Source organism: Paenibacillus sp. ACRRX, assembly GCF_022346885.1.
GTDB lineage: Bacteria > Bacillota > Bacilli > Paenibacillales > Paenibacillaceae > Paenibacillus_B.
Genome location: NZ_JAKRNK010000001.1, coordinates 1,153,429 through 1,211,099 on the forward strand (window position 1 = coordinate 1,153,429; position 57,671 = coordinate 1,211,099).

Genomic DNA, 57,671 nt, shown 5'->3' on the forward strand with positions numbered 1-57,671 from the left:
ATAGCACTTGCAATGTAGAAAGAAAAAATAATCCAAGAAACACTTGTAAAATCAAGCTGGAACACATTTTGCAGACTTGGAATAGCAACGGCAACCATCGATGAATTTAATGGATTTAATAGTATTCCTAGACCAACTGAAATCATTAACCACCTGCTGCGAACACTCATTTTTGGTCCCTCCAAAGCGTAATAATCTCATCCTACTTGATATCTTTTATTCATTCCAACGCATTTGATGTTATAATTTCATTGACTAGAGGGAATGAATTGGAGGTGTGAAATGGAGCTTCTTCAACTGCAATATTTTCTGGCAGTAGCTCGTTTGGAACATGTGACTGAAGCTGCACGAAATCTGCATGTAACTCAATCGTCACTAAGTAAAACGATTCAACGCCTGGAGGAGGATTTAGGCGTCCCTTTATTTGATCGAAGCGGGAGAAAGCTACGCTTGAATGAGTTCGGAAGCAGCTTCCTTCGGCGTGCAGAAAGGGCTTTGTTTGAATTGGAACAGGGGAAACAGGAGCTTCATGATTTATCCAAGCGGGAACATAGTACACTTGAGCTAGCGGTGACGACCGCAAGCACCTTACCCGGCATTCTTCGTGAGTTTCGGAACAAGCGTCCCGATATTCAATTTCATGTGCAAATGCTTACCACGCAGGAAATGATTACGCTCCTTCAAAGAGGAGAGGTTGATTATTGCTTGTCCTCACCACCTATTGAAGGGGATGAGATCGAATGTCAAATCGTATTTATCGACCCTATCCTTGTAGCCGTGCCAAAAGGGCATTGGCTGTCAGATCGAAGCAGCGTAACCTTGACAGAATTAAGGGATGAATGGTTTGTTGGTGTAAAGAGAGGCTACGGTACTCGCGATTTAATAGACTCTGTATGCAAATCGGTTGGATTTGTACCTAAATATGTGTATGAGGGGGATGAACCTGCAAGGCTTAGCAGTATTGTGGAAGCCGGAGTTGGCATAGCTTTCATACCCAGCACGGCAAGAAATGCTCGTGAACAGATCAAATATCTTCAAGTAGAAAATCACGAATTGGTGCGGGAGATAGCTTTGTTGTGGCACAGGGATTGTTACATTTCGCGGGCTGCTCTGGAATTCCGCGAGGTCGTTGTAGAATATTTTGAAGTGATATCTAAACAGACAATGTAATCTGCACAACTAGTACTGCTACTATTGACGGACCCAAACAGGCGTAACCAGTATTAGATCGGTATAAGAACAAATCCTTCAGCAATACTGAAGGATTTTTCGGCGTTTTGTGCGTAAAGAGTATACCTAACACAATTAATAAATAATATTAATTGTGCCATCAGTTCAAAATTTGATTAATGAAGAAATCGATAAGGCGTAGTCGCTTATACCGTTTTATCTTCTACTTGCGCGGGTTGATAAATATCCTCTGCAATAGCTAGAAATGCCCGTACAGCTGGAGACGCACTCTGCAGCGAGGGACACGCCAATTCGATGCTGCGCCATTTTAATTGAGTCAGATGACGCGTTGTAATCCCGGATTGGCTTGTCAGAAACAGCTCAGGCCCGATCGTAATACCGAGTCCTTCTTGCACCATATTGGCTATTGTATTACAGTCCATTACCTCAAAACGAATACAAGGCTTATAACCAGCCTCTAGAAATATGTCATTAACATGTGTACGGTAGACACCCTTTGGCATAATCATCGGTTCACTTTCCAACTGTTGAACATCAACCACGGATACCTGATGGAATCTATGATCAGCCCCGAAAGCAACAACCATCCGATCTCTTACTAAAGGAATTGTATGGAATTTTGTATTTTCATTCGGTTGGAGGACAAAGCCTATATCCACAACACCCGTATCCAACCATTCCTCGATCTCTTCATACGTTCCTTCATAAAATACAAATTCAATATTGGGATATTTACGATGGAAAGCAGAAATGAGCCTTGGCAGCAAAGAAGAGGAAGCACTAGTAAAGCTGCCGACTCGAATTGAGCCTGCTTCAAGATTAGAGACGAGTGCAAGTTCCTGCTTCATCTTATAGACACTGTTAACGATATCCTGCATATGGACAAGTGTCTTCTGTCCAACCTCTGTAAGCAGCAATCCTCGCCTGCGATCACGAAGCAGCAAAGTTACACCCCATTCTGCTTCCAATCCAGCTACCGCATGGCTAACTGCGGATTGTGTCAGGTTTAACGTTTCTGCTGCCTTGGTAAAGCTTCCTAGCTCCACTACTTTAGTAAATATTTCAAATCTGGCAAGTGTCATGAGCAATACCTCATCATTATTATGAAATACATTAATTTGATTCATGCTAACACGCGGCATATACTTATGCAAGTCAGTAAGTAAGTTGCTTGTAAGGAACATGAGGCGCAGGAGGAGATCTAATGAAAGCAATCGTTCATTTTGGCAGCACGGAACTGGAGGGACTTAGCTACAAGGATATAGATATGGTACAACCTGGATCTGGGGACGTGTTAGTAAAGTTGAAGGCATCAGGATTAAATCATCGAGATTTATTCCTGATGAAAGCACGGACGGAGCAGGACGCGCCACTTATTCTTGGGTCGGACGGGGCAGGTACAATCGTCGAAGTAGGAGAAGGGGGAGATAAAGACAGCATTGGCAAAGACGTGATTCTAAATCCAACACTGAACTGGCCTATTACAGATGAAGTTCCAGAACTTCCTGTCATATTGGGAAGCCCTTCGGAAGGAACTTTTGCCGAGTATGTGGTTGTTGCCGCACAACAAGCAGTGGAGAAGCCTGCTTATCTTACTTGGGATGAAGCGGGTGTGCTTCCATTAGCGGCCTTGACAGCGTATCGTGCTTTATTTACACGCGGTGAGCTCAAGGCAGGGCAGCATGTACTTATTCCAGGCATCGGCAGTGGCGTTGCTACATATGCTCTGTTGATGGCTAAAGCAGCAGGCGCACATGTAACGGTAACGTCACGCAGTGAATATAAGCGTGAGATGGCGCTAAAACATGGAGCTGATCTGGCATTGGACAGTCAAGAGGATTGGAGCAAAGCACTCCGCGGGGAAAAAGTAGACTTGGTCATTGATAGTATAGGTCCAGCTACATTTTCGAAATACTTTGACGTTGTGAAGTCGAATGGGCGCATTGTAACGTTCGGGGCAAGCTCAGGGGATGTTATCCAATTCCCGATACGCGCGCTGTTTTTTCCACAAATAAGTATAATCGGAACATCAATGGGAAGTAGTGAGGAATTTGCAGCTATGCTCCGTTATATGAAAGAGCATGCGATTAGACCTGTGATTGATCGGATGTATCCATTAGAAGAGACGGTTCTAGCGTTTCAGCGAATGAAAAACGGAGAACAGTTTGGTAACATTGGCTTAATAATGGGTCAGAACTAGTGGATAACAGGATACGGATGTTGGTTGGGTTTCAAAAAAATAATGCTCTTGTTCGTTCATTCTCCTATAATGTTGGTTATACACATCTGCGATAATCGATGAAGGGAGCGCCAACACTATAATGAAGATCATGATCGTAGACGATGAGAAGTTGGCTTTGCGAAGCATGAGTCACCATTTAAAGGAATTCACCGATGTTGAAATTGTTGGCATGTTCAACGACCCAAGGGAAGCACTTAAGCTGGCGGGCAACGAGCATATAGATTTGGTATTTCTAGATATTGAAATGCCTGAAATAAATGGGATGGTACTTGCAGAAAGGCTAATGGAACAGCAGTCGCACATCCGTATCGTATTTGTAACCGCTTATAGCGAATATGCCATTCAGGCATTTGAGCTAAACGCGATGGACTATTTGCTGAAACCCGTGCAGCGCAGCCGAATAGCGGTAACGCTGCAGCGGTCCAACGACCAGCTGGCGAAGGCTGCTGCTAACAAGCCTGGCTCTAATTTCCAGCTTTGCTGCATGCACAGCCTTTATTTACGTGATGATGAAGGGCAGAGCCATTCTTTTCAGTGGCGGACACTAAAGGCACAAGAGTTGTTTGCTTATTTGCTTCATAATCGCGGCCAGACGGTTCGAAAAGAGTCAATACTGGAATGGATGTGGTCGGATTGTGAACCTGATAAAGCATCCAACTTGTTACATACGACGATCTACCAGATCCGTAGAGTGTTAAAGCTCAAAGGGGTGGACGTGCATATCAAATATGCAGACAGCGGATATCGATTAGAGACAAATGCAGTTTTGTTTGATGTAGAGACGTGGGAGCAGGAACTGAACGCGACATTGCCCGTCTCACCTCATAACTTGGACCACCAGCATCAACTTTTAGCCCAGTATCGCGGCGATTATTTGGGGGAGTACGATTATATATGGGCGGAAAGCGAACGTGAACGGCTGAGGACGTTATGGCTTATCCGCGCGCAACAGGTTGCTTTATGTCACAGAGAGCAACTACAGCATGTCGAGGCTTTGCAAGTGTATTTGCTGATGTTGGAGAAATATCCGTACAATGAAGAAATTTGGTTTGAAGCGATGAAGCTGCAAGCTGAACTAGGCAATACGTATGAAGTCAAAAAAATATTTGATAAACTGACTTCCAATTTGATGCATGAACTAGGCTTGAAACCAAGCCCGAATATTCAGGACTGGTATGGATCGTTTGTAACTAGGATGTAATATGGAGTCGACAAGCTGGCTGCTCTAGTATAGAGCAGTCTTTTTGCAATGCTCACAAGTGGGTGCCAGCAACGATGAAAAAGAGGTTTCAGAAAATGTTCAGTCTCTTTCCATATAATGATAGATATATAGAGTGGCAGGAGTGAGCAACAAATGAAACTTACAGGACGAATCCTCGTTAGTTTGTTATCCATAGGTATGTCAGCCGTGTTACATATGTATTTATTTAGTTTTGGACAGACATCGATATGGATGTTGATGGTTACGGGAGTATGGATCACAAGCTCATGGTATCTAGGGAAATATATTGACAAATTACGTTTTGAAATACAAATTGACTCGTTAACTAACGTTTTTAATCGAAAAGCAGCGATCGGTCTGTATCGAAGTCTTACAAAGCGGAAACCAGCAGGCACTCATATGGTTGCAATATATTTTATTGACGTTGATCGTTTTAAGTTAATCAACGATAACTATGGACACAGCGTCGGCGATGCTGTGCTTCGTTTTGTTGCAGCATGTTTGCAGCGGATCGACCGTCCAGGAAAAGCAGTTGTACGTTGGGGCGGCGATGAATTTGTTGTGATGGTTCCATGTAAGCAATCGCAGGAGATTGCTATTATTTATGAGGAGATTCAATCAAGCATTAAGTCGGTAACACGAGGCCTTCAGGCACCGATTCCGCTAACGATAACCGTAGGGATGTCTGTTTATCCCTGCCAAGGAAAGAAGCTCGAAGATTTGGTGCAGATTTCAGATAAACAGTTGATATGGAATAAACGGCAGAAGCAGGGTGATTTGAAGGATGTCTCTACTACCTACAAAAGCACTGCCAAGATGAGAAGAGCTTGATGTTAGCCCTGGCAGCTGATACGCCAGAGAATACGTTATTTTAAAAGGAGTGTACTTGCAGGTGAAGCAGCTATCTATCGTTATACCGGCTTATTTTGAGGAAGAGGTTATCGAGCAATGTTATGTTCAACTGAAAGCGGTAGCGGAACAAACGAGCTATGGTTATGAACTTATTTTTATTAATGATGGCAGTAAGGATCGTACGATGGAAATATTATTGCAGATCGCGAAGCAGGATAATACCGTTAAAATCATTGACTTTGCGAGGAACTTTGGCCATCAGGCGGCAGTAAGCGCTGGGATAAACAGAGCCTGTGGCGACGCTATCGTGATTATTGATGCCGATCTGCAAGACCCACCTGAAGTTATCCATCAGATGTTGTCCAAATGGGAAGAAGGGTATGACATTGTTTACGGAAAGAGGAAAAGACGGGAAGGTGAAACATGGTTTAAGCTGCTCACGGCCAAGTACTTCTATAAATTCCTCCATTACATGTCTGATGTGGATATTCCAAGGGATACTGGTGACTTCCGATTGATTGATCGTAAAGTAGCTTATGTGTTTAATCGTATGTCTGAGAAAAATAGATTTATTCGCGGTATGATCAGTTGGGTCGGGTTCAAGCAATCCTATGTGGAGTATGATCGTCATGAAAGATTTGCGGGTGTAACCAAATATCCGTTCAAGAAGATGATTAAATTTGCTTCCGATGGAATCGTATCATTCTCTTCCAAGCCGTTAAGATACATTATGAAAATGGGTTTTTTTGCTGTTTTGCTAGCTTTTGTAGTGTTGGTGTACTCTGTATGCGCCAAGATTCTTGGTTTTCCTACAGAAGCAGGCTGGACTTCCATTATGGTTGCCATTACGTTATTTAGCGGCGTTCAACTGCTCTCGCTTGGTATTATTGGAGAGTATATCGCACGGATATACGATGAGAGTAAAGACAGGCCGTTGTACATTGTACAGGAAGAAGTTAACTTTGTCTCTGGTCAACCACATTACGAAGAGGAATATCCTCTGCCTACCGCCCCTGCTCCGATTAAAGTGGCAAACAGATAGCGGCTTAGGCATATAGCATTATCCGATTACAGGAAAAGGCCTGTCCTGCTTATAGGAGGATAGGCTTTGCTGTATTCAAGTGGTCAAGGTGGTAGAGAGGTTTATAGATTTACATTCAATAGTGCCATGAAGCACAAGATTCTTATAGCAGTTGATTCATATTTGCAGTAATTTTATTTTCCATGTGAGAAGTTAAAAAAGAAAAGTTTACCAATGGTTAGATCGCCCTTATAATAGAAGTGAAAGCGTATGTCTTTTAATTCTCTTCGAATCAGCCTTCAGTTGTCTCTCGTGTCTACCTTTCCCGTCATAATGTCCGTGTGCCTCTTCTTCTAGATATTCTATCAGTTGTGTAATTTATCAAATGATCAATGCCAAGTTCAGCTAAAAGGTGGTGCTTTATGGCAAGAGTGGTTTACTTCAGTGTAGATTTACATGGTCATGTTAATGTTTCGCTTGGACTGATTCATAAACTGATTCAGAGAGGGGAGGAAGTCATTTATTATTCAAGTGACTTGTTCCGCCCACGCATTGAAGCGGTAGGAGCAGAGTTTCGCAGTTATGAGCAATTAATAAGCTTTGGCTTACACGGCGGGGACCGCTTGGATACCTTCTTTATTTTTGCAAATTACATCTTGGAACGGAGTCAGGCAATCATTGATAAGCTAGGGGATGATATTAGACGCCTTAATCCGGACTATATTATTCATGATGTATTCTGCTATTGGGGCAAGGAACTTGGCAGACAGCTTGGTGTTCCGTGCTGCTCAATTACCGCCCCATTTCCTTATATCGATGAAATGTCAGAAGTAGACCCCTATCTCTTTATGAAGTCGATCTTGCGGTCAGAGGAAGATTCCTTCTTGTTAAAATCTAAAGATCCGGTTGGCGCGTTCCGCAATTATTTACATAAAAGCGCCAAGTTGTTAGCTCATAAATATGATTTGCCACAACCGCTAAATCTAATCAACGATGTGTTTTGCAGCCGTGAGGACCTAAACATTTTGTTTACCTCTCGTGATTTTCAGCTGTATTCAGAAGCGTTTGATCATCGCTATTTTTTTGCAGGATATAGTATCTATCCACGCCAAGAAGAAGTTGAATTCGAATTGGACTGGCTGGATGGTAGACCGCTCATCTATGTTGCATTCGGTACAATGCTAGAACGTCTTCAGGTATTGTATCGGAACTGTATGGAAGCTTTTGCCGATATGAAATGTCAGGTCGTCATGGCTGTGGGCAAGGGTGTTCGAATCGAGGAGCTGGGGGTCATTCCCGATCATTTCAGGGTAATGAGCTATGTGCCTCAATTAGCTATACTTGAGCAAGCGGATATTTTTGTGAACCACGCGGGCACCAACAGTGTATATGAAAGTATCTGTTATCATGTGCCACAAGTTGTCATCCCACAAGCCTTCGATGAATTTATGGGCGGAATGATGGTGGAGAGTGCGGAAGTGGGATTATATCTGAAGACACAAGAGCCAAGTGCGGCTGAAATACGCACAGCTGTGCAGACAGTACTCGCTAACTCGTCCTACAAGGAGAACTGCATACGGGTGCAGCATTCATTTGAATCGACGGGCGGCTTGGAACGTGCAGTGGATCACATCCTTCAATATGTGGACAACAAAAGGTCGCCAGTCAACTACTATTGAAGTCCTTAATAGGGTAAACGCCAAAAACAACTGGATTGATAAATCCAGTTGTTTTTTATGCTTATTCCCCGTAAATGGCTTTGCGAATCGTTTCATCTTCATTTATATTGCCATTAGGGTTGTTCTTAATCGCTTGCAACAAAGTGCTGCCAACTGCTTCCCATTTCTTCAGCATGTCGGCTGTGCTCAGTTTGCCGTCCTTCGCTTTTTCATACAAGCTACTACCTGCATCATTAATTACCCACAGATTTCTTTTCTGACGAGTGATCTTCGGTTCCTTGCTATTGTCAGGCTTCATCGCGTAGAAAGCTTGGATGTTATAATTCATGCCATCTTGTGGTTTAATGTAAGTCTGACGGGTGACTAGCTGTCGGCTGGAGCGAGACTTCAACTTGGCCCAATCCTCACTATGAATGAATCGAATAAAATTCCATGCGTCATCTGGATTTTGTGCTTGATTGTTAATGCCTAAGATTGTATTTACCTCCATCCAGCTGTTTACCTCGGGGGCTTCAACATGATGAGGTATCGTCACGACATCCCAGTCAGGCATTTTAAAGTTCTTAAGATTGCCCGCGTATTTGCTAACCTCAAGCAGCTCAGCAGTGTAATCATAGTAATTCACAATCATTGCCACTTTGCCGGACAGAAATGGATCACGATCAATAGGGTTATAAGGTCGATCAGCTTCACCGCGATCTGTTTGTACAGGAAATATATGTTCTTTCTCTAGTTTTAAGAAAGAATCAAATACTTTTTCCCATTGAGGGGAGTTCACCATCATTTTCTCAGCTTTGTCGTCATACAATCGCAATTGCAATGGCTTTGCATAATTAAATATGTGGTAATAGTTGTCGGACCAGTAATTGCTAAAGTTAAACCCAAATTTCCGGTCCGCTCCTTCTCCTTTTGTAACACGACGGGCCAAATCAAACGCTTCATCCCAAGTCATGTTGTCTTTTGGCAATTCAACGCCTGCTTCTTTAAAGAGAGTTTTATTATAAAATATCGCACTTGTATAAAAAGTGGGGGCCAATCCGTATAGATTGCCGTTCCCCATAGCTTTGAGATGTTCCATAATGGAAGGTACAAAGTCGCTAGTATCCAAACTATCCTTCTTCATAAAGGAATCCAACAGCTTTAATTGACCTTCTTCTGTGTAGACTTGGAAGGCATCCTTGTCCATCAAAACAATATCAACCGGATTACTGCCTGTCATCAGTTTTTTCATTTCTTCTACGGCATCAGGTCTTTCTTTCTCATCTTCCTCAATCATATAATTGTATTTACTATAGTCAACTGCCGGTATGATCTCAATGGTCATATTGGGATTCATGTACTCGTATATATCAGTGTATTGCTGACGTATGTTTTGTTCGTTTCCCCCGCCTGACATCACACCAATTCGCAACACACGTTTACTCTCTTGATTGGGAGTCCCTCCTCCACAAGCGGACAACATGGGAATAACCAGCAAAAAGGCGAGGGTTGATAAGAACAGCTTTTTTGTCTCCATAATGATTAAAACGCTCCATTCTGCATTTTTTACCTTGAATATGGTTCATATGTAATACGCATCCAAGAGAGTAAATCTTACACCTGAGAAAATGTAAAACAAGTAGGCTGATGGTAAGTAGTAAAAAAGGCGTACCCAAATCACCCCACAACTTATTCCAAGATATACCCAGTAAGGGTTGAAATAATCTTTCAATAATGAAATGTTCCAGTACTTATATGTCATTCAAATCAATGGCTCTCCTCTAACTGGAAAGATATGATATGCGTATAAAAGCAGCGTCAGGCTGTGCTGCGTACAAAGGAGAAAAATTGATGAGGCTATTTGAAATTTTGTTAGTGTTGTCCAGCTTGTCCTTATTGTTATGCGTATGCCTACCGAGACTGATACCGCAGCGATTCGTTGTTATGATTAGTGGTGCTAGCACTGTGGTGCTGGCAATGCATTTATTTATGGAGGGGTACAGATGGCAGCTTTATGCTGTGTACGTCATTGTTGTTCTGCTGCTCCTGCTTCAGCTAGCGAAGTATGTATTTAAAATAAAAAGGATTAATATTTGGAGTCCTGTGAAGTGGGTTGTATGTGGGCTGCTAATAATCTTGATTGGTTTAAGTACTGTAGTATCTGCATATTTGCCTGTCTTCCAACTCCCGCGTCCCGATGGTCCATATGCAGTAGGTACGCAAACGTTTCATTTTACAGATTCGAATCGGGAGGAAATATTTACTGAAAGGAAAGATGACAAACGAGAACTTATCGTTCAATTTTGGTATCCAGCGGCAGAGGTTGAACAGCAGAAGACGGAGTATTTGCTGGCGTCTTCCAAAAATATGTCTAAACAGGTGGCAAGAGCATATGCCGAGCAGATGGGACTGCCGGGGTTTGTATTGGAGTACTGGAAGTATGTACGCACCAACTCATATGAAAATGCAAAGGTGCAGCCAACCAACACCCCGTATCCCGTCATTCTCATTAGTCATGGTATGGGGACGGGGCGGATGCTGCACACTTCGCAAGCGGAACACCTTGCCAGCCAGGGATATATTGTCGTTGCTGCAAATCATACGTACAGCTCGACAGCAACTGAGTTAAAGGACGGGACGATTGCCGGATCCAAAACGAATTTTACAGTAGACCAATTCTATGCGCCTAACAATCTTGTAGGGCAAGTGTGGACAAAGGATGTTGAATTTATTATCCGCCAACTCGGACAGCTGAACGGAGGTCAAATTAAAAGTACCTTGAATGGGAAATTAGATTTAAACAAAATTGGGGTAATGGGTCATTCCTTTGGAGGTGCGACTGCATTTAACGCCTTCTATAACAATCCGAATATCAAGGCCGGAATTAATATGGATGGCTCACTTTATAACGTAGACAACAAAACCAAATTTACGAAGCCGTTTATGTTTATGGAATCCGGAGAGTATTTAACGAAAAAACATGAAATGGAGACGAAAAAATTGACGGATGCTGAGTTGGCGGACATACAGCTGACAAGACCGCAATACGAAAATATGGTTCGAAGTGTAAAAAAAGAATACGGTATTGTCGACAAAGTTGCGCAGCATGGGGGGACCATGGTTGTAGTGGATGGCGCAGGACATTATAATTTCACAGACCTCCAATTGTATTCATCGTTTACTACGTTTATGGGAATGACTGGAGATATTAAAGGTGAACGAGGGGCAGACATCGTTAACAAATATGTGCTGGATTTCTTTAATAAACAACTAAAAGGAGTCGGAGGCGAGTTGATCAAGGGGCCCAACCCCCAATTTCCTGAAGTGGAGTTTCCATTAGACTAAGGTTCTTTGCTTGACTTGATGGCAAGAGTCAGATAGCCCTCTCTCGCTCATTAATAACACAGCAGCACAAGTTTCTATTAAACAGCTAACTGGCGTCGAACGTCTGACGTCAGTTTTGCTGCGTGTAGGCGATAATCCTATTGCTCGTTAGACTGATTAACATCGATCCTAAATGTAATACTTTATAGTAGCCGTTCAGTCGTGCAGCACGGCTGTTGATAAGGATTGAGGCGAGAAAGGATGTCTAGCGTATGGATTACGAATGTATTATTATTGGTGGCGGTATTGCTGGGATGCAGGCGGCAATACAACTAGGCAGGTATGAGCATAAAGTGCTGGTCATCGATGCTGGCGTGGGCAGATCAACGATTTGTGGCTCCTATCGCAATGTATTAGGATGGCCTGACGGCATATCGGGAACCAAGCTGCGTCAAATAGGGCGAGAGCAGGCACAGTCACTAGGTGTGTCGTGGGTGACGGATGAAGCCATAGACGTTTGCAGTGAGGACGGGCACTTTGTTGTCCATACGAAGGAGCAGGGAACATATAAAACCGTTACACTTCTACTTGCAACTGGGGTAATGGATCGTTTTCCTGAACTGCCGAATTTAAGATCTTGTCTGGGCTCCACCGTGTATGTATGTCCCGATTGTGACGGTTATGAGGTTAAAGATAAACGCACAATTGTTCTAGGTTCTGGTGATACGGGGGCAAATATGGCGGTGACATTATCGTGTTGGACTGATAAGATGGTATACGTCAATCATGAAAAATTGCCAATATGTTCAGAATTGCATACAAAACTATCCGAGCTACAAATCGAGGTTATCGCAGCGCCGGTTGAGCAGGTATTATGTACGGCGGAAGGCATACTTAGCGGCATTCGTCTTGCAAATGGGTGTGTTATTGCGGGAGAGCGCGGATTTATAGCTTTTGGAGGCAACGAGGTACGATCTACGTTAGCCTCGCGGCTTCGTATAGAACGGCTGGAAAACAAGCATATCGTGGTTGATCCCCGTACCAAAATGACGAATGTCCCACACGTATGGGCAGCGGGGGATGTTTGCGCTCACGCTGAACAGTTAACGATAGCAATGGGAGAAGGAGCACAGGCTGCGATTTGGATTCATAAAACCATTGTGAATGTAAGAAGCGCTAATGAAGATACGAGGCATCATCATTAAGCTGCATCGTATGAGGAGGTAACTTTTATTTTGGAGCGACAATTTTCAAATAAAACGAGTGTCATTCCGTTCACGGCTATCATTCTTTTGTACTTTATTTGGATTACCGCATTTGAACGTGGGGGTCAAGGGTATATGATCTGGAATGTGATCTTGGCCGCCATCCCGTTTTACGCTTCTATATTGCTATATCGCAGTCAAGGCTGGGTGAAGAGAAGTAAGTTTTCTCTATTAGGTAAGGTGTACACCGGTGGATTGGCTGTTATTTGGTTTTTGTTTTATCCTAATGCACCTTATGTTGTGACGGATATGATCCATATTCAAAGTGAGAAATTTATCATAAAGAATCCGGATTACGTTCCTTACATGGGCCAACCACGAATCCTGTTTAATTCAGATATGGCACTTTGGAGCAACTTTTATACCATCGCTATCGGTGTGTTTATAGCGGTAATATTAAGTTTTGTCTCCATGTATGTTCTGCAGCAGTTAATTGCTAAGAGATGGAATCGGCAGCTTAGCTGGCTGTTGGTGGCATTGATGCAGCTGTTAAGTGGATTCGCCATTTATCTTGGAAGATTCATTCGCTGGAATAGCTGGGATCTGATCACAGAACCTAGTAACTTGTGGACTATTCTGACAAGAGACCTGCATATGGAGTCGATCCAGTTTGCTATTCTATCTGGAACCACGCATATGATTATTTATTTGATGCTGTACTTATTAGTTAATAGGTTATCTGTTGGTAGATAGGCAGCAGGAGTATGAATCTATGATCTCCATGATCGTCGAAAGGTACAGCAATAGTACCTCCCTGATCATGGAGATTTTTGTCATGAAGCTGGAGTCTATATAATTAATTATGTGTGTAAGTTGTCAATTGGATCAGATCTGAAATATGTTGTATGACCAGTTGAGGATTTTGCGTATGAAGGTAGTGACCATGATCGGGATCAATATGATGTGTTGTAAAGTTCGAAAGAGATGCCAGATTCAGCTGCAGGTTAGCCCAGCGTTGTTCCATATTACCAAAATTAGGTGGGTAACCGTGGTTGCCTCCCGTGAGCACAGAAATGGGGACATTCCGTAAGGAATCCTGCGCACGTGCAGCCTCCACTTGTTGGTACGAAGTTAACAGGTCATGATAACTCCCTTCGATCGGCACGCCTGTGCCATTAGACAAGTCAGCCTCCATGATGTTGCGACGATCTGTATCCGTAAAGTCGGGAGCTGGGAACAGGGAGGCTTCCATGTTTTCGTAGCTTGAATCTACAAAAACGATACCTGCCACTTCATCAGGATACAAGGCTTGGAATTCTCTAGCATACAACCCAGCTATGGAATGGGAGACTAGCAGATAAGGGCCTTTCACTTGTGCTTTATGTAATAAGGAGTGAAGGCGTTCTGCCGAACCTTTGGCACTGCGATCAAGGCCAGCAGCTTGATCTGACTGCCCAAGGCCGACACGATCGTAAGTAAACGTCTGCGTGAAGGTGGAAATCTGCGGCGCTACTTGACTCCAAATGGTAGAATCATCCCCATTACCACTGTCAAAGACGACAGAAGGCACATCCTCGTGTGTTTCACCCATCAGGTTAACATAAAGACTGTAAGCTCCTAGATTTATTTTCCCATGAAATTCACTGCTAGTAGCTTTGCTGCTCGCTAGAGACGTGTTATACGGGGCTGCCTGCGCAATTGTACCAAGCGCAAGAAATGACCACATCATCGCGAGCGCTGCCAACGATTTTACTGCTTTAATCATGAATGTCATAACCTCCTACATGAATTAGAATGAATGGCTTAGATAATTGTCCATTTCTTTCTGTAAAATAGGACGTTTTAGGAGCTATCTGCCCTTCAAAAGATAACCATTCACTATTTTACTATCTTGCTTTTACATTCCAAAATGCAGTCAAGAAGTCTTATTTGGGGGTATACTGTGTTTGGAGGTGATGAGATGAAAAATACAAAAGAGCATTCACATATAAATAATCGCTCTACACATAAACAAACTCTGGGCCCAAGCTTGTCGAAGCTGGCTGAAGAGCAGTGGCAAGCGATCATTACAAACGATGGAACGTATGACGGGCAGTTTATTTATGCGGTTACGACAACGGGCATTTTTTGCAGACCCGCTTGTAAATCACGGCCTCCTAAAAAAGAAAATGTCTGTATTTTTCAAAATGCAGCACAAGCTGCAGCTTCCGGTTTCCGGCCATGCAAACGATGTAAGCCAACAGGGCAGCGGCTGCCTGACGAGGAGTGGGTGGAACAGATTGCACATTACATTGAGGCCCACTTCAGCGATACATTAACGCTTGCCGTACTGGCAGATATGTGTCATGGCAGCCCTTATCATTTGCAGAGAACATTCAAACGGATAACGGGACTGACCCCGATCGAATATGCACAGCGCACGAGAATAACAACAGCGATCGAATATCTGATTCATACGGACAAATCCATATCGGATATTGCGAGGTTGGTGGGTATTCCGAATATCCCTTATTTTATAACCCTTTTCAAAAAGAGAATAGGACATACACCTGCCGAGTATCGTAAATTGTATGAAATATAACAAATCAAGAAAGTAAGATTTGATCGTGATGCAAGATACGACAATATAAGAGCTATTACAAAGGAGACGTGTGTTTTGCGGAGCAGGAACACGTCTCCTTGCATGTGGACTTGTTTAGAGACTTGGACATGCAAGTCGTATGAATGGGCTTACGGCAATAGTCTACGTTATTCTGAATATGAGTGTGAGAGACACTCAAGAGTCGATTGAATTCATTAATTCAAATTAATCATGTGGTGGGCGTTATTGAGCGCAACATTGTAACTAAAGATTTTCGATGTGGGAATCTGACGTTTCGAGTATGTGATACGAAAATGTGAAAATTCGACAAGTGTATATTTTTAATTAAATGGCTCTGTTTACGTTTATTGTTGATTTTTAATTAAAAAGAAGACCACCCACTGAAAGGCGGTTAATTTAACTATTGTTACCGAGGGAGCTTGTTATAATTGCCTGTGAAGGGCAATGACTGGAGCATCACGCTACGGAACTACAATGACCTGAGACAATTTTCCATTTCCCGATACGACACTGCCAAACACGAGTGTAACAGAACTCACCTTCAAATGGAGTTCCGAATATACCAGTTAAAGTCACTCGTGTAACGGTTACGGCTAACATATCAAAGAGTCTAATTCTTTGGTCCAAAATATCAATTTCAGTAATTTTCAAGTTTCCTGAACGGTGGGCTTCAAGATCAATTTCTTTTGATAAAATTTGTCCGAAATGATTAACGAAGATAAGGTCGTCAGCAATCAGTTCATCTAACACTTCTACATTGCTGGATAGCATTGCTGTCCGAAGACGGTCTTCACAAGCAATGATTATGGTTTCATCCACAAAAACCCCCCATTTGTTTAGAAAGAAAAAGATGTTTGGCGAAGACTGGTGTTTGTCTCATTTACAGTAAAGAGACAAGAGGCGACCAGCATATTTTTCTTATTCGACGTTGTATTCTCGTATTCCTTGCTGTTGATTTATTAGATAAATAATTAAAGTTTTAATAACTGAATGTCAGCCGTTACCTCCTGCATGGTCAAGGATTGTACATGGATGTATCCGTACAAAAGTCAAGTAATGCTGAATATCCATCGTTTTCATAAGCGGCCTTGCCCGGAAGGACTTTGCGACTTCCGGGCTATTCGAAGTGGGACGTTATGCTCAACGCATCAACATCAAATACCCCTTACACTTCAGAGCGTTTCGACCTGCCAGGCATTAGCTGGATAGCTTTTATGTACAGCATTAATATGATAGGGAGTAGATAAGCTACTATCAGGCCAGAGTACTTGCACCAATTCATCCATTGAGTGGACTGCTGCCATGAGGGCTCTATCCATGCAGACAACAAAATAATAAGGACGCCAAAAGTGAGAACAAAAGGCGAATGGTTGTTGCTTTTTACAAGCTGCGCAGCGCATATGCCTGTCGAGTGGACATAAGGTACCCAGGAAGTGGATACAACAAACAAATACAGGGCCAGGAATATGACATCAATTCTTTCTAGAAACCGAAACTCGACGACTTTTAATAAGTTAAGGACAGGCTGGCTATATTGGGTGACTTCATCAGGGCTAAAATAAGCAAAACTGATAAGGGTGACAAACAAATACAATAACATCGTTAATGTATTTCCAATCATAACACCGTACACGGCAGTCTCTTTTTTTTTCAGAAACGGATAAACCAAAAAAATAATTTCATTACCGATGAATGATACGGTTGTGTTGTCAACACCTTTCAGAACTGGAACCCATCCTTCTTTTAGTACTGGGAGCAGATGAATATGCTGCGCTTCTACAAGCGGAAAAAGCATGATTAGTGGCATCCACAACGTAAAGAAAAACACAAATTCATTGTACTGTGCGACGACTAGCATACTCTTTTTAGCGGTTAGGAGTGCAGGAACAATAAAAAGGCACATTATGATCGGGGTTTGTGTCATTGGAAGAAACCATGCTTTTATGTACAACATGGCATCAGCAAAGATACTCCAGGAAGATAGGGCAAAATTACACAGCAGTGCAATGATGACTAGAGCGGCGATGAACTTACCGAATAAACGTGTCAATAATTGTGGAAATGTAACATGTGGATACTGCGCCATTACCCACACGATCACAATTCCCAACACCAAATTGATGATCCATCCGAAAATAATGGAAATCCATCCATCCGTCCCAGCAGTCTCTGCAAGCATTCTAGGGAGTGACAGCACACCTGTTCCAACCTGTGTTCCGTGTATGAGCAAGATGAATTGCCTAAGTGTAATCTCGGATTTTTTCATGAATCGTCACCTTTTGGTCTTGATCGTATGCGGATATTTTTTCTGAACAGACATAATGATGTAGAGTCAGACCATTTTATGGATTAGTTAGATTTAACATTGTATATCAGTGTGTGTAGGTTGGCCGATTAATATGCGAGTCAAGTCATATGCGTGTGTGGAGCTATAGATTCAGCCAAATAAAAAAGGTGGCAGGAGTAACCCTGAACCACCTTACTTCAATTTGTACCTTGATGTTAGTTTCACAGTAGCTTGTGATGACACAGAAAAGGCCGATTTGTTTAGGTAAATAGAATATGAAGCATGGACTGAACTTGAACTTAATCGATTAGATCGACTAGTACTTAAATCGCTGGATTAATTTCTGCAATTCTGCTGACATTGAAGATAAATTCGTAGCTAACCCTGACACTTCTTCCATAGAAGCAAGCTGTTCCTCGGCTGAGGAGGCAATGTCTTGTGTGTTGCTGGCTGCGAGCTTAGCCAGATGGGTCACGTTCTCGCCACTTGCCGATATTTCCTCTACGCTAGCCGATATTTGTTCTGTTATGCTTGCTAATTCTTCAATTTGCTCCGATATACGAATAGTGGACACGGATATATCTTGGAATCTGCGATCTGTCTCATTTGTGATCTCTATGCCTGATACCACTTCTTGCTTCACTTTGTTCATTGTATGAACGGATAGTTTCATATCTGCTTGCATTTCTTCAATAAGCTTGGAAATCTCATCCGTCGAACGGTTGGATTGATCTGCTAGCTTGCGGACCTCCCCAGCAACTACGGCGAATCCTCGACCATGTTCACCTGCGCGTGCGGCTTCAATCCCGGCATTTAACGCGAGCAGGTTTGTTTGGCTGGAAATATTCCGAATCAGCGCAAGCACCTGATCAATTTGAGCAGCACGCTGTTCGAGACGATGAATGACTTCATTTGAATCGTTAACGGATGTACTGATCGATTTCATCTGTCTAATGCTGTCCTGGATCGCGACGCCGCCAAGACTTGCAATATCCCGAGTATCCACAGATGATTCCGCGATAGTCGAGGAGCTTTCCGCTATTCGTTGGATACCGATCGCAATTTCATCAAGTGCTGTTGTTGTTTGCTCCAAGGCCTGTTGTTGTTCTTCCGCACCATCAGCAGATTCTTGAATAGACATTGTAATTTGCTCGGTGGCCTTAGAAGTTTGTTCCGCACTTAAAGTCAAATCATTAGAGTATGAAGCAACCTGCTGTGTAGACGAATCGACTTCGCCAATAAAGAACCGCATTTGCTTCACCATATTATTAAAGTCGCGTGATAGACTGCCTACCTCATCAACAGACTTGTTTTGGATTTCTTTAACTGTAAAATCACCAGTCGCCACTACATTTAATTGACTCGCGACTAACTGAATCGGTTTGGCAATGCGGGATGAGAAATATGCTACGACCAGAACGCCTACAATAACAGCAATAGATCCAATCCACATCACTAGTTCTAATACAACTTGAGCACCGCTGTTAAATTCTGATACGTAAGCGCCAGAGCCAATAATCCAACCCCAGTTAGGTTCTAGCTGCACAAATGAGATTTTCGTTTCAATTTTATCGGTATCACCCGGAAGTTTATATTGATAAGAAAGGAATCCTCCTTCTTCTGTACCTGTTTTAAGGATCGCTTGTCCTAATAATATGCCGTCTTGAGACTTGAATTGCTTTAGGTCCTGCCCTTCGTTGCTTGGATTTAATACGGAGATCGCATTTTTATCTACAGCCCAGGGGTATCCAGTTTTTCCAACCGTGTACTCCAGCTTGATCGGACGTTTATTGTTGGCGTTTTTAGAACCTAATAACTCTCTGCGAACCTTCTCTTGTGCTTGCTCCAAAGTCAGTTTTCCATCGACCACTTCGGCATTCATCAAGTTGATCATACCAATGATAGATTTGACGCTGTGTTGAAGCTGATTTTTTCCTGCTTCATCGAGCTTATTTTTGGATGTCTGATAGGTTGTTATCCCAATTAAAACCGTTGGTACAATTAACAGGAATAAGCATAGTACAATCAATTTGGATCTTATTGTCTTGAATTGCAGTTTCATGGAAAATCCACCCCTCGTATCGACAAAAGTTGTTTATTTCTCATATATCGGCAGGATAAAACCTATAAATGAATAGTTGAGAGCAGAAATAAAAAAATATCATATATGAAAGAGGGGAAACATCAATTTTAATAAGACTCATACATGATTTGGTATCGCTTTCCTTGTCTTAAAAGCAATCTTCGTTAAACCTCTGTTTTGATTTTTCTGCGACTATGCTATTATGGGCTTAATTTTGGTAGAAATGATAACTTGACAAATACCGCTTATCGAAGCTGCAAATGCAAACTTATATTTATTCGCGGGGAAAGTGAATCTGATACTGATGAGACAAAATCATAAGCTGCTAATTTGGGCAGGATTATTTCTGCTTGTACTTACTGGATTTCGCTTAGTATGGTTAAGTTCTCAATCTAATCCAGAACAACCACATGCTGTTCAAGGTGTGCTTGATTTGAGAAACTGGGACATTGAACATAACAAAGCCATCTCATTGGAAGGAGAATGGGAGTTCTACCCGGAACAATTGTTACAGCACGCTCCAGCAGGCAAGCTAGCTGATCATAAGCCACTTCAGTATCTCCATGTGCCAGGGAAATGGAATGATGCTATGCCGACAAGCCCTAATACAGCAATGGGCTTTGGCACCTATCGGCTTCGGATATTGACGGGAGCTTCGTTGAATCAGCCTTACGGTCTGTGGGTGCACAACATTCAAAGCGCTTCTGACATCGAATTAAACGGGCATAAGGTGGGGGCATTTGGAGTCGTATCCGATAAAAAGGAACTTTACAAGCCCGCGGCAAAATCATACACTTCCTCTTATATAGCAGAGGATGAACGTGAGATTGTATTGATTGTGCGTGTTGCGAATTTTGATAATCCAGTTAATGGAGGGATTGTCCAGTCTATTAGATTTGGCTCACAGGCAGCCATCGACAATGAGCGATTATATGCTGTCGGCTTTCAGTTGATTATTTTTGTTGTGCTGTTGTTGCATGGATTATATGCAGGTATTATGTATTATTTTAATCGTCAACAAAAGTCGCTGATTCCATTTTTCTTGCTGCTTGCTTGCGCGGCAATCGCGATTGCCGCAGATGATGATAAACTATTGCTTATATGGCTGCCCATCAATTATACGTGGGGCATAAAGCTGGCTCTATTATCGTATATTGGCACCTCCTTGTTTATACTGGAATTGACCAAAAACCTCTTATTGGAAGAGCAATTTGGCTTTCCTTTCCGCTGGTTGTATAGGTGCGCTGGTGCATACGCTTGTTATTTGATGTTGGCGGACATCCAAAGTATTATTTATAGCAAGTTCATTTTTACTTTTTTATGCCTTGTTTCCATTACTATGATGCTGGTGCTGTTTGTACGGTCGCTGCTCAAAAATAACAAAGACGCTGTTTATTTGTCATTTGCGGCTGCGAGTATCACGTCGAGTGTAGTATGGGGTCTTGCAAAAGGTCAGGGGTGGGTAGAGATGACATTTTACCCATGGGATATTTTTGCGGCCATTATCGGCTTCTCTGCGTTCTGGTTTAAGCAATTCTATCGTAATGCGGAACAAAACGCGAAAATGACGGAGCAGCTTAAACGTGCAGACAAGTTGAAAGATGAATTTCTAGCCAGCACATCGCATGAGCTAAGAACACCATTGCACGGTATAATGAATATTGCACAAACTGTAGTGGCTAATGAGCGCCATACGATCCAAGAAAAAAGTGTGCATGATCTTGAACTGCTTATTACGATTAGTAGACGCATGTCGTACATGATTAATGATCTTCTGGATTTGACCCAGCTTCAAGAGAAGCGGATTCAATTACAGCCTGTTGATGTACGGATTCAATCTGTTGTGTCAGGCGTCATCGATATGCTTCATTTTATGACGGACGGCAAGCCAATTGAGGTGAAAATGGAGATTTCTCATTATTTTCCTCGTATCTGGGCCGATGAAAAACGATTTGTACAAATTGTGTTTAACTTGCTTCACAACGCGATTAAATTCACGGAAACAGGAACCATCTCCATTTCTGCGTATACGAAACAACGATATGCTTATATCTCTGTAGCGGATACTGGCATTGGAATGGATAAGGAACTGCAAGCACGTGCTTTTAAGCCATACGAGCAAGGTGGAGCAGACATTAACGCAGGTGGTGGAATAGGACTTGGCCTTAATATTTGCAAACAGCTGGTAGAACTGCACGACGGACGGCTTTATTTGCAGTCAGTACCTGGGAAAGGTTCTACATTTACGTTCACGATGCCATTGTCACCCAATGCGGTCGACTTCGAAGATGCTGCATTAGAACTGATAAGCAGCAAACTAGAACCAACATCGTATCTTGAGCTGGCTGCTGATTCGGAGATGAAGCCTTCTGTGCAGACTGTGTTGCCTGATACCACCTGTGGTGTCCTTACAAGCAAAGCGCAAATATTAGTGATTGATGACGATGCTGTCAATCTCAAGGTGCTTTGCAACATATTAGCTTCGGAACCCTACGAGATTACTAAGGCATTGTCAGGTCGAGAGGCGCTAGCACTGCTTCATACGAAGCAATGGGATTTAATTGTTGCAGACGTGATGATGCCGCACATGTCTGGTTATGAATTCACCCGTTGTGTGCGGACTCGGTTCTCAGTAGCGGATCTACCTATCTTATTGTTGACAGCACGTAGTCAGGCGGAAGACGTATACTCGGGATTTATGTCAGGAGCCAACGACTATGTAACGAAGCCTGTGGACGCACTCGAATTGAAGTACCGAGTAAAGGCGTTAATTACGCTAAAGCAGTCGGTTAGTGATCGTCTGCGCATGGAGGCTGCTTATCTTCAAGCACAAATCCAACCTCACTTCTTATTCAACTCGTTAAATTCCATTATGGCGTTAAGCGAGATTGATACGGTTAAGATGCACAAACTGATCGAAGCATTTAGTGCCTACTTGCGGATCAGCTTTAACTTTTGGAACTCTGAGCAGTTAGTGCCGCTTGAACATGAGCTTAATCTAGTCCGATCCTATCTGTATATTGAAAAGGAGCGCTTTGACGAAAGATTGCATATCGTCTGGGAGGTGAACAGCGACATGGCGCTGCAGCTGCCTCCGCTGACGATTCAGCCCTTGGTAGAGAATGCTGTTAAGCACGGCATATTAAGCCGTTTTAAAGGGGGAACCGTGCATATACAAATTACGGATGTCGGTAACCATGTTACATTTACAATCAAAGACGATGGCATTGGCATGGATGAAGCGATTATAACAAATGTGTTAGACAGTGACAGAACGAACAAAAAAGGAATCGGACTTTACAACACGGATCGAAGACTAAAACAACTTTACGGACAAGGTTTATCTATCCAAAGCGAGCCAGACGTAGGAACCACGCTTTCTTTTGTGATCCCGCGGAACACGTAACGGTACTTATGTTAAGGATAAGATAATGTTCAGCGTTTAGTACACTGCATGTGCGGGAGCCTTGCATCTTACTGGCATACATGATGAGAGTCAGACGGCGATGAAGCTAATCTAATAACACATTCCAACTTTATACAGAGGATGAATTGTCATGAAACCTATTACCATACTAATTGCGGACGATGATGTGGAAATTGCTGAGTTGATCGCGCTACACTTGCGTAAGGAAGGGTACCATTGTATTCAAGCGGCTGATGGTCAGGAAGCTATTCAGGCTGTACAGACGCAAGCTATTGATTTAGCTATATTGGATATTATGATGCCAAAGTGGGACGGCTATGAAGTAACTAGACGAATTAGAGAGCGGCATCGAATGCCTATCATTTTTTTGAGCGCCAAGACAAGCGATCTGGACAAGATTGAGGGATTGGTGAAAGGGGCGGATGACTATATGACCAAGCCCTTTAATCCGATGGAATTAGTTGCACGAGTGAATGCTCAATTGCGGCGTTATATGCAGCTCAGCCAGCCGGCAGCGGACGGTCATTCTGTCTTGGAGGTAGGTGGTTTAACCATTTATCCCGATCAAAGGATGGTACATATATATGGAAAGTCAATCGAACTGACGCCAAAAGAGTTTGATATTTTGTATTTACTGGCGAGTTACCCAAAGAAAGTATACAGTGCAGATCATATTTTCCACCAGGTATGGGGCGAGGCCTATTATGAAGGCGGAAATACGGTGATGGTTCATATTCGAACGCTGCGAAAAAAACTTGGGGCAGAAAAAAATAAATTTATTAAAACGATCTGGGGTGTGGGGTATACATTTAATGGTTAAGCTAGGGCGCAGCTTTCGAACTAAAATGATATTGTATTTAAGTCTGAGCATGTTTTTATCCGCTACTATTACTTTCGTGCTTTACAAGCTGCTTCAACTGTATTATACAACGCAAGTGAGATTAGAAAATCCACTCACCCCGATTCGTTATTTTATGAGGGAATTGGGTGATATCTACTTTTTCTTACTTATATTTATCCCACTCTCCATTCTGTTTTTCTTTATGTTTACGCGGCGTTATGTTGCCTACTTCCAAGAAATTTCTAAAGGGATACACTATCTGGCCAACGGGGACTTTAATAGCAGAATTAATCTTGTTTCCCGTGATGAGTTTGGTGATATTGCGAAAGACATGAATCTGGCAAGCGAGAAGCTGCAGCAGGCAGTAGAAAAAGGTGCTTTTGCGGAAAGCAGCAAGGATCAGCTTGTATTGAATCTGGCACACGATTTGCGGACGCCCCTTACATCGGTGTTAGGTTATTTGGATTTTATTTTAAAAGATGATCAACTGACCGCTGTACAAGTTCAGCATTATGCTACGATCGCATATACGAAATCCCAACGGTTGGAAAAGCTGGTTGATGAGCTATTCGAAATTACCAGAATGAGCTATGGGATGTCGGTAGTTGAGCATCATCCGATTGACTTGAGTGAACTGCTGATGCAGTTGCACGAAGAGTTATATCCGATGTTAGAAAAGAGTCAGCTGATCGCCAGATTAGATGTGAGGCCTCATTTGAACATTACAGGTGACGGGGAATTACTGGCTCGAGTATTTGAAAATTTGCTCATGAACGCGATTCGTTATGGCGCGGATGGACAGTTTATCGATATTTGTGCGGATCGGATGGAAGGGGAGGTAGTTGTTCAAGTGATTAATTACGGAAACTTCATTCCCCCAGAGCAATTGCCTCATCTCTTTGACATGTTCTATATTGGCGACAAGGCGCGCAGCCACCAGGGAGAGAGCACAGGTCTCGGGCTGTTTATCGCTAAGAATATAGTTACGCAGCACCAGGGCATAATTACAGCTCAAAGCAGTCTTATTCGTACGGTTTTTGAAGTACGATTGCCGCAGGCAAGCGAAATATTGGAATCACCTTTGAAACAAACACATCCCTAATTTAAGAAATACTTTATTTTTACCCCACTTCTTTTTTAATCAGTGATCTTTATCCTTTGTTTATCAGGATAAGCAGTCGCTGTGAGAAAAGAAGTTTTTTTATGTTCAGGCGACTCCATCTGTTTTCCCTCACCCAGTACGAGGGTCATATGAGAAGCTTGACTGAGCGAATATTAATTGAGTGAGGAAGTAATCAAGCTAATTTTTGAATAGAGCGCGATATAGTAAACAGAACATTCACAGAAAAGACGATGTTACTACCTATGAAAGAATGGCATCTCATGGGATTTTGGTTTGATACTCACAATTAAAAGGAGTGAACAAAAAAATGAAAAATAAATGGATAGAAGTGGCTATATCGTGTGTGTGCTTGATGATGATTACGGCTTGTGGTACTGGTGGGGATAGGGATAATGACAAGAAGGAAAAATCAAGCACGAAAGAGGGAAAGGTAATCGTAACCTTATCAATAAGTGAGCCCGAGCCCTTTTACGAGGCTGCGGAACGTAAATTTGAAGCAAAGTATCCTCATATAGATTTGCAAATTAAATCGTTTAAAAAGCCTGGTGAGAAGTGGGAAGCAGGTGAAATGGATAAATATAAAAAATCTATTGACGTGGCAATGCTAGCCGGAACAAGCGCAGATCTGATCGAATTAAGTGGATTGCCTGCTGCCAAGTATGTGAGCAAAAAGCTGCTCCTAGACTTGAACGAGAAGCTTAAGCAGGATCAGACACTGTCTCAGCAGGATTTACAAATGAACATTGTCGATGCATTAAAAAAAGACGGCGGCTTGTATACACTACCTGCCTCATTTTCTTTAAGAACGTTTGTTGGAGATGAGGCATTTCTATTACAATCAGGTGTAACGATAGATGACGAGAACTGGACATGGCAGCAATTTGAGCAGACCGCAAGAAAGCTGGTAGAGCTATCAGGACAGGATGGAAAGGAACCTCGTTATGCGTTGACCGCACAGCCTGCTGATCTTACACTGGTGGAGCAGTTGTTTGATAGATACTCTCAGTTCGTCAATCGCAAGAACCAGACAGCTTCCTTTGATTCCCCCGTTTTTATAGACATGATGGAGCAGGTTCAGCAAATGTACAAAGATAAAGTAATCACGGATGAGTCAACTACTGAGAGCAGTCAACTATTTTATTCTGACATTCTGGCTTCGGCTGACGATTTCATAAGGATACCGTACATGTATTTCTCACAACCCAAGTTCTTACAAAAACCGCATGCTAAAGGTGAGACAGGCAAAGCACGTATTATTCTCCCACTGGAACTAGGCATACAAGCCAAGTCTGCAGTTAAAGAGGAAGCATGGACATTTATTGCATTCTTGCTGTCAGAAGATGCACAATTATTAAGCGAACGAGACGGCTTCTCGATGCTGCGATCTCTAAATGATAAAAAGCTGGAAGACATGAAGGCACAAGTTAAGAAAGGAGCGTACAAACTAGCAGATGGAAAAGTAGCCCAAGTAGCAGAAAAGCAGTTTGATCAGTTTAAAACAGTTATAAACACGGCAGATAACTTGCAAGAGTTGGATGCTAAAGTACTGTCTATTATATACACGGAAGCCCCATTTTTCTTCAGTGGACATAAGTCAGCTAAGGAAGTCGCACAATTAATACAGAACCGGGTTAACACTTACTTAAAAGAGTAAGGACGATAGAGCTATACATAAATAGTACAATATTATAGATGTTGCCGTATTTGAAGTATTTGAAGTATTGGAAGCATCTAAGCTTTGATCCTATCGAATGATATGAAAGAATGACAGATAAACATTAAAAAATTCATGGAAAATAATTACCCACTGGATAATTCCAATATGGATGTTAGATAACCAAAGGGATGACTGAAGTACATGGGGATTAAAATAAGGTCTATCAATCATATCGTATAGCTTCATCTGATAGAGGAAAATGAGAACTATGGGCATTACTGTTTAAATACTCAAAGATTTGAGTATTTTTTTTTTGTCCAAGGGGCATTAAGTTGGTAGTAGACGATGTTCTCACATTTTGGGCTGAATTCATCAAGAGCCCCCTTTTAACGACATCGTTAATCTTGTTTTCCAGTCATTGTTCAGCGGTATCAGACAGACAGAAATCTATCTATATTTTTAAAGTGAAAGCGCTTTTCAATTTGCCTGCGTTAATGAAGTGATGATGGAATTCGCATCGAAAGGATACTGCCTATGAATGACAACTTACGCCGCTCGGGTGTCCGTAAGGTCATGTCGCTGCTGCTTGCCAGCTTGTTGATGCCTATTCCTATTTCGTATGCCTCAGCTGACTTTTATGAACCTCGGCTGCTGCAAGCGGCATGGCTCGTCAAGACGGTTACCGTAATCATGATGGTTGCGGGGCTGTATATGTTGTTCAGAAATGTTGTAGATTACATCCGCTGGCGACGTAACGAAGTAGACAAAGAGTCAATCAGGGGGCGTTGGTGGTGGATCGTCATCACGGGCTGCATATGGATTGGCGCATCAACAATTCTTATTCCGTATTATGGAAGCGTTACCAACAATAATTGGAGTCAGTTTGTCGTAACCTTGCCTACCCAAGTAGCAGAAGCAGTTGGGTGGTGCGCTGCTGCAATAACGGTGTTTATCGCAAACAGTTTTTTTTCCAGTACACGTCCCACCCCTCACCTCAAGACCTACCTTCCACTCATTTTGTTGAGCATTACAAGTGGGCTGACGAACTCACTTATTATTTTTATCGTTAACCAAGCAGTAGTAGTCGAGGCCTCCGCCAAACAAGCTCTCTTTCTTTGTTTTGGACTGGCGCTTGCGTCTTATTTTTTAGCACAGCGGATCGTGCGAGCCTTAATGATTCGGCTAACAAACCGGATCGTTTACGAGAGACGAACCCGGATGCTGGCTCAGCTGGCACGAACACGTTATCAGCAATTTGAACAGATCAGCCGTGAAAAAATATTAACAAGTCTCAATAACGATGTTGAGGTCGTCAGCAATTTTGCGAATCTGATTGTGACGGTATCAACCAGCATGATGATCATATTGTTTGGCTTCGTATACTTGGGCTGGCTGGATATGTATGGTTTTTTGTTTTCACTTGGTGTTGTCGTGCTCAGCTCCCTATTGTACTTCGCAGTGGGACAAAGAGCTAACCGGTTATGGGAAGAAACAAGGGACCTGCAAAATGTATTTTTTCGTTTTGTGCAGGAACTGGTTTCCGGCTTCCGAGAGCTTTCACTTCACCGAGGCAAAAAACATCAATTTGAACAAGAATTAACGGCTTCATGTCAAGCATACAGTGACAAGCGGACGACTAGCGGTCTTATGTATGCGAAAGTTATTTTGACAGGTGAGCTTATGTTCATGTTGGTAATCGGTTCAGTTGTATTTGTATTTCCATTGTTGTTTCCAGGTGGATCAGATGAAGTGCTGCGGGACTATGTATTTATTTTTCTGTATATGACAGGACATGTTTCATTTGTATTAAATACTATTCCAGAATTTATGCACTTTCGAGTCAGTTGGAGAAGGCTGCGTTTGCTAGAAGCAAGTATTACAGAGCTGGAAGAATCAGATGATGCAGGTGAAGTGGTGCGTGGCAATTACAGGCTTGAACTGGAAGGTGTTCGTTTCAGTTACCCTAGTCAACAGGCCGAACCATTCGCCGTTGGTCCGTTCAACTGTACTTTTAACAGCGGGGAGATCACCTTTATTACGGGAGGAAACGGCAGCGGCAAGTCTACTTTGGCAAAATTGATTTTAGGGCTGTATGCACCTGATGAAGGCAGAGTAGTCATGAATGGACAAGGGATATCACCCGATGAGCTTAGTCAAAGCTTCTCCGCCGTTTTTAGCGATTTCCATTTATTTGATCGTTTATATGGCTTGGATAAAGGGTGGGTTGCCGAACGGCTGCCTGAATATATTCGATTGCTTGGTCTGGAAGGCAAAGTGACGCTGGAAGCGGATCGCTTCAGTACAACCTTATTATCCACGGGGCAGCGGAAGCGTCTTGCCTTGCTAATCTGCTTATTGGAAGATCGCCCATTCTGCTTGTTGGACGAATGGGCTGCTGATCAGGATCCTGAATACCGGCAGTTCTTTTATGAAGTACTACTGCCTGATATGAAGCAGCATGGTACTTGTGTAATCTGTATTACGCATGATGATCGGTACTTTGACCATGCTGACCAATTAATCAAGCTGGAGCATGGCCTGATCACATCTCGTACTGGCAATGTGCGCGACAAGCGAGTGGAGTATTCCTTATAACTAAGTTGTACTGGGGGCGGTTAAGCATGGAACCGATACGTCATTTAGCAGAATTGCTTCTAAAATGTGATACGAATTCAGCCGGAATCACCTTCTTACAGTCAGGTCAAGATCAGAGCTATACATACAGCGAATTGCACAACAGGGCCGCTGCGGTACTTGTCATGCTGCAGGATCGCGGCATTCCTGTTGCTTGTCCGGTCATTATTCAGACGGAGGACAATGAAGCTTTTATCATCCTATTCTGGGCATGCGTGCTTGGGGGTTATGTACCAGTTCCAGTGACGGCTGCTCATAACGATGAGCAGCGCAACAAGCTGCTCCAGATCTATAAGGAGCTCGGACTTGCTTATGTTATCGCTGCTAGTGAAGCCATAAGCAGCCTGGGAACATATAGCAGCCGAATCGGTGCAGAAGAGCTGTATCGGTGCCTCGTAACAAAAACCGTGCTGTTGGAAGAAGTGCTGTCGGCAGATTTAACGTTAGCAGCTTGTGCCAAGCTGCACACCCCCCGGAGTGAGGATACGGCATTCATTCAATTCTCTTCCGGCTCGACAGGCAATCCCAAAGGCGTTGTACTAACACACGACAATTTACTTGCTAACATGTCCGCTATTCTTGCCGGCTCCAGAACAACGGAATCGGACAGCTCGCTAAGCTGGCTGCCGTTAACCCATGATATGGGGTTAATCGGTTTTCATCTGACCCCAATACTTGGACGGATTCATCAGTACCAAATGACAACGTCTGCGTTTGTTCTCCATCCGATGAACTGGCTCCGCACTGCGTCAGAGCGGCGCATTTCGTGCCTGGCATCGCCCAACTTTGGGTACTCTCATTTCTTGCAGCACTTTAAACCAGAGCAAGCAGTGGGGGAGCAATGGGATTTATCCTGTATCCGGTTAATATTTAACGGAGCTGAACCGATCTCTGAAGCCATATGTCGTCAATTTCTGGCGTCTCTTAAGCCATACGGTCTTCCTTCTAACAGTCTTTTTCCGGTCTATGGACTTGCTGAAGCGAGTCTTGCGGTAACCTTTCCCGACCCAGAAGAAGAGCTTCGAGTCTCCTATCTGGATCGTGAACAATTGGGCTTGGGATCTCCTGTATGTCTAGTCGAAGCGGAATCCAAACAAGCAGTCCCGATCTTGGATCTTGGGTATCCTGTGAAGGACTGCGCGGTATCGATTCGAGACGAGGATCAGATTCAGATGGATGAAGGTCGCATTGGACTTATTTACATTCAAGGCCGGAACGTGACAGCTGGTTATTATAACCTTCCTGACACCAACAAGCAGTTGATTACACCGGATGGCTGGCTGAATACGGGAGATCTAGGATACGTGGTGAGTGGACGTTTGTTTGTAACGGGACGGATGAAGGACATTTTGTTTGTAAATGGCCAGAATCTGTATCCACACGATTTGGAGCAGATTGCAAGCGAAGCCCAAAGCCTATCACTCGGTAAAATAGCAGTATGCGGCGTTCAAGATCCAGTTTCGAAGCAGGATGAGATTGTAGTATTCGTTCAGCATCGAGGCAAACTAGAATCTTTTACTGGTATACGGGCGGATGTTAAGAGTTTGCTGAATCGTGCAACTGGACTGGACGTGACGACCGTACTGCCGATACGACAAATTCCAAAGACGACTTCAGGTAAAATACAGCGTTATTTGCTGGCCGAGCGGTTTGCTAGTGGTGAATTTACGGAAGCTGCGACCAAGCTAACCATTTGGGAAATAGAGACATTGCTGCCTGCTGCCGGAGACAATTCAAGCCTTCAAGGGCAGGAGATCGCAATGACGGACACCGAAATTCGCATCGCCGACTTTTGGAGCGAGGTGCTTGGCATCTCTCAGCCAAGTATGAATGCTCACTTTCTTGAGTTGGGCGGCAATTCGCTGAAAGCTGGGATGATAGCAAGCCGCTTGCAGGATACATGGGCAATTGAAGCAAGCCTAGGAGAGGTGCTGCAGCACGAAACAATCCGATCGCTTGCAGCATGGGTGGATTCCTGCAGTGGGAACAAGCAAGCAGAGCAAGCAATCCCAATTATTCCCGTCGGAGCAAGAGCATACTATCCGCTCACCTCGGCGCAGAACAGATTGTACGTACTTCAGCAGATCAATCCGTCGCTGACTCATTACAACTTGCCTTATGAGATCTCGCTAACAGGGGCCTGTGATCAAACCAAGCTTGCTGCGGCATGGCAAGACTTGACGAGAAGGCATGTAATGCTCCGTACCTCCATCAGCATGTTAGACGGAACAGCCGTTCAGTATGTAGCAGAGGAAGTGGAGCTGCCGCTCTTGTGGGTAGATGGGACAGATTGGACGGAGGAGCAGATTCGTCATTATTCAATCTCCTTTGTACGTCCATTTAAAATGGAACAGGCGCCATTATTCCGTGTTGAGATCGTCAAACTGGCTCACGACCGGCATCTCATGCTGTTGGATATGCATCATATCATTACGGATGGCAGCTCTATGGGAATATGGATACGCGAATTTGCTGCGCTATATGATGGGGTTGAATTGCCAGCCCAGCCATTACAATACACCGATATTGCATTGTGGCTGGACATGCAGCGCAATACGTCGGAGTGGGAGCGTTCCCGCCAGTATTGGCAGACGACTTTTGCAGACGGCTGTCCGCGTCTGACACTGCCTTTAGACCAAACGCGTCCGCTTACGCCATCGTATAGTGGACGTGTAGAAAGCGTCCGGGTGGATGCTGCCCTAGTTAACAAGCTTAATAAATTGGCACATACTTCAGGATGCACGTTATATACGGTTTTGGTTTCCCTTTATTATGTTCTTCTTAGTCGTTACAGCGGTCAACAAGATATCGTCATCGGGACCGCTGCAGCAGGGCGTACGCGTACGGAAATGGAACAAGTGGCAGGCTTATTCGTTAATATGATACCGCTGCGTCTTCGCAGAACCGATGTTTCTCCGAAGATACAGGAGACGAATACCAGCCCGACTGCTGTTATCGTGCAGAATGCAGATCATGCCCACATACACGAGTCAAGCTCGACTGTTGTCGATATAACGCTCAACGCATGGTTCCGAGCGGTACAGGAGCAGCTCTCCGAGGCTTTACGTCATCAAACACTGCCATTTGAAGAGATGATGGAGGCTGCCGGCCATATTAGCGAAATGGGGCGTCATCCTTTATTTGATACCGCGTTTACTTTGCAGAACATGGATCTTCCTGAATTGAGGACGAAGCAATTTACGTGCGAGATAGCACCACTTCACACGTCAACTTCAAAGTTTGACATGAGCTGGGAAGGATACGTGACAGCAGAAGGATTGGACCTGCATGTTGAGTTCTCGCTTGAATTATTCCGCTCAGACACCATAAGGCAAATGCTGCGCTGCTACACCTATCTTTTGGAGCAAGCAGCTGATAATTCCGTACAAACTCTGAATAAGTTGGAACTAATGAGTGCGCCGGAGCAAGCACAATTGATTATGGAGTGCAGCGAGATGACGGATTCCCGGCATCGGGATATGGCCCTGCACGAATGGTTTGAATGGCAGGCGGATGAGCAGCCGGAAGCAATTGCATTGGAGATGGGCGAGCACAAATGGCATTATGCCAAGCTCAATTCAGAAGCTAACCGTCTAGCCCGCTGGCTGATGGATAAGAGCACGGCTTCACAAGCAGCTGCAAATGCAAGAAAAGAAGGTGCACGTCCGTGTGTGGCACTAATTATGGATCGTTCTATGGAAATGATCGCTGCTATGTTGGCTGTTTTAAAGGCGGGAATGGCTTACGTGCCGATAGACCCATCATTTCCAACCGAACGGATACGATACATGTTCGAAGACGCACAGATCAGTGCCGTACTGGTCAACGGAGACAGATTACAGCTGCGGCGTGAGCTGGAGGAGTCAGGAGCATTGCCTTCTGTCTGGTTTCATGTTACCGAGCAGCAAATGGAATATATAAATTATGACGAAAGCAATCTGGCGGTTGCAACAAATGTAGACGATGTCGCTTATATGATGTACACCTCGGGAACGACGGGGCGGCCTAAAGGCATTTATACCACCCATGCAAATGTAACCCGGGTTGTCAGGCATACCAACTATTTGGAGCTGACTGCACATGACACATTGCTGCAGCTTTCCAATTATGCTTTTGACGGGTCCACGTTTGATATTTATGGAGCGCTGCTGAATGGCTCTAGATTAATAATGCTGCAAATGGACGAGATAGCAGATCCTTTCCGAATTATGGAGCAGATCGTTAATAAAGGTGTTACTGTCTTTTTTGCCACTACCGCCTTATTTAACATGCTGGTGGATCATGATCTAGCAGGGCTTATGCAAGTAAGGCATGTGCTGTTCGGAGGCGAACGTGCTTCCATGTCTCATGTTCGCAGAGCGTATGATGCTATGGGTCCAGGTAAGCTGCTTCATGTATATGGGCCTACTGAGACCACCGTATTTGCATCCTGCTATCCTATTCTGTCTTGGAATTCAGAGCAGGTGACGATTCCAATTGGACAGCCGATTACACGTACTGAGCTCTATGTACTTGATGCTGAAGGACGCCTGGCAGCAAAAGGGGCCGCAGGAGAGCTTTATATCGGGGGAGATGGACTTGCTCTTGGATATGCAAATTTGCCTGCGATGACGGCAGAGCGCTTCGTGAAGCATTGTACAGATTCTACGCGCCGCATGTACAGAACCGGCGATCTTGTGCGATGGAATGCCGATGGGCAATTGGAATATTTGGACCGATTGGACAAACAGGTTAAGCTGCGGGGATATCGCATCGAACTTGGCGAAATCGAGAGTGCATGGCTCAGGCTGCCTGATGTTAGAGAAGCGTATATTACAACAAGAGAGCTTGGGGGCGACCTGGCACTATGTGCTTATATTGTAGCCGATAAGCCCATAGTGGTTGCCGAATATGTGCAGGAGCTACGTCGCGTGCTGCCTTATTATATGGTGCCTGCCGCAGTTATCCAACTGGATAAGCTCCCCTTGACATCGAATGGAAAAGTAGACATGCGGGCTTTACCTGCTCCTGAGGCAGCGTTTATGGTGTTGCAACCGGAGACAGAAACAGAGCGGGATCTGCAGCTATTGTGGCAAGAAGCGCTTAACGTTGATGAGATTGGGGTAACAGACCATTTCTTTGAACGCGGTGGGCACTCGTTAAAAGCTTCAAAACTGGCATCTTTGATTTATAAGCATTTTCATCTTCAAATGCCTATCCAGCAAATCTTTTCACTTCCAACGATTAGGGAACAGGCAGCGTGGATCGATGGGCATGACAAAGTAGACAGATCCGGTTATCGCTCTATTCCAGCGGCTGTACGTATGCCAGCATATCCAACGTCCCCTGCTCAACAGCGGATGTATCTGCTAGATCAGTTTGAGGGAGTTGGAACAACATATCATATGCCCATCCTTTTCGAAGTGGAGGGTGAGCTGACTCTAGATCTGGCCGAAGCAGCGTGGCAGAAAATGATAACGACACATGAGCCGTTTCGCACTTCATTTCGAATGTATGAAGGGCACATACAGCAGTTGATTCACGAATCTGCTGCATTTCAAATGAATCAGATTGTGCTGCCAGATAAGGTTGAGGGCTGGGACAAGAAAGAACTGACAACCTATTGTCTGCGCTACCTTCGTCCATTCTGTTTATCAGAAGCGCCGTTATTGCATGGGTATTGGATTATCGCGCAGTCCAAACGCTATATGTTAATCGATATCCATCATATAGTGGCTGACGGCATTTCGCTCCAGACGCTGATCTCAGATTGGGCAAGATGCGTGGCTGGATATGTGAGTCAGCCGCCTGAAGTGCAATATAAGGATTATGCGGTCTGGTTAAATGGAGAGCAAGCTGTAACAGATCTTAAGCGCAGTGAAGCCTATTGGCAGCAGCAACTGCCGCAAGAGCTGCCTGTACTAGAGCTTCCGACTGACTTTAGCCGAGGCGATCAACGATCCTTTAGAGGTGGATTGGTGCCATTCGAGCTCTCATCACAGACGGGTAAACGAATGGCTGAACATTGCGAACGCCGCGGACTAACGATGAACAGCTTCTTATTTTCCCTGTATAGCTTGCTATTGCATCAATTTACCGGACAGGATGAATGCATAATTGGCTCACTTGCATCTGGTCGAACACATCCGGATACAGAGCAAATGATTGGGATGTTTAACGCTTTTTTGCCCATCTTTATCGGTATAAATTCCGGGCGTACGGTGGATGAACATACAAAGTATGTGCAAGACCAGTTGTCTGGTGCTTATTCGCATCAGGAGTTCTCTGTTGAAAGTTTAATAAATCTTGACCAACGACCGGTTCCTTATGATCGTTCACGGAATCCTTTATTTGATACAATGCTGATCGTCCACAACCAGATGGATGCAGAAGAGCAGGTATGTGGGCATGGCTTCAAGCTTAAGCCGCTCCCACTCCATACAGCCACTGCCAAGCTGGATGTGAAGCTGGATATTTTCTTGTACGGGGATGGACGCATTAGCGGTGCGATGGAATACAATACAGATCTTTTTAAAGAGGAAACCATCAGCCGATTAGTCGCGCAGTGGCTTCATCTAATGGAGCAGGCCTTGCAGCAACCGGAGCAAGGATGCTGCGAATTACTCCGTGCATCAGAAGCGGACACGGTACTGCTTAGCGGCTTTAATGAGACATCTGCTCCGTTTCCATCCCACATGCTGCTTCACCAGTGGCTGGAAGAACAGGCTCGGACTCATCCGGAGCGTACCGCGGTACGCTGTGCCGAACAGGAGCTTACTTATCGTCAGTTAAATGAAAGAGCGAATCAGTTCGCTCGTGTTTTGCGGGGTTATGGTGTCAAGGCGGACACGGTAGTGCCTGTTGTGGCCGAACGATCATTAGAACTTTTTGTCGGGATATTTGCCATCTTAAAGGCAGGTGGAGCGTATCTGCCGATTAGTCCGGAATATCCAGAAGAACGTATTCGTTACTTCTTGGAAGACAGCCAATCTAAGCTGGTGTGCACACAGCACAAATGGAGGAAATCACTTCCGTTTGATGGGACTGTCATTGAGTTGGATGACGAAACATGCGGCAGAAGCAAAGATCGGCACGACCTTGTACCTGTATCAAACCCTCACCATCTGGCATACGTCATTTATACATCAGGTTCGACAGGCATGCCAAAAGGGGTCATGGTGGAGCATTGTGCCATCGTCAATCGTATCCACTGGATGCAGCAGGCGTACCCCCTCACAGAAGCGGATATTATTTTACACAAGACGCCGATTACGTTTGATGTATCGGTATGGGAACTGTTCTGGTGGAGTGCGGCCGGCGCCACGGTGTATGTGCTGGAGCCTGGTGGAGAAAAAGATCCAGTAAGCCTCATTGAAACGATTGATTTGCAGCGTATTACGATCATGCACTTTGTACCTTCCATGTTGGGACTGTTTTTGCGTAGTGCAGATCAGCGATGTGGTGATGATGAGTATGGCATGCTGTCTAGTCTCCGCTTTGTATTTACAAGCGGGGAGGCACTTATGCCGCAGCATGTGGAGACGTTTCGCAAAATATTTAAGGATAAACGTACAGCAGGCTTGGTTAATTTGTACGGGCCAACGGAAGCAGCAGTAGATGTGACTGCCTATGCTTGTGATGCTTATTGTAAAGGATCTGTACCGATCGGAAGCCCGATCAGCAACATTCAGCTCTACATTGTGAATGAGGAGCTGGAGCAGCAGCCGATCGGTGTGCCTGGACAATTGTGTATTGCTGGAACAGGGCTAGCGAGAGGGTACTGGAACAAGCCAGCGTTAACAGCTGAACGGTTTGTCGAGCATCCGCATCAGCCCGCAACACGAATGTATTTAACAGGGGATCGCGCAAGATGGCTTCCAGACGGCAATATCGAATACCAAGGACGTATGGACCAGCAGGTCAAAATTCGCGGGATTCGCATCGAATGCGGGGAGATTGAGCATGTGCTGCTCCGACATTCGGGGATAGCTGAAGCTGTCGTTACAGCGGTAGAGGACAAACTGCTGGAACAGGTGCTCTGTGCTTATATCGTGCCTCAAGCAGTGGGCAAGGTTAGTCAGCAGGGAGACCATCAACTGGAGCAGCTTGTTACTGATCCAGACACAGTATTCTCCAGCCAAGCAGATATGTTTGATGATGAAGAATTAATGACCTGGATGCAGCGCTTGCTGCCTGAGTATATGATACCCGTCTACATTATACGGCTTGACCAATTGCCATTAACGCCAAGCGGAAAGCTGGATCGACGAAACTTACCGCTGCCAAGTTGGAAGACTGGAGGCAGTGGTGAGGCACCGCAGACTTCCATAGAGCAGCAGCTAGCAGCAATTTGGCAGCAGGTGCTGGCAGTGACAGCACCTGCCCGAGACGATCATTTCTTCATGCTTGGAGGCCATTCATTACGGGCCGCTCAATTAGCTGGATTGGTCGAACAGCAGTTCCAAGTGCAATTTACGCTGCAGCATGTGTTTCAAGCACCTGTACTCCGACATATGGCGACCGTTATAGAAACAGCGGGTTGTATGACAAGTATGCCGCTGGAACCAGTGGAGAAAAGACCCAACTATCCGTTATCACTGGCTCAGAATCGACTGTTTATTTTGCAGGAAATGGATCAGGAGCAGACTGCTTACAACTTGCCGTTTGCCGTACACATTAAGGGAGCGCTTGATACAGAGACACTCGAACGTGCGCTCATTCGACTGGTTGAGGAACATGAGCCGCTCCGTACTAGTTTTAAATGGTACGAAGGTGCACCTGTTCAATGTATCGTAGAGTCCGAGCATGTAGAAATGCGGCTGGAGAACTACAATCAGTCCAATCGGCATCAATCGCTTGATGAAGCAATGCTTGAGGCTGCTAAGACGTTTATACGACCATTCGACTTATCTAAAGCACCACTCTTGCGGGCTTGTTTAATGGAGCGGGGCAGTGACGAGTTCACACTTATGATGGATATGCACCACATCGTATCGGATGGCATTTCCATGAACATTATGGCTGATCAATTGGTGCGCGAATATGAATATTTGCACGGCATGAACAAAAGCACAAGTAAGGCGAATGACGATAGACATAGTCTGACTGCTGCGAAGCCGCTGCGGATTCAGTATAAGGACTATGCAGTATGGCAGCAGCAATGGATGAGCAGTGAAGCACGTACGAAGGAAGAGACCTACTGGCGCGAAGCGTTAGAAGGTTCATTGCCACTGCTTCATCTGCCTCTAGATTATACACGTCCTGCGCTGCAGTCTTTTAAAGGCGAGTGTGTGTATGCTGAGCTGACACAATCACAGCTGGAATTGGTAAAGGCAGCTGCCTCTAAGTTGGACATGACACTTTTTATGTATGTGCTGACGGCTTTTCACGCACTGCTATTCAAAGTAAGCGGTCAAGAGGATATTATCGTCGGGACACCGATTGGAGGTCGGCTGCACACTGACACAGAACCACTAATCGGCATGTTTGTAAATACGCTCCCGATACGAACGCGCCCAACTGCTTCTATCACATTTTCTGCCTTTGCACATCAGGTGAAGTACCAGACAGTACAGGCTTTTGCGCATCAGACACTGCCATTTGAACAGATTGTGACTGCCTTGCAGGTTCCGCGGGATTTAAGCCGCAATCCTATATTTGATGTCCTGTTTGTCATGCAAAATATGGGGCTTCCTAGCACTGAAGTTGAGGGATTACAGTTTGATTCCCAATTGCTGAATGCAGGCGTGTCGAAGCTTGATTTAACCGTTGAAGTAACAGAAATAGAAGGCGGCCTGCGCATACGAGCAGAATATGCAACTGCTTTGTTTGAACGAACGAGCGTACTTCGCCTGCTTGATTATTACATGCATGTGCTGACAAGCGCCGCAGCTCAACCTGATGCTGCGCTTGGTGAGCTGCGGCTTATGACTCATGCTGAAGAATGCAATATGTACGGCTTATTTAATGGTACAAGTCATCTCTTCCCAGTCGATATGACATTGGGTGAAGCGGTAGAGCAGTACGCCAAAGATGAGCCTGCACGAACGGCACTGTTAGTTGGTGATCGGGAAGTAACTTACGGGGAGCTTCAACATCAGGCGGAGCATCTCGCACATCTGTTGCGCTCAAAAGGAGTTAAAACAGACAGTTTGGTTGCGATATGCATGGAACGCTCGCTTGCGATGATTGTGGCCATCTTAGGAATCTGGAAAGCTGGCGGAGCGTATGTTCCGATATCCCCGTCTCAGCCATTGGATAGGATACGTTTTGTGCTTGAGGATTCGAATACGAGCCTTGTGCTTGTGGAGACCGGTAGTGAGATGCTGCAAGCAGATCTTGGAGATGTTGTCCTTTTGCCGATATCCGCATGTATGTTTGCTTCCGATAGATTAGACGGCATGGTGGCTATGAGCATGGGTGAAACTCAATGTTCTGAACAGACGATCCATTCTGATAATAGGCAGGCAATCACAGACAATGCCACTTCCAACGATGCGGCGTACGTTATTTATACTTCGGGCTCAACTGGGCAGCCAAAGGGTGTGCTGGTTGAGCACCAAGCAGCAGTAAATCGGATTCATTGGATGCAAGAAATGTACCCGCTTCATGCGGAAGACGTTATTTTACAAAAGACGCCGTATACATTCGATGTATCCGTTTGGGAGCTGATTTGGTGGGCATTTGGCGGGGCTAAAGTGGCTTTGCTGGAGCCTGGCGAGGAGAAGGACCCGAGTGCGATTGTGGCGGCGATAGCGCGATACCGTGTGACGACGATTCATTTTGTTCCCTCTATGCTGGAGTTGTTTTTAGCCCATTTGGAGCATAACCCGCACGCTAGACACGGTTTAAACAGCTTGCGTTATGTCTTTACAAGCGGCGAAGCGCTCAAGGCTGAGCATGTGGAGCGATTTAAACAGTTGATGACGGATTATTCGAATGCAGCCCTCATTAATCTTTACGGACCAACCGAGGCGGCTATTGATGTAACTTATTATGATTGTAGTGAATGGCAGGGGACACTTGTTCCAATAGGAAAACCGATTTATAACACGGAGCTGTACGTTGTAAATGATCAGTTCCAGCGACAGCCGATTGGCATCCCAGGTGAATTATGCATTGCTGGTACATGTTTAGCACGCGGATATGTGAACAGAGAGGAGCTTACGGCGGAACGATTTATCGTGAATCCTTATGTTCCAGGCAGCAAAATGTACCGTACGGGTGATATGGCCAGATGGTTGCCTGACGGTAATATAGAGTATTTGGGGAGATTAGACAACCAAGTTAAAGTGCGCGGCTTCCGCATCGAGTGCGGGGAGATCGAGCATGCTCTGCTGAAGGAACCTTTTGTGCGGGATGCAATTGTTGTGAAGTTGGAGGACAGCACGAGAGCTGATTATTTATGCGCATATTTGGTCACAACAGCAACCGTAACAGCAGCTCAATTACGTGCCTCTTTACAACTGCGGCTGCCTGAGTATATGATACCTGCCGTTTATGTGGAACTGGAGAGCATGCCGCTTACATCCAACGGAAAGGTAGATCGACGGCGCCTGCCGCGACCGGAACATCGTGTAGATTCAGGTCAGGAATTCGTAGAGGCAAAAGAGGGTACAGAAGAGGTAGTGGCTAGTGTATGGCGGGAGTTATTGGGGCGCGAGCGCATCGGTTCGCGAGACAACTTCTTTGACTGCGGAGGTGACTCCCTGCTTATCATTCGTATGCATCACATGCTGGACCGACGGTATCCGGGATTGCTTAAAGTGACGGATCTATTTAATTATCCGACGGTATCCGGCCTTGCAGCCTACATCGATGTGATGCAAACCGATCATCTCAGTGCTGACTGGAGTGGGCTCCAAGTACCGGAGCAGCTGCTAAATCGAACTTCTTCAACAGAGTGGAATGGTTTGTACCGCTTTGAGGTCGATAAGATGTTGCTGGACGGCTTAAGGAAAGTGAGCCATGCAGAGGTAATCCGTGTGAATGAACTTATGCTTGCTGTGTTGGCTTGGTACTTTAAGCAGGCGACAGGTTCGCAGAATGTTCAAATGCTTCATATGAATGATGAGCGGGAGGCGCGGCTCATTAAGATTGATTTTACCCAAACGCAGGACTTTCACGAACTAATCAGTGTCGTGACAGAAGGGGACCAGGTGCTTAAGCGACTAGAACAATGGCGCAAGCTTCCAACTGGAGAAGGATCCAAAAACCAGTCGATCGCTCCGTTGTTCTATGAAGGGGCACCGCATAAGCTCGCTGTCAACTATGAGTTGCTGCAAGCGTATGAACTGATCGTGTCCTTGCCGATTGTAACTGTGGAACACGCCGTGTTAAAGGGCGAATGGGCGTTTAATGGGCAACGGATGGATAAGGAGAGAATGAGGCATTGGCTGCAAGGGTATGTGAAGCTGCTGAGACTGGTCGTACAGCAATTTGAGCATACCGTTCATTCAATCGGTGCAGAAACGGCCGCTTCCACAGATAAAGGATAACGTTAGTTAGACAAGTTAAGAAAGGAAGAATTGCTGATGAAAAAAGCAATCTGGATGATAGTAAACGTCGTCGTATGCATCGGATTATTTTTCCTTGTCCTGAATGTACACGGCTCCGCTTATAAAGTCCCTGCACTGCAAGCGTATACCGAGTTTATGATACGAAATCAGACGGTATTTATGGCAGTTACTTTTATACTTACCTTGCTTCTGTACGTGGTTTATTTTCGGATACAGGCAGGACTGCGCCGAGATCCGCAGATCAAGCTGTTTAAATCCTTTCGTATGGATCGACTCAGCAGCAAACAATTTCTGCTGTTGTTGGCGATGGGGATCGCCGGCTGCACGTTTAGTATCGGGCTTGTGCTCATCGACTGGATTGAAGCTCATATGGCCGCAATTCCTGCGCTGGTCAGCAACTTGATGCATGCGGATTCGATTGTCTATGTCATTATAGGGGCAGGCGTGATCGCCCCTGCATTTGAAGAAATTTTGTTTCGAGGCATTGTATTTAACCAACTGCGTACGATGATGCATACAAGTCTGGCTCTGCTCATTCAGGCACTGCTGTATGCTGCGGTTCAGCCTGGATTAGAAGTGGCCCTGATTGGTTTTGGCTCAGGCCTAATATACGGCATGTTATATGTACGCATGCAATCCATCTGGGCTCCGATTACAGTGCAGGTGGTGGCAATGAGCTCAATCTTCCTCGCTAAATATGCGGGATTGTTCGAGTGGGCAAATCGTTTAGGCCAAACAGCGCTTATCGTGATTACGCTGATTAGTCTGCTCTTCTTGTTTGGAGCTTCATGGCGAGTATGGGTACATGGTGCTAGAAGTGTGGAAACAGGGGCTGCAAAGCGTCCATCTGCTCCAACCGGCGCTTAGTGACATTGGAGGCTCCCGTTAGCGGGAGCCAGGTACCCCCATTTATAAGTCGAAAGGAGCATCATCTATGATTAAAAGAGTGGGGCTCATGTTAGTCTCCGTACTTCTGATCGTTGGTATTTACTTTGCTTGGTTTTATACCGTTAATCATCTATTTTTCACGTATTTGTATTCGCTGTCCCCTTGGTTTGAACGTAATACGCTGTTTATCATCATCTTAAACGATATCGTTGGATTTCCATTAATGGCCTTGGCATTATGGTTTTTGCTGCGCAAGTCTATATTTAAAGTAGCCCGCTATCAACGAATTGCGGCTGTGCCTGCTGTTTATGCGTGTATCATTGGGGCAGCGGCAGGAATATTCACGATTGCCTTCTCTATGCTGCCCGCTTTCCGGGGACCGGAGGGCAGTACGTTTATAGTGCTTCTGGATTATATCAACCGAGCAGAATGGTATGTCTTCCTTGCATTTTTACTGTTAGGAAACATTTATAAAGAAACATTGTTCAGAGGCCTGCTGCTCAACGAATTTCGCACGGTGTTTCCAGTATGGATGGCGATCGTGCTGCAAGGTATCATGTATGGTATTTTGTTTTTTCAGGGGGATCCAGTGTTATCCTTGTACGGCTTTCTTGGAGCTGTGATCTTTGCTTTGTTGTATGTATGGTTTGATTCGATTTGGGCTCCTGTCATTGCGCAGATCGCTTGTCAGGGCGTGCAGTATGTCATGTGGAATTCGAATTTGGCGTTAAAAGGATTGCCTTTGCAAATCACTGTCATGGTTGTATCCATTCTGATTATTGGTGTATGTATGCGATACGCTCGGCGCCATCGCAAGGCGAGCCCGCCGAATATAAGTTATACGCAGCATAAAGGAGTGCAGGCACCATGAAGCAGGTAGCGGCAGTGGCAAGAGTGCTAATGTTTGTCGTCCTGTACGTTGCTGTAATGTTTGCTGTCAATGCGGTCCTTTATCAAGGAGCCATTTATGCACCTTTGCATGCATTTGTACAACGTAATGCCACGATCGTGATGGCGGCCGCAGATCTAGTCGCCTTGCTGCTGTTTGCGGTATTACTGCCACTATTCGGTACAACGCTAGTTCGTATCGGTTCCTTTAATCGCTGGAACACATCACAGGTGCTGCCGGTTATTGGGCTAGGATTAAGTCTTGGCGTATTTATTCTTTCCTTTACGAGAATACCGCTTATTGCGGAAGTCGCTCCCTCGATTGCCAACTTGGTGACGTTTGTAGCTCAAGGAGAGCTCCTGTGGCTTGTGCTACTTAACAGCGCTATTATCGGAACGTTATTCGAAGAATGGCTATTTAGAGGAATCATTTATAACAGCTTGCTTGAGAAGTTTAATAGCATGGTTGCAATTATAGGTCAGGCTTTATTGTTTGGTGTTGTATTTATGGATGTTGTCGTAGGAAGCTTTGCTGCGCTTGGCGCCATATTATATGCCCTTGTGCGGTATTTTACTGGGTCACTGTGGCCTGTTCTGATTACACATGCAGCCAGCACAACTACGATTATTGTGCTATCGCTACTTATAGATGGAACGGATTCGGGCGTAGCGATGAAAATGCTGATCGTAAGTGTGCTAATCCTTGTTGGCTGCATGGCCGCGATTTGGCGTAATGGAAGGAGGAGGAGCTTGGATGTTTCAATTACAGCTGTTGGAAAATGAGGCGTTAGAAAAGATGGAAGACGATAAGCTAGACGGATACATAGCAGAAGCTTCCTTACACGATATTGCCATCATTGGGATTTCGGCGAAGCTGCCTCTTTCCGCAACGTATGACCAGTTCTGGGAGTGTCTGCAGCAAGGGGTGGATGCTGTGGGGCCATTCCCTGACAGTCGTCGACTTCAAATGAAACCTTACCTAAACAAACTGCGGGTAAACGAGGAACGAGTCGTTTTTTTTGAGGGTGCTTATCTGGAGGACGTGTCCGAGTTTGATTATGCATTTTTCCGTCTATCTCCCCATGAAGCCGCTCTGATGAGCCCTAACCAGCGTATGTTTCTGCAGACTGCATGGCGGGCGATCGAGGATGCTGGTTATGGCGGCGATGGACTACGCGATACGAGAACAGGTGTATTTGTGGGTCATAATGCAGATACACTTCATGATTATAAACGTGTGCTGGAAACGTTGAGCCCACAATCGCTTTCTTTGGCGGCAGCAGGCAACTTGAGCCCGATGATTGCAAGCCGCATCTCTTATTTGCTTAATTTCAGAGGGCCGAGTCTCAGCATAGATACGGCATGTTCGTCATCTCTGGTCGCGATTCATCTTGCGTGCCAATCACTTAGAAACGGAGAATGTGACACGGCGCTTGCAGGAAGTGTCAAATTAAACCTGCTGCCGATGGATACGGGCATCCGGCTCGGCATTGAAGCGAGTGATTATCGGGCAAAGCCGTTTGACGAGGCTGCCGACGGAACGGGGATCGGCGAGGGTGTTGTGGCTTTTGTTCTAAAGCCGCTTCATAAGGCAGAGCAGGACAACGACTATATTTATGCTGTTATTAAGGGTGGTGCTATGAATCAGGATGGTGCGTCTGTCGGGATTACAGCGCCAAATGCGGTGGCGCAGGAAGACGTTATTATTCGGGCTTGGCAGGATGCGGGTATCGACCCTGAGACGGTCAGTTATATGGAGGCCCACGGCACGGGGACAGCACTTGGCGATCCGATTGAAATTGAAGGCATGACGCGGGCATTCCGCCGCTACACTGGGAAGCGGCAGTTGTGCGCTATCGGCTCAGTGAAAAGTAATGTGGGCCATTTGGATCATGCAGCAGGCATGGTCGGCATGCTGAAAGCGGTATTAGCGCTGCGGGCCAGGCAGTTACCGGCTACCTTGCATTTTCAGCAGCCGAATCGCAGTCTATCTTTGACAGAATCGCCCTTGTATGTCAATGACCGACTTTCAGCGTGGAAGCCGCATGAGGAGCATGCGGCAACACCTTTACGCTGTGGGGTGAGCGCATTTGGTATGAGCGGTACCAACTGCCACATCGTGTTGGAAGAGGCAGCACGGTTAGATGTATGCGCAGATCATCCCGCACTAAACACCAGCGAGAATCGTTTCACAACACAATCAGCAGCTGCAAAAAAAGAGGGACGTTGGCACTTGTTTACGTTATCTGCCCAAACAAAAGCCGCATTAAGAAGGATGGCAGCAGAATATGCGCTGCGGATTGCATCAGCTCCAGCCAGTTGGAGTCTGGCCGACGTTTGTTACACTGCGCACATAGGACGCGGTCATTATGCATACCGCCTTGCCATTTTAGCCTGTGATCTGCAAGAGCTTGTCGTTAAGCTGCGATTGGCAGGTGAACAGTCGGATTTTATCGATAAAATGATGATGGTAGAGCAGGAATGTCCGTCAAGCTTCTCGTTTGCTGATATGTCTACTACGGCTATAACAGATCCCAAGCTTGAACAGGTGCATTCAACCTGTGGTGAAACCATCATGGATGGAATCTATGGCGGGCGGGTGTCCGAATTTCTATTTGCTGAGGCTGGGGCACAGAATTCGACTGTATCCGACCAACTGCTTCTAGCAGACAAGCTGACAAATGTGAGTCCTGATTGGCTGGAAGATAACCGTCTGGTACAGAAGTTAGCTCAGTCGTATATACAAGGGGCCTATATATCTTGGGATCGTTTATACGGCAACCAAGTTTACCGCAAGCTACCGCTGCCGGGATATTCCTTCGAACCGACGCAGTGCTGGGTGGAACCTGCTGCTGTGTCTTCTTGGGACTCACTTTTCTTGACAGGGGATCCTGGACAAGAGACGGAGCTGCCGCCAGATCTGGCGGTGGAAATGAAAACAATTCTTGCTGACTGGCGGCGCAGATATGAGACTTGGCTTAGCACTCGTAATCCTGTTCTACCGCATGTTCGGCTCATTGCTTCACGGAGCTTGACAGGCAGTGATTATGACACAGCCCAAGTTCTGGTGATTGGCGAAGACTATAACTCGGTGGAGCAGCAGATTGCTGACTGGTGGGGAGATACGCTCGGTTATGAGGAGTTGGAACTGAACCGTTCCTTCTTTGAGCTTGGTGGCGACTCGATAATGGCACTTAAGGTGATGAACCTTATTTATGATAAATGGCAGATCCGACTTGAAGCTGCTCAATTATTTGCTTCGCCAACGATTAAGCAGCTGGCTCACCTCGTTGCGGAACGAATAAATGAGTCGTTGCACGACGATCCCATTCCGCGGCTGCCTGAGCAGGAGACTTATGCTGTATCGCCAGCGCAACGCCGCCTATATCTGCAGCAGCAAGCAGCTCCTGCGGACAAGAGTTACAACTTGCCGGAAACGCTGCGATTAGAAGGAGCACTCGACGTTATCAAGCTGGAGCAGGCGCTGCAGACGTTAATCGCCAGACACGAAATGCTTCGAGGTTCATTCCTGATCGAAGACGGCGAGATTCGGCAGCGCATTTCAGACAAAGTGCCTTTTCATCTCCCTCTGATCGAGGCTAATGAGTCGGAAATGTCTGAGCTGCTCAGATCACACCATGCTCCTTTTCAGTTGGAGCAGGCTCCGTTGCTGCGGGCGGCGCTGTTCAGAATCTCTGAAGTTGTGTATGTACTATTTCTGGATATGCATCACATTGTATCAGATGGAACTTCAACAGGCTTGTTAATTAAAGAAATAATGACGTTATATACAGACGGTGAACTGCTGGAACAGAGTGTCTCTTACCGCGATTATGCCGCATGGCAGTTGGAGCGGAGCCATACGGAGGCGATGGAAGCACATCGCCGATTCTGGCTTAATCAAGGTCTCATGGACATGCCAGTGTTGGAACTTCCGACGGATTTCGCCAGACCTCCTGTCAAAAGTAATGTAGGCGAGACGTTTGACGTGTACGTATCGGCTGAATTAACGGCAAAGCTGCACCGTTTGGCACAAGCACAGCACTGCACCTTGTTTCCAGTACTTTTATCAGCTTATTATACGCTGCTCGCCAATTACTCCAATCAAACTGACATTGCGGTAGGAACGCCGATAGCAGGTCGATCGCGAACCGAACTGGAATCCGTGATTGGTATGTTTGTTAACACAGTTGTCCTGCGCAGCTATCCAGAATCAGACAAGACGTATCTCGAATATGTCAAAGAGGTTCAGGATACGATCCTGGCATGCATGGAACATCAGTATTATCCATTCGAAGAGCTGGTGTTAGGTCATGAGCGTTTTGATCCAAGCCGCAGCCCGTTGTTTGATACGATGTTTGTGATGCAAAATCTGGATATGCCGGAACTGAAGCTTGGAGAGGTACAATGCATCCATCAGCGATATGATCATCGGACGGCTAAATACGATCTAATGGTTCAGGCAGTTGAACGAGGGGAGCAACTGAGGCTAGTTGTGGAATACAGCGCAGCCTTGTTCCGACGCGAGACAGTACAGGTAATGATGAACCGTTATGTATATCTGCTTGAGCAGATGGTGGAGGCGCCACACTTAACATTAGGCAGTTATCGTATATTAACTGCTGAGGAAGAACTAGAATTAAGAACTTCGATCTGCTCCAACGTGGGGCCTTCGTTTGGTGAGATAGAGGGGATTCATCGGCGCATGGAGCGAATGACACAGCTTTATCCAGCGCGTACAGCGGTTGAATGTGGGCCAGACAAGCTCTCTTACCGGGAAGTGAATGAGCAGGCTAATCGTCTCGCTCGCGCACTGAGAACGAATGGGGTCAGTAAAGGGACTATTGTTGCCGTTATGGCTGAACGTTCCGTTAGACTAATTGTCGGTTTACTTGCTGTACTTAAAGCTGGAGGGGCATATATGCCGATTGATCCTTCTAATCCTGCAGATCGAAAAATGTATATGCTGCAAGATAGCGGGGCATCCGTTCTCTTAATAGAAGGGGAAAATCAGACGCTCCCATTTGCAGGAGTAAGTATCGATTTAGCAAGTGATCAATGGCTTGCAGGAGAGGCAAGTAATTTAGATTTGCCCACAGATCCGGATGATCTGATGTACGTCATTTATACGTCTGGATCCACGGGACGTCCGAAAGGGGTAATGATTGCTCACAGCAACTTTTATAACTTTGCCTACTCCATGAATGCTCTCTATGAAAATACGATCACACCTGAAGATCGGTTTTTGAGTTTGACCAATCTATCCTTTGATGTCAGTGTGTGCGAAATGTTCACACCGCTTATGTTTGGAGCAACACTTGTATTTTATCCGGATAGCGGTGTGCTGGATGTAAGAGCCATTGCTCGCAGCATCAGCGGATCAGGCATAACCTTTGCATATTTACCACCCACCTTACTGGGTGAGTTGGCTGCCTTACTTGAGAAACATTCGGATTCACTACGCTTGAACAAGCTGCTCGTCGGGGTAGAACCGATTAAAGACAGCACATTAGCCAAATTTAAGCGTTTAAATCCGGAAATGCGCATTATAAACGGGTATGGACCGACGGAATCTACCGTGTGCTCCAATATGTACGTATTCCAGGAACACGTAGTGGAAGGTCGCAATGTGCCAATTGGCAAGCCTATGCACAACGTTGAAGTGTACTTGCTCGGATATGGCAACAAGATCGTACCGACAGGCATTACTGGCGAATTGTGCATAGCCGGAGCTGGTCTTGCCCGTGGTTACTGGAACAAGCCGGAATTGACAGCGGAACGGTTTGTGCGTCATCCGTTGTTCCAAGACAAGACACTATACCGGACAGGTGATTTGGCCAAATGGCAGCCCGAAGGCAATGCTGTATTTATTGGTCGTATCGATCATCAGGTGAAAATACGAGGCTATCGCATTGAGCTGGGTGAGATCGAAGTTCATCTGTGTGAATACGAGGGCATACGACAGGTACTTGCGGTTACACGTGAAGAGGAGCATGGGCTTAAATATATTTGTGCATATATCGTCGGGGACCAAAATATTAGTGGGCTGACGCTAAGGAAATTTTTAGCTGCTCGCCTTCCTGAATATATGATTCCGTCATATTTTGTATCACTTCCAGCTATTCCACTCACGGCAAACGGCAAAGTTGACCGCCATGCGCTGCCAGAGCCGGACAAGCTTGCTGCATTAAGCGAGACAAGAGTGAAGCCGCGTACAGAAAAAGAAATGATGGTTGCAGAATTGTTCCGTGATATCCTCGGGATACCTGATGCAGGTATTCACGAACATTTCTTTGAATTAGGAGGTCACTCGCTTAAGGCGACGATGCTAGTGTCTCGATTAAGCCAAATGTTTAACGAGGAGATTCCTGTGTCAGTCGCATTTGAACGGCCTACAGTAGCGGAATTGGCGGAATATTTAGAAGAGAGAGAGCTTGTTCGGGGAGGCAGTACAGATAGAGATAACATGCTTGGCAGAGCGGAACAGACAAGAGAAGTAATTGCGTCAACCGTACGTGCTGACCGTTATCCGACAACTGCAGCTCAACATCGTCTTTACTTGCTGGACCAGCTTCATAACGATAGTGTTGCGTACAATATGCCGGCTGCGGTAGAGGTCGTGGGAAATTTGGATTACAAGGCGCTTGCAGAGGCGCTGCAAGGTCTGGTAGATCGCCATGAATCACTACGAACTTCTTTTGCCGCAGATCACGACAAATCGGTACAAGTTGTACACGAAAAAGCAAGGATTGTACTGACAGAGCGGCAGGCAGTGGCAGGGGAAGAAAAGAAGATCATGGGCGAATTTGTCCGACCATTTGACCTCGCCACTTTTCCGCTGATCCGAGTGGAATTGGTTACGCTGGTAAGTAAGGAATCCGATTCTGAACAGCTGCAGACGAAAAATATGCTGTTGTTTGATATGCATCATATTATATCGGATGGATTCTCTATGGCTGTGCTGATGAAGGACTTGACAGCGTTATATGCAGGAGTATCACTAGCCCCGTTGTCTATACAGATGAAGGATGTCGCAGTATGGCAAGAGCGGCAGCTTCAAGGCACGGTTATGCTGGAGCAGGAACAATACTGGCTGGGGGTATTTCAGGGCGAACTGCCTATATTGAAGCTACCTGCTGATTATAAGCGACCTGAACTACAGAGCTATGAGGGAAGCCAGATATGGTTTGAAGTGGATCGTGAGTTAAGCGCACGAATTCGCACTAGCGCGAAGACGTGTGGTGTGACGTTGTACACGTATTTACTAGCGGGATACTTTACGCTGCTCAGCCGTTACAGTGGACAAGAGGACATCGTAGTGGGTACGCCGGTAGCTGGACGCACGCAAATCCAAATGGAACAAATTGTTGGCATGATGGTTAACACCGTGGCAATTCGAAGCGAGGCGAATCCCGATCTGACCATTAAGGAGTATGTCTCACGGTTGCAGCGCCGCATCATTGAAGCGATGGAGCGTCAGCATTACCCGTTTGAACGTTTGGTTGACAAGCTCTTTACGGCAAGAGATACAAGTCGAAATCCTTTGTTTGATACGATGTTTATTATGCAAAATATGGACAAAGCGGAACTGAAAGCAGCGGGCGTACAATTTAAGCCGATTCAATTGGAGCAGCAGATGAGCAAATTTGATCTGACGTTGGAAGCGGCAGAAGACAATCATATTCTGCGTTTCCATCTAGAGTATGCGACTCGACTCTTTGAACCTGCCACTGTCGCTCGTATGGCCCGTCATTATGTGAAGCTGTTAGCTGAAATGGCCGCAGATCCTGCTCGCCAATTAAAGGAGCTTGAACTGCTTGGTGCTGATGAGCTTGATCTGCTGCTGACAATCGATAACAAGAAGGAGCATGCTGACGAGCTGTGCGGAAGTGAACAAAGTCATGGGGAGCAGTTGTCGATTTCCGATAATCGGATGAAACGTGTCTACCAGTTAATTGATGAACAAGCAGCCAAGACCCCACAAGCAATTGCTATCATATGTGGGGGCGTATCGATAACTTATTACCAATTAAATGAGCGGGCAAATCAGCTTGCTTATACACTTCGGCAGCGTGGGGTAGGACCGGGTTGTATTGTTGCACTATTGGCTGGCAGATCTACTGAGCTGTTGATCGGATTGTTAGCGATTCTAAAGGCAGGAGGTGCATATGTTGCCATCGATCCATCATTCCCAAGGGAGCGCATTGAACTGATGCTGGAGGATTGTGGTACTAAGTTGGTATTGACTGAACGTGCATATGCAGGCTCGCTGCATGCTGCTGAAGAATGGCTGCTGGACGATCCGGATATGTACGCGGATAACAAGCGGGCTGCTCAATTGGAACAGGTTAACCATGAACATGATCTGGCCTACATTTTGTATACGTCAGGTTCAACGGGGCGGCCTAAAGGCGTCATGATTGAGCATAAAGGACTCAGTCACTTTATCGACGGCTTTGCGCAGCGGTTCGAGATGGCGGAGGGACAGGCGATCCTGGGACTAGCTACAGTCTCCTTCGATATCTTTATCGTTGAGACGCTGCTTCCATTAACGCTTGGTATGAAAATCGTGCTTGCTAATGATGAAGAGAAGAGCGATACGACACAATTAAGCGAATTAATCCGCAAACACCACGTACAGGTGCTTCAGACCACTCCATCACGCACGAAGTGGTGGATTGCTCAGTCAGGTGATCTGAGTGCTTGGCAGAACTTGCATATTTTAATGATCGGTGCCGAGCCGCTGTCTCGACATTTGCTCTCTGAGCTGCAATCTAGCACGAAAGCACGCATTTATAATTTGTACGGCCCTACAGAAACGACGGTATGGACAGCTGTTCAGGAAGTAACACATGTGGGACGTAGGTACGAAGAGCAAGAACAATCTCCACTGCAGTCAGACGAGCTTCTTGACCAGCAACCATTTAATCTACAGAGTCACCTTGAGCCTGCGGTTGAAATAACGATCGGAACACCAATTGCAGGCGCTGAGATGCTGGTGCTTAATGCAGACGGACGATTGCAGCCTATTGGTGTCTTAGGTGAAATCCACATTGGCGGGGACGGGCTTGGGCGCGGATATATGGCGCATGAAGATTGGACAATGCAAGCATTCGTAGATCATCCTTATCGGCAAGGTGAAAAATTGTATCGCACCGGGGATATCGGAAGACGCTTATCTAATGGACAATTTGCTTTTGCTGGGCGACGAGACCATCAAGTGAAAATTCGTGGCCATCGGATTGAATTAGGCGAGATCGAACACCAACTGTTGGCGCTGCAGTACGTGAAGGATGCCGTCATTCACGTGTGGTCAGCTCATCATGAAGAAGGTGATGTAGATGACTGTGAGTTATGTGCTTACATCGTCTGTTCGGATGAGATAACGACTGCTCAACTCCGCCAAGGCTTGCAGCGAAAGCTGCCGGAATATATGGTGCCTACTTACTATGTTAAGCTGGATGCCATTCCTTTGACGCCAACGGGTAAGGTCGATCGTAAAGCGCTGCCGCAGCCGGGGCAAGCGGATATCGCTGGGGAACGCATCTATGCCGAACTGATTAGTGATACGGAGAAGTCGCTTGCCTCTATATGGCAAGACGTATTAAGCCTTGACCGGATAGGTGCGGAAGATCATTTCTTTGATCAAGGCGGTCATTCCTTGAAGGCAGCTATGCTGGTGAACCGTGTTCGTGAGCAATTCGGAGTGAATTTACTGTTAAGCGAAGTATTCCAGTACCCTACGTTAGCGGAAATGGCATCGAGAATCGATACGTTGGAGCCAGAGTCGTTCTTGGAAGGACAGCAGCAGAATCCGTTTGCAGACATACTGGAGCCGATACAGCCTATAGCCCCATACGATAATATGACTGTTCAAGGTAGTCAGCCATTGTCTATTGGAACGGATATGAAGAAAGATGACTCAGCAGATTTCCTAATGAACGCTGCATCTGCAGTTCAATCGGTCGCCGCGACTTCTGCTGACCGTGTCTTTAGGCCAGACACTGCTGAGGAACAGCAGCGCTCTGAGACCAATGATTCGCGCTCGCAAATCCAAGCACAGGAACAACAAACTATAAATGTAGAGACACGTGTCACCTACCCGCTGTCCAGTGCGCAAAAGCGGCAATTCATTTTGCAGCATCTCGGTGGCGACACCACGGCATACCATCTTCCTGTCGCGGTTGCAATCGAAGGTGAGATTGATTGCTCTAAGTTGGAACAAGCGCTAACAAGCTTGATTGAACGTCAATCGAGTTTGCGGACTTCTTTTGAAATGGTGGATGGGGAGCCTGTGCAGCGGGTTGAACCAGTCGTTGCTTTTAAAATAGACAAGGCTGTTGTGGATGAAGAAGAGTTATATGACAACATGGGCTGGGATGACGAGGCATTAAGTGGTCTGATGAAAACGTTCGTACGACCGTTTGACCTACAAGCAGCACCGCTCTTACGTGTAAGACTAGTTACACTGGTCAAAAAGATTGCTTTGACTGGAGATCTCATCGTGTGCTCGGATGCCCAAGCACAATCTCGATCAAATAATCGCCATTTGCTGCTGATTGATATGCATCACATTATTTCCGACGGTATATCGTTGATGATACTGGTCCGCGAGTTGGCTGCATTGTACGGGCAGCAGCAGTTGGTGCCGCTTTCAGTATCGTATACGGACTATGCGAGTGTACAGCATTTGACACGGGAGAGCGATAGATACAAGCAGGATGAAGGTTATTGGCTTAGCACGATGAGTGGCGAGCTGCCTGTTCTTGAACTGCCGACGGACATGCCGCGGCCTCGAATGAAGAGTAATGATGGTAAATGTCATTATTTTCATTTGGATGCTAAACTTACATCTGCTGCTAAGCAGTTAGCGAGAGCTGAAGGGACTACGTTATATACGGTGATGCTTACAGCTTATACGACGCTGCTTCATCAATTGACTGGTCAAGACGACATTATTGTAGGTACTCCAGTAGCAGGCCGTGACAGAAGTGATTTGGAGCACGTCATCGGAATGTTTGTCAGCACCGTTCTCGTTCGCAGCAGAACAGCTGGCAGCGAGAGAATCAGACAACGCATTCAGCGCATGCACAGTGACTTGATGCAGGCGTTTGAGCATCAGGCTTATCCATTTGAGGACTTGGTGGACAAGTTGGCATGGAACCGAGACGCAGGACGGAACCCGTTGTTTGATACGCTATTTGCGCTTCAAAACATGGATGTCGCCCAAATGAGTACAGGTAAAGTTTCATTTCGTCCACTTCCGTTCGAGAGGCGTGCAAGCCAATTCGACCTTACATTTGAAGCGGCAGAAGCAGAACAAGGTATCCGCATTCGCTTAGAATATGCCACTGCACTTTTTAAGCATACAACAATTGAACGGATGGCGGAGCAATATCGATATATACTCCAACAAATGACGAGCAGTCCTGACACCGAATTGGATGCTCTTGCACTTCTTGACGATAAGCAGCAGCAGATACTGCTTGCTGAGTGGGATCTTATCCCCACACTTGCCATGAAATCGACAGCGATGCCAGTCTATCGTTTGATCGAGCAGCAGGCGGCAATGACGCCAGACAGGACAGCTATATGGCATGAAGGTAGAGAGGTAACCTATCGTGAACTAGACGATGGAGCCGCACAATTTGCAGTTAAGCTGCGCACGCTTGGCGTGGGACCTGATCGAATTGTAGGTATTCTAATGGGACGATCACCGGCATTGGTAACGGCAATCTTGGCAATTCACAAAGCAGGAGGAGCCTATATGCCGATAGATCCTGCCTATCCGCAGGATCGGATACAGTATATGCTGCGAGACAGTGGTACCACGCTAGTCCTGACCGATCACACAACTGTCGAGATCATCGAGGGCTGGGGCGAGCAGAAGGGATATAACCGATCGGTTATCAATGCAGATCCAGAAAAGACAATCGAACAACAAGCTGGTGAAGCTGAAATTGGTTGGAATGGCTCTGTGCTGGATATAGAATCTTGGCTGCTGAATCTGAACAAATATGGAGCAGACCAATCCCTTGAGAGTAACAACTATAGCGCATTGAATGATGATCATTATCCGTCGGAATTAAATGCAGTTGCATGCACGGATGAATTATCACGTCTTGCTTATGTCATGTACACATCGGGTTCAACAGGTCGACCTAAGGGAGTAATGGTCGAACAGCGTGGGTTATCTCACTATATCGATTGGGCGCGAGGAGCATATGTTACACAAGCTGCCGAGACGTTTGCGTTTTATTCTTCAATTGCCTTTGATTTGACGATTACTTCATTATTCGTTCCTTTAACAGGAGGGCATCGCCTGATCATTTATGGAGATGATCTCACCATAGACGTTATATTGCAGCGAATCATGACAGAAGGTCAAGTCACAATTGCCAAGCTGACTCCTGCCCATCTGACGCTGCTTCCAGGTATGGATATCACAACAAGCACGGTACACTCATTAATCGTCGGCGGGGAGGAATTATCTACTTCAGTGGCAGCTCGGATCTCTAAAAATTGGCCAATACCACTTGCCATTTACAATGAATACGGTCCGACGGAAACTGTTGTAGGGTGTATGCTGCATCTGTTCGATGAGCTGGCTGACAAAGGACCAGGGGTTCCCATTGGGAAACCGATTGCGGAAACGGCCATTTATGTACTAGACGCCAGCAGGCGGCTTGTGCCACCTGGCGTCATCGGTGAAATCTATATCGGAGGAGCCGGAGTAGCACGGGGGTATTGGCAGCGTGCTGAGCTCACTTTAGAACGGTTCGTCCTGAACCCATTCCGGTCAAATGAGCGGATGTACCGCACAGGTGATCTTGCTCGAATCACTTCACGAGGATTGATGGAGTATGTAGGGCGCGTCGACCATCAAGTGAAAATAAACGGATACCGAATCGAATTAGGAGAGATCGAAGCTTGTGTAACAGCTCACCCTTGCATCGATCAAGCAGTGGTCATTAACCGATCTGATATGGGAGGGGCAATGCTTTGTTGTTACTATAGCATTCGGAACGAACATTCTCTTGAAGCCACTGCCATTAACATGGCCGATGCGGGCTTACGTGAAGAAGAGCTGCGTTCGTATTTAGCGGCTTCGCTTCCGGTCTATATGATACCCGCACATCTTATAGAGCTGCCTGCTTTGCCCCTTACGCAAAGCGGCAAGATTGATCGGCAATCACTGCCAAAGCCTGTGCTGACTGTCAATGAGGATGATACCCAATCTTACATCCCAACAACGGATGCTGAAGCGACACTCGTGGGAATATGGCGTGAAGTATTGAGAATAGGACAAGTTGGTCTGCGTGATAACTTTTTCCGAGCAGGGGGCAACTCATTGCTGTTGATCCAGGTTTATCAGAAACTAGACCGACATTATCCTGATTTGCTGCGAGTAACCGACTTATTTGCCTATCCAACGATTAAGGATCTTGCTGAACAGATTACACGACGTCAAGGTGATAGCTCTGCAAGTGGACTGGCTTCTGTAGTACTGCTTGATGAAATGATGGTGGAACGAGCAGGTGCATATGAGGAGACGACGCTCCAAGCCAAAGTGGACCGCAACATGCAGCCAGAGTGGTTTGCTCCGAAAAATGACACGGCCGTTCAAAATGAACGCTGGTTGGAAGGTGTAATGGCAGCCTACGCATATGCACTGTATGAAGCAAGTGAAGGCGATCACGTACCAATTCATCTCGTGACGGCTTCTCGTGGAGCGGAAAGTAGGGCAGTGGTTATCCCGATTAATATGAATACCGTGTCCGATATTACGGAGTACGCTGAGCATGTATTACAAATGCATGCTGATGTTCGTACACGGGTTCAACTGGACTCTTACGAGATGCGCAATCTGATGAAGGAGACAACCCATCAGATTCGCAATGCAGTGTATCCATTGCTGGCGGTAGCCGGAAAGTGGGAGGGAAGCGGGTCTTGGCTGCGCAAGTACGGCTTACAACTTGTGGTGGATAAACAGGAATCCGAGATTACACTCTCATTGACTTTCGACGCA

At 45.5% G+C, this 57,671-nt stretch carries 27 protein-coding genes (2 of these 27 only partly in view); 20 read left to right on the forward strand and 7 right to left on the reverse strand.

Annotation, left to right across the window (positions count from 1 at the left end; all coding sequences use genetic code 11):
* Positions 1-170: the 5' end (the start) of an MFS transporter gene (locus tag MH117_RS05410; RefSeq protein WP_239327606.1), read on the reverse strand. 1,213 nt of this gene lie to the left of the window's left edge; only the first 170 of its 1,383 coding nucleotides appear in the window; it begins with the start codon at positions 168-170; its stop codon lies beyond the left edge, outside the window.
* Between the two features lie 112 nt (positions 171-282).
* On the opposite strand from MH117_RS05410, the gene MH117_RS05415 reads away from it, so the two are divergent.
* Complete coding sequence (locus MH117_RS05415) at positions 283-1,170, forward strand: LysR family transcriptional regulator (protein WP_239327607.1); 888 nt, start codon at positions 283-285, stop codon at positions 1,168-1,170.
* A 206-nt stretch (positions 1,171-1,376) separates the two neighbouring features.
* Here the strand turns inward: MH117_RS05415 and MH117_RS05420 are convergent, their stop codons facing one another.
* Positions 1,377-2,273 (reverse strand): LysR family transcriptional regulator, encoded by an 897-nt coding sequence (locus MH117_RS05420; protein ID WP_239327762.1) that lies wholly within the window; start codon positions 2,271-2,273, stop codon positions 1,377-1,379.
* Between the two features lie 122 nt (positions 2,274-2,395).
* Here MH117_RS05420 and MH117_RS05425 point away from each other — a divergent pair, with 122 nt between their 5' ends.
* The 5 genes from MH117_RS05425 to MH117_RS05445 all read left to right on the forward strand — a co-directional run bounded on the left by MH117_RS05425 (position 2,396) and on the right by MH117_RS05445 (position 8,207).
* A complete protein-coding gene (locus tag MH117_RS05425) occupies positions 2,396-3,391 on the forward strand; it encodes a quinone oxidoreductase family protein (protein WP_239327608.1) in 996 nt (331 codons plus the stop codon).
* A 121-nt stretch (positions 3,392-3,512) separates the two neighbouring features.
* The gene (locus tag MH117_RS05430) at positions 3,513-4,634 is read left to right on the forward strand and encodes a response regulator (RefSeq protein WP_239327609.1); all 1,122 of its coding nucleotides are present in this window, start codon (positions 3,513-3,515) and stop codon (positions 4,632-4,634) included.
* A 153-nt stretch (positions 4,635-4,787) separates the two neighbouring features.
* Positions 4,788-5,486, forward strand: coding sequence for a GGDEF domain-containing protein (locus MH117_RS05435; protein WP_239327610.1), 699 nt, complete (start codon positions 4,788-4,790; stop codon positions 5,484-5,486).
* A 61-nt stretch (positions 5,487-5,547) separates the two neighbouring features.
* A complete protein-coding gene (locus MH117_RS05440) occupies positions 5,548-6,549 on the forward strand; it encodes a glycosyltransferase family 2 protein (protein ID WP_239327611.1) in 1,002 nt (333 codons plus the stop codon).
* 401 nt (positions 6,550-6,950) lie between these two features.
* Entirely contained in the window at positions 6,951-8,207 is a 1,257-nt protein-coding gene (locus MH117_RS05445) for a macrolide family glycosyltransferase (RefSeq protein WP_239327612.1), read from the forward strand.
* A 61-nt stretch (positions 8,208-8,268) separates the two neighbouring features.
* Here MH117_RS05445 and MH117_RS05450 read toward each other — a convergent pair whose 3' ends face one another.
* Positions 8,269-9,723: an ABC transporter substrate-binding protein gene (locus tag MH117_RS05450; protein ID WP_239327613.1), complete on the reverse strand. Its 1,455-nt coding sequence runs from the start codon at positions 9,721-9,723 to the stop codon at positions 8,269-8,271.
* Between the two features lie 314 nt (positions 9,724-10,037).
* On the opposite strand from MH117_RS05450, the gene MH117_RS05455 reads away from it, so the two are divergent.
* The 3 genes from MH117_RS05455 (at position 10,038) to MH117_RS05465 (ending at position 13,468) form a co-directional block, all read left to right on the forward strand.
* Positions 10,038-11,531 (forward strand): alpha/beta hydrolase family protein, encoded by a 1,494-nt coding sequence (locus MH117_RS05455; RefSeq protein WP_239327614.1) that lies wholly within the window; start codon positions 10,038-10,040, stop codon positions 11,529-11,531.
* Positions 11,532-11,782: 251 nt separating this feature from the next.
* Positions 11,783-12,715 carry an NAD(P)/FAD-dependent oxidoreductase gene (locus MH117_RS05460; RefSeq protein ID WP_239327615.1) on the forward strand — a complete coding sequence of 311 codons (933 nt, stop codon included), beginning with the start codon at positions 11,783-11,785 and terminating at the stop codon, positions 12,713-12,715.
* A 30-nt stretch (positions 12,716-12,745) separates the two neighbouring features.
* Entirely contained in the window at positions 12,746-13,468 is a 723-nt protein-coding gene (locus tag MH117_RS05465) for a DUF1361 domain-containing protein (RefSeq protein WP_239327616.1), read from the forward strand.
* Positions 13,469-13,571: 103 nt separating this feature from the next.
* Here MH117_RS05465 and MH117_RS05470 read toward each other — a convergent pair whose 3' ends face one another.
* Positions 13,572-14,480, reverse strand: coding sequence for an alpha/beta fold hydrolase (locus MH117_RS05470; protein ID WP_239327617.1), 909 nt, complete (start codon positions 14,478-14,480; stop codon positions 13,572-13,574).
* 195 nt (positions 14,481-14,675) lie between these two features.
* Between MH117_RS05470 and MH117_RS05475 the strand changes: the two genes are divergently transcribed.
* Positions 14,676-15,296 (forward strand): bifunctional transcriptional activator/DNA repair enzyme AdaA, encoded by a 621-nt coding sequence (locus tag MH117_RS05475; RefSeq protein WP_239327618.1) that lies wholly within the window; start codon positions 14,676-14,678, stop codon positions 15,294-15,296.
* A 477-nt stretch (positions 15,297-15,773) separates the two neighbouring features.
* On the opposite strand, the gene MH117_RS05480 is transcribed toward MH117_RS05475, so the two are convergent.
* From MH117_RS05480 to MH117_RS05490, 3 genes are all read right to left on the reverse strand, one after another.
* The gene (locus tag MH117_RS05480) at positions 15,774-16,136 is read right to left on the reverse strand and encodes a nuclear transport factor 2 family protein (protein ID WP_239327619.1); all 363 of its coding nucleotides are present in this window, start codon (positions 16,134-16,136) and stop codon (positions 15,774-15,776) included.
* A 346-nt stretch (positions 16,137-16,482) separates the two neighbouring features.
* On the reverse strand, positions 16,483-17,583 hold the full coding sequence (locus MH117_RS05485) for a GerAB/ArcD/ProY family transporter (RefSeq protein ID WP_239327620.1): 1,101 nt from the start codon (positions 17,581-17,583) through the stop codon (positions 16,483-16,485).
* Positions 17,584-17,920: 337 nt separating this feature from the next.
* Positions 17,921-19,666 carry a methyl-accepting chemotaxis protein gene (locus MH117_RS05490; RefSeq protein WP_239327621.1) on the reverse strand — a complete coding sequence of 582 codons (1,746 nt, stop codon included), beginning with the start codon at positions 19,664-19,666 and terminating at the stop codon, positions 17,921-17,923.
* Between the two features lie 325 nt (positions 19,667-19,991).
* On the opposite strand from MH117_RS05490, the gene MH117_RS05495 reads away from it, so the two are divergent.
* From MH117_RS05495 to MH117_RS05540, 10 genes are all read left to right on the forward strand, one after another.
* On the forward strand, positions 19,992-23,093 hold the full coding sequence (locus tag MH117_RS05495) for a hybrid sensor histidine kinase/response regulator (protein ID WP_239327622.1): 3,102 nt from the start codon (positions 19,992-19,994) through the stop codon (positions 23,091-23,093).
* A gap of 151 nt (positions 23,094-23,244) precedes the next feature.
* Positions 23,245-23,934, forward strand: coding sequence for a response regulator transcription factor (locus MH117_RS05500; RefSeq protein ID WP_239327623.1), 690 nt, complete (start codon positions 23,245-23,247; stop codon positions 23,932-23,934).
* A complete protein-coding gene (locus MH117_RS05505) occupies positions 23,927-25,057 on the forward strand; it encodes a sensor histidine kinase (RefSeq protein ID WP_239327624.1) in 1,131 nt (376 codons plus the stop codon). The genes MH117_RS05500 and MH117_RS05505 overlap by 8 nt, the downstream gene beginning before the upstream one ends.
* A 328-nt stretch (positions 25,058-25,385) precedes the next feature.
* The gene (locus MH117_RS05510; RefSeq protein ID WP_239327625.1) at positions 25,386-26,732 is read left to right on the forward strand and encodes an ABC transporter substrate-binding protein; all 1,347 of its coding nucleotides are present in this window, start codon (positions 25,386-25,388) and stop codon (positions 26,730-26,732) included.
* Between the two features lie 537 nt (positions 26,733-27,269).
* On the forward strand, positions 27,270-29,330 hold the full coding sequence (locus MH117_RS05515) for a cyclic peptide export ABC transporter (RefSeq protein WP_239327626.1): 2,061 nt from the start codon (positions 27,270-27,272) through the stop codon (positions 29,328-29,330).
* 26 nt (positions 29,331-29,356) lie between these two features.
* Positions 29,357-41,845 carry a non-ribosomal peptide synthetase gene (locus tag MH117_RS05520; RefSeq protein ID WP_239327627.1) on the forward strand — a complete coding sequence of 4,163 codons (12,489 nt, stop codon included), beginning with the start codon at positions 29,357-29,359 and terminating at the stop codon, positions 41,843-41,845.
* A gap of 36 nt (positions 41,846-41,881) precedes the next feature.
* Positions 41,882-42,733, forward strand: coding sequence for a CPBP family intramembrane glutamic endopeptidase (locus tag MH117_RS05525; RefSeq protein ID WP_239327628.1), 852 nt, complete (start codon positions 41,882-41,884; stop codon positions 42,731-42,733).
* Between the two features lie 67 nt (positions 42,734-42,800).
* Complete coding sequence (locus MH117_RS05530; RefSeq protein ID WP_239327629.1) at positions 42,801-43,625, forward strand: CPBP family intramembrane glutamic endopeptidase; 825 nt, start codon at positions 42,801-42,803, stop codon at positions 43,623-43,625.
* Positions 43,622-44,425: a CPBP family intramembrane glutamic endopeptidase gene (locus MH117_RS05535; protein WP_239327630.1), complete on the forward strand. Its 804-nt coding sequence runs from the start codon at positions 43,622-43,624 to the stop codon at positions 44,423-44,425. Before MH117_RS05530 ends, MH117_RS05535 begins: the two co-directional genes overlap by 4 nt.
* Positions 44,397-57,671 carry the 5' portion of a non-ribosomal peptide synthetase gene (locus MH117_RS05540; protein ID WP_239327631.1) on the forward strand. 105 nt of this gene lie beyond the right edge of the window, so 13,275 of the gene's 13,380 nt are visible here — the first part of the coding sequence; it begins with the start codon at positions 44,397-44,399; the stop codon falls past the right edge of the window. Before MH117_RS05535 ends, MH117_RS05540 begins: the two co-directional genes overlap by 29 nt.

What these genes read in the sequence shown, in the direction of transcription:
- MH117_RS05515 (WP_239327626.1), top strand. Translation starts at nt 27,270, where the DNA reads ATGAATGACAACTTACGCCGCTCGGGTGTCCGTAAGGTCATGTCGCTG.
- MH117_RS05535 (WP_239327630.1), top strand. Translation starts at nt 43,622, where the DNA reads ATGAAGCAGGTAGCGGCAGTGGCAAGAGTGCTAATGTTTGTCGTCCTG.
- MH117_RS05475 (WP_239327618.1), top strand. Translation starts at nt 14,676, where the DNA reads ATGAAAAATACAAAAGAGCATTCACATATAAATAATCGCTCTACACAT.
- MH117_RS05520 (WP_239327627.1), top strand. Translation starts at nt 29,357, where the DNA reads ATGGAACCGATACGTCATTTAGCAGAATTGCTTCTAAAATGTGATACG.
- MH117_RS05485 (WP_239327620.1), bottom strand. Translation starts at nt 17,583, where the DNA reads ATGAAAAAATCCGAGATTACACTTAGGCAATTCATCTTGCTCATACAC.
- MH117_RS05460 (WP_239327615.1), top strand. Translation starts at nt 11,783, where the DNA reads ATGGATTACGAATGTATTATTATTGGTGGCGGTATTGCTGGGATGCAG.
- MH117_RS05490 (WP_239327621.1), bottom strand. Translation starts at nt 19,666, where the DNA reads ATGAAACTGCAATTCAAGACAATAAGATCCAAATTGATTGTACTATGC.
- MH117_RS05415 (WP_239327607.1), top strand. Translation starts at nt 283, where the DNA reads ATGGAGCTTCTTCAACTGCAATATTTTCTGGCAGTAGCTCGTTTGGAA.
- MH117_RS05450 (WP_239327613.1), bottom strand. Translation starts at nt 9,723, where the DNA reads ATGGAGACAAAAAAGCTGTTCTTATCAACCCTCGCCTTTTTGCTGGTT.
- MH117_RS05505 (WP_239327624.1), top strand. Translation starts at nt 23,927, where the DNA reads ATGGTTAAGCTAGGGCGCAGCTTTCGAACTAAAATGATATTGTATTTA.
- MH117_RS05435 (WP_239327610.1), top strand. Translation starts at nt 4,788, where the DNA reads ATGAAACTTACAGGACGAATCCTCGTTAGTTTGTTATCCATAGGTATG.
- MH117_RS05420 (WP_239327762.1), bottom strand. Translation starts at nt 2,273, where the DNA reads ATGACACTTGCCAGATTTGAAATATTTACTAAAGTAGTGGAGCTAGGA.
- MH117_RS05430 (WP_239327609.1), top strand. Translation starts at nt 3,513, where the DNA reads ATGAAGATCATGATCGTAGACGATGAGAAGTTGGCTTTGCGAAGCATG.
- MH117_RS05525 (WP_239327628.1), top strand. Translation starts at nt 41,882, where the DNA reads ATGAAAAAAGCAATCTGGATGATAGTAAACGTCGTCGTATGCATCGGA.
- MH117_RS05495 (WP_239327622.1), top strand. Translation starts at nt 19,992, where the DNA reads ATGAGACAAAATCATAAGCTGCTAATTTGGGCAGGATTATTTCTGCTT.
- MH117_RS05530 (WP_239327629.1), top strand. Translation starts at nt 42,801, where the DNA reads ATGATTAAAAGAGTGGGGCTCATGTTAGTCTCCGTACTTCTGATCGTT.
- MH117_RS05445 (WP_239327612.1), top strand. Translation starts at nt 6,951, where the DNA reads ATGGCAAGAGTGGTTTACTTCAGTGTAGATTTACATGGTCATGTTAAT.
- MH117_RS05425 (WP_239327608.1), top strand. Translation starts at nt 2,396, where the DNA reads ATGAAAGCAATCGTTCATTTTGGCAGCACGGAACTGGAGGGACTTAGC.
- MH117_RS05510 (WP_239327625.1), top strand. Translation starts at nt 25,386, where the DNA reads ATGAAAAATAAATGGATAGAAGTGGCTATATCGTGTGTGTGCTTGATG.
- MH117_RS05455 (WP_239327614.1), top strand. Translation starts at nt 10,038, where the DNA reads ATGAGGCTATTTGAAATTTTGTTAGTGTTGTCCAGCTTGTCCTTATTG.
- MH117_RS05470 (WP_239327617.1), bottom strand. Translation starts at nt 14,480, where the DNA reads ATGATTAAAGCAGTAAAATCGTTGGCAGCGCTCGCGATGATGTGGTCA.
- MH117_RS05500 (WP_239327623.1), top strand. Translation starts at nt 23,245, where the DNA reads ATGAAACCTATTACCATACTAATTGCGGACGATGATGTGGAAATTGCT.